This window comes from Arenibacter latericius DSM 15913 (assembly GCF_000424985.1).
GTDB lineage: Bacteria > Bacteroidota > Bacteroidia > Flavobacteriales > Flavobacteriaceae > Arenibacter > Arenibacter latericius.
In genome coordinates this window covers 1-57,671 of the sequence record NZ_AUKX01000023.1, presented here as the reverse complement: position 1 = coordinate 57,671, position 57,671 = coordinate 1, and the positions used below count along the sequence as shown (strand labels likewise).

The 57,671-nt window shown below is 36.9% G+C and carries 54 protein-coding genes (1 of these 54 running past the window's edge); 27 read left to right on the top strand and 27 right to left on the bottom strand.

The features are described 5' to 3' along the window. Both accC and H344_RS0109790 read right to left on the bottom strand, forming a co-directional pair. Positions 1-862 carry the 5' portion of an acetyl-CoA carboxylase biotin carboxylase subunit gene (gene accC / locus H344_RS20010; RefSeq protein WP_034256381.1) on the bottom strand. It extends 617 nt beyond the left edge of the window, so the window shows 862 of its 1,479 coding nt (coding positions 1-862); it begins with the start codon at positions 860-862; its stop codon lies off the left edge, out of view. Between the two features lie 17 nt (positions 863-879). Continuing rightward, a complete protein-coding gene (locus tag H344_RS0109790; RefSeq protein ID WP_026810159.1) occupies positions 880-1,359 on the bottom strand; it encodes an acetyl-CoA carboxylase biotin carboxyl carrier protein subunit in 480 nt (159 codons plus the stop codon). Between the two features lie 434 nt (positions 1,360-1,793). Between H344_RS0109790 and H344_RS0109780 the strand changes: the two genes are divergently transcribed. The 9 genes from H344_RS0109780 to H344_RS0109740 all read left to right on the top strand — a co-directional run bounded on the left by H344_RS0109780 (position 1,794) and on the right by H344_RS0109740 (position 10,239). Beyond that, positions 1,794-2,297: a c-type cytochrome gene (locus tag H344_RS0109780; protein ID WP_026810158.1), complete on the top strand. Its 504-nt coding sequence runs from the start codon at positions 1,794-1,796 to the stop codon at positions 2,295-2,297. A 13-nt stretch (positions 2,298-2,310) separates the two neighbouring features. After that, entirely contained in the window at positions 2,311-2,892 is a 582-nt protein-coding gene (locus H344_RS0109775) for a fasciclin domain-containing protein (protein WP_026810157.1), read from the top strand. Positions 2,893-2,925: 33 nt separating this feature from the next. Then, the gene (gene nosZ, locus H344_RS0109770; protein ID WP_026810156.1) at positions 2,926-4,887 is read left to right on the top strand and encodes a Sec-dependent nitrous-oxide reductase; all 1,962 of its coding nucleotides are present in this window, start codon (positions 2,926-2,928) and stop codon (positions 4,885-4,887) included. A 126-nt stretch (positions 4,888-5,013) separates the two neighbouring features. Next, the gene (locus H344_RS0109765; protein ID WP_026810155.1) at positions 5,014-5,643 is read left to right on the top strand and encodes a hypothetical protein; all 630 of its coding nucleotides are present in this window, start codon (positions 5,014-5,016) and stop codon (positions 5,641-5,643) included. A gap of 32 nt (positions 5,644-5,675) precedes the next feature. Beyond that, complete coding sequence (locus tag H344_RS0109760) at positions 5,676-6,107, top strand: nitrous oxide reductase accessory protein NosL (RefSeq protein ID WP_026810154.1); 432 nt, start codon at positions 5,676-5,678, stop codon at positions 6,105-6,107. Between the two features lie 105 nt (positions 6,108-6,212). Then, positions 6,213-7,451: a nitrous oxide reductase family maturation protein NosD gene (locus H344_RS0109755; RefSeq protein WP_026810153.1), complete on the top strand. Its 1,239-nt coding sequence runs from the start codon at positions 6,213-6,215 to the stop codon at positions 7,449-7,451. Continuing rightward, on the top strand, positions 7,448-8,146 hold the full coding sequence (locus tag H344_RS0109750) for an ABC transporter ATP-binding protein (RefSeq protein WP_026810152.1): 699 nt from the start codon (positions 7,448-7,450) through the stop codon (positions 8,144-8,146). Before H344_RS0109755 ends, H344_RS0109750 begins: the two co-directional genes overlap by 4 nt. A 5-nt stretch (positions 8,147-8,151) precedes the next feature. Further along, complete coding sequence (locus tag H344_RS0109745) at positions 8,152-8,934, top strand: ABC transporter permease (RefSeq protein WP_026810151.1); 783 nt, start codon at positions 8,152-8,154, stop codon at positions 8,932-8,934. A gap of 81 nt (positions 8,935-9,015) precedes the next feature. Beyond that, complete coding sequence (locus H344_RS0109740; RefSeq protein WP_026810150.1) at positions 9,016-10,239, top strand: hypothetical protein; 1,224 nt, start codon at positions 9,016-9,018, stop codon at positions 10,237-10,239. Between the two features lie 53 nt (positions 10,240-10,292). Here the strand turns inward: H344_RS0109740 and H344_RS0109735 are convergent, their stop codons facing one another. From H344_RS0109735 to H344_RS0109660, 16 genes are all read right to left on the bottom strand, one after another. Beyond that, positions 10,293-10,688: a group III truncated hemoglobin gene (locus H344_RS0109735; RefSeq protein WP_394330144.1), complete on the bottom strand. Its 396-nt coding sequence runs from the start codon at positions 10,686-10,688 to the stop codon at positions 10,293-10,295. A 195-nt stretch (positions 10,689-10,883) separates the two neighbouring features. Next, positions 10,884-11,207 (bottom strand): 2Fe-2S iron-sulfur cluster-binding protein, encoded by a 324-nt coding sequence (locus H344_RS21030; protein WP_051254245.1) that lies wholly within the window; start codon positions 11,205-11,207, stop codon positions 10,884-10,886. 51 nt (positions 11,208-11,258) lie between these two features. After that, a complete protein-coding gene (locus H344_RS0109725) occupies positions 11,259-11,543 on the bottom strand; it encodes a hypothetical protein (protein WP_026810148.1) in 285 nt (94 codons plus the stop codon). A gap of 21 nt (positions 11,544-11,564) precedes the next feature. Continuing rightward, entirely contained in the window at positions 11,565-12,029 is a 465-nt protein-coding gene (locus tag H344_RS0109720) for a hemerythrin domain-containing protein (RefSeq protein WP_026810147.1), read from the bottom strand. An 81-nt stretch (positions 12,030-12,110) separates the two neighbouring features. Further along, positions 12,111-12,458: a DUF488 domain-containing protein gene (locus tag H344_RS0109715; protein ID WP_026810146.1), complete on the bottom strand. Its 348-nt coding sequence runs from the start codon at positions 12,456-12,458 to the stop codon at positions 12,111-12,113. 117 nt (positions 12,459-12,575) lie between these two features. Next, on the bottom strand, positions 12,576-13,301 hold the full coding sequence (ric, locus tag H344_RS0109710; RefSeq protein ID WP_026810145.1) for an iron-sulfur cluster repair di-iron protein: 726 nt from the start codon (positions 13,299-13,301) through the stop codon (positions 12,576-12,578). Between the two features lie 145 nt (positions 13,302-13,446). Beyond that, positions 13,447-13,746: a cupin domain-containing protein gene (locus H344_RS0109705; protein ID WP_026810144.1), complete on the bottom strand. Its 300-nt coding sequence runs from the start codon at positions 13,744-13,746 to the stop codon at positions 13,447-13,449. Next, on the bottom strand, positions 13,730-14,662 hold the full coding sequence (locus tag H344_RS20000; protein WP_034256379.1) for a tryptophan 2,3-dioxygenase family protein: 933 nt from the start codon (positions 14,660-14,662) through the stop codon (positions 13,730-13,732). Before H344_RS20000 ends, H344_RS0109705 begins: the two co-directional genes overlap by 17 nt. Beyond that, a complete protein-coding gene (locus tag H344_RS0109695; protein ID WP_026810143.1) occupies positions 14,659-15,102 on the bottom strand; it encodes a hypothetical protein in 444 nt (147 codons plus the stop codon). Before H344_RS0109695 ends, H344_RS20000 begins: the two co-directional genes overlap by 4 nt. Continuing rightward, entirely contained in the window at positions 15,099-15,488 is a 390-nt protein-coding gene (locus H344_RS0109690) for a group III truncated hemoglobin (protein WP_026810142.1), read from the bottom strand. Before H344_RS0109690 ends, H344_RS0109695 begins: the two co-directional genes overlap by 4 nt. Beyond that, a complete protein-coding gene (locus H344_RS0109685; protein ID WP_026810141.1) occupies positions 15,488-15,910 on the bottom strand; it encodes a hypothetical protein in 423 nt (140 codons plus the stop codon). Before H344_RS0109685 ends, H344_RS0109690 begins: the two co-directional genes overlap by 1 nt. Further along, positions 15,897-16,181, bottom strand: coding sequence for a hypothetical protein (locus H344_RS0109680; protein WP_034256378.1), 285 nt, complete (start codon positions 16,179-16,181; stop codon positions 15,897-15,899). The genes H344_RS0109685 and H344_RS0109680 overlap by 14 nt, the downstream gene beginning before the upstream one ends. Next, positions 16,178-16,546 (bottom strand): hexameric tyrosine-coordinated heme protein, encoded by a 369-nt coding sequence (locus tag H344_RS22105; RefSeq protein WP_240484967.1) that lies wholly within the window; start codon positions 16,544-16,546, stop codon positions 16,178-16,180. Before H344_RS22105 ends, H344_RS0109680 begins: the two co-directional genes overlap by 4 nt. A gap of 256 nt (positions 16,547-16,802) precedes the next feature. Beyond that, positions 16,803-17,825 carry a cbb3-type cytochrome c oxidase subunit II gene (locus H344_RS0109670; protein WP_034256377.1) on the bottom strand — a complete coding sequence of 341 codons (1,023 nt, stop codon included), beginning with the start codon at positions 17,823-17,825 and terminating at the stop codon, positions 16,803-16,805. Positions 17,826-17,838: 13 nt separating this feature from the next. Further along, positions 17,839-19,644, bottom strand: a complete 1,806-nt coding sequence (locus H344_RS19995) for a cbb3-type cytochrome c oxidase subunit I (RefSeq protein WP_034256376.1) — start codon at positions 19,642-19,644, stop codon at positions 17,839-17,841. 72 nt (positions 19,645-19,716) lie between these two features. Further along, on the bottom strand, positions 19,717-20,151 hold the full coding sequence (locus H344_RS0109660; protein WP_026810137.1) for an RrF2 family transcriptional regulator: 435 nt from the start codon (positions 20,149-20,151) through the stop codon (positions 19,717-19,719). Positions 20,152-20,575: 424 nt separating this feature from the next. Between H344_RS0109660 and H344_RS21025 the strand changes: the two genes are divergently transcribed. From H344_RS21025 to H344_RS0109645, 3 genes are all read left to right on the top strand, one after another. Further along, positions 20,576-20,950 carry a hypothetical protein gene (locus H344_RS21025; RefSeq protein WP_157378221.1) on the top strand — a complete coding sequence of 125 codons (375 nt, stop codon included), beginning with the start codon at positions 20,576-20,578 and terminating at the stop codon, positions 20,948-20,950. An 86-nt stretch (positions 20,951-21,036) separates the two neighbouring features. Next, positions 21,037-23,100, top strand: a complete 2,064-nt coding sequence (locus tag H344_RS0109650) for a TonB-dependent receptor plug domain-containing protein (protein WP_240484966.1) — start codon at positions 21,037-21,039, stop codon at positions 23,098-23,100. Positions 23,101-23,130: 30 nt separating this feature from the next. Continuing rightward, positions 23,131-23,988 (top strand): hypothetical protein, encoded by an 858-nt coding sequence (locus H344_RS0109645; protein ID WP_026810135.1) that lies wholly within the window; start codon positions 23,131-23,133, stop codon positions 23,986-23,988. Between the two features lie 98 nt (positions 23,989-24,086). On the opposite strand, the gene nagB is transcribed toward H344_RS0109645, so the two are convergent. Next, the gene (gene nagB / locus H344_RS0109640; protein WP_026810134.1) at positions 24,087-26,015 is read right to left on the bottom strand and encodes a glucosamine-6-phosphate deaminase; all 1,929 of its coding nucleotides are present in this window, start codon (positions 26,013-26,015) and stop codon (positions 24,087-24,089) included. A gap of 309 nt (positions 26,016-26,324) precedes the next feature. Here nagB and uxuA point away from each other — a divergent pair, with 309 nt between their 5' ends. Continuing rightward, positions 26,325-27,518 (top strand): mannonate dehydratase, encoded by a 1,194-nt coding sequence (uxuA, locus tag H344_RS0109635; protein WP_205667144.1) that lies wholly within the window; start codon positions 26,325-26,327, stop codon positions 27,516-27,518. A 29-nt stretch (positions 27,519-27,547) separates the two neighbouring features. Here the strand turns inward: uxuA and H344_RS0109630 are convergent, their stop codons facing one another. Together H344_RS0109630 and H344_RS0109625 are read right to left on the bottom strand one after the other, a co-directional pair. Beyond that, entirely contained in the window at positions 27,548-28,219 is a 672-nt protein-coding gene (locus H344_RS0109630; protein ID WP_026810132.1) for a bifunctional 4-hydroxy-2-oxoglutarate aldolase/2-dehydro-3-deoxy-phosphogluconate aldolase, read from the bottom strand. 16 nt (positions 28,220-28,235) lie between these two features. Further along, positions 28,236-29,258 (bottom strand): sugar kinase, encoded by a 1,023-nt coding sequence (locus H344_RS0109625; protein WP_026810131.1) that lies wholly within the window; start codon positions 29,256-29,258, stop codon positions 28,236-28,238. Positions 29,259-29,715: 457 nt separating this feature from the next. Here H344_RS0109625 and H344_RS0109620 point away from each other — a divergent pair, with 457 nt between their 5' ends. From H344_RS0109620 to H344_RS0109575, 10 genes are all read left to right on the top strand, one after another. Next, positions 29,716-31,809 carry a thioredoxin domain-containing protein gene (locus tag H344_RS0109620; protein WP_034256390.1) on the top strand — a complete coding sequence of 698 codons (2,094 nt, stop codon included), beginning with the start codon at positions 29,716-29,718 and terminating at the stop codon, positions 31,807-31,809. A 58-nt stretch (positions 31,810-31,867) separates the two neighbouring features. Beyond that, a complete protein-coding gene (locus tag H344_RS0109615) occupies positions 31,868-32,416 on the top strand; it encodes an RNA polymerase sigma-70 factor (protein WP_026810129.1) in 549 nt (182 codons plus the stop codon). 96 nt (positions 32,417-32,512) lie between these two features. Then, positions 32,513-33,670 carry a FecR family protein gene (locus H344_RS21020; protein WP_051254241.1) on the top strand — a complete coding sequence of 386 codons (1,158 nt, stop codon included), beginning with the start codon at positions 32,513-32,515 and terminating at the stop codon, positions 33,668-33,670. A 130-nt stretch (positions 33,671-33,800) separates the two neighbouring features. Then, on the top strand, positions 33,801-37,169 hold the full coding sequence (locus tag H344_RS0109605; protein ID WP_026810128.1) for a TonB-dependent receptor: 3,369 nt from the start codon (positions 33,801-33,803) through the stop codon (positions 37,167-37,169). A gap of 24 nt (positions 37,170-37,193) precedes the next feature. Then, entirely contained in the window at positions 37,194-38,771 is a 1,578-nt protein-coding gene (locus H344_RS0109600) for a RagB/SusD family nutrient uptake outer membrane protein (protein WP_026810127.1), read from the top strand. A gap of 341 nt (positions 38,772-39,112) precedes the next feature. Further along, positions 39,113-40,834 (top strand): GMC family oxidoreductase, encoded by a 1,722-nt coding sequence (locus H344_RS0109595; protein WP_026810126.1) that lies wholly within the window; start codon positions 39,113-39,115, stop codon positions 40,832-40,834. A 6-nt stretch (positions 40,835-40,840) separates the two neighbouring features. Continuing rightward, positions 40,841-41,557 carry a gluconate 2-dehydrogenase subunit 3 family protein gene (locus tag H344_RS0109590; RefSeq protein ID WP_026810125.1) on the top strand — a complete coding sequence of 239 codons (717 nt, stop codon included), beginning with the start codon at positions 40,841-40,843 and terminating at the stop codon, positions 41,555-41,557. Between the two features lie 812 nt (positions 41,558-42,369). Beyond that, positions 42,370-42,681, top strand: a complete 312-nt coding sequence (locus H344_RS0109585; protein WP_026810124.1) for a hypothetical protein — start codon at positions 42,370-42,372, stop codon at positions 42,679-42,681. 13 nt (positions 42,682-42,694) lie between these two features. Next, positions 42,695-43,117: a hypothetical protein gene (locus H344_RS19980; protein WP_051254240.1), complete on the top strand. Its 423-nt coding sequence runs from the start codon at positions 42,695-42,697 to the stop codon at positions 43,115-43,117. Positions 43,118-43,237: 120 nt separating this feature from the next. Further along, on the top strand, positions 43,238-43,987 hold the full coding sequence (locus H344_RS0109575) for a M15 family metallopeptidase (RefSeq protein ID WP_051254239.1): 750 nt from the start codon (positions 43,238-43,240) through the stop codon (positions 43,985-43,987). 15 nt (positions 43,988-44,002) lie between these two features. Here H344_RS0109575 and H344_RS0109570 read toward each other — a convergent pair whose 3' ends face one another. From H344_RS0109570 to tsaD, 5 genes are all read right to left on the bottom strand, one after another. After that, positions 44,003-45,115, bottom strand: coding sequence for a class I SAM-dependent methyltransferase (locus H344_RS0109570; protein ID WP_316929561.1), 1,113 nt, complete (start codon positions 45,113-45,115; stop codon positions 44,003-44,005). Positions 45,116-45,188: 73 nt separating this feature from the next. After that, positions 45,189-46,289, bottom strand: a complete 1,101-nt coding sequence (locus tag H344_RS0109565; protein WP_026810121.1) for an AI-2E family transporter — start codon at positions 46,287-46,289, stop codon at positions 45,189-45,191. 3 nt (positions 46,290-46,292) lie between these two features. After that, positions 46,293-46,949, bottom strand: a complete 657-nt coding sequence (locus H344_RS0109560) for a DUF4159 domain-containing protein (RefSeq protein WP_026810120.1) — start codon at positions 46,947-46,949, stop codon at positions 46,293-46,295. Between the two features lie 149 nt (positions 46,950-47,098). Continuing rightward, on the bottom strand, positions 47,099-47,806 hold the full coding sequence (locus H344_RS0109555; protein ID WP_026810119.1) for a 16S rRNA (uracil(1498)-N(3))-methyltransferase: 708 nt from the start codon (positions 47,804-47,806) through the stop codon (positions 47,099-47,101). A gap of 52 nt (positions 47,807-47,858) precedes the next feature. Next, positions 47,859-48,881, bottom strand: coding sequence for a tRNA (adenosine(37)-N6)-threonylcarbamoyltransferase complex transferase subunit TsaD (gene tsaD, locus H344_RS0109550; protein WP_026810118.1), 1,023 nt, complete (start codon positions 48,879-48,881; stop codon positions 47,859-47,861). A gap of 28 nt (positions 48,882-48,909) precedes the next feature. Here tsaD and H344_RS19975 point away from each other — a divergent pair, with 28 nt between their 5' ends. From H344_RS19975 to H344_RS0109530, 4 genes are all read left to right on the top strand, one after another. After that, complete coding sequence (locus H344_RS19975) at positions 48,910-53,310, top strand: translocation/assembly module TamB domain-containing protein (RefSeq protein ID WP_051254238.1); 4,401 nt, start codon at positions 48,910-48,912, stop codon at positions 53,308-53,310. A gap of 193 nt (positions 53,311-53,503) precedes the next feature. After that, positions 53,504-54,490 (top strand): 6-phosphofructokinase, encoded by a 987-nt coding sequence (pfkA, locus tag H344_RS0109540; protein ID WP_026810117.1) that lies wholly within the window; start codon positions 53,504-53,506, stop codon positions 54,488-54,490. A gap of 23 nt (positions 54,491-54,513) precedes the next feature. Beyond that, positions 54,514-55,515 carry a type I glyceraldehyde-3-phosphate dehydrogenase gene (gap, locus tag H344_RS0109535; protein ID WP_026810116.1) on the top strand — a complete coding sequence of 334 codons (1,002 nt, stop codon included), beginning with the start codon at positions 54,514-54,516 and terminating at the stop codon, positions 55,513-55,515. An 83-nt stretch (positions 55,516-55,598) separates the two neighbouring features. Then, positions 55,599-56,450 carry an N-acetylglucosamine kinase gene (locus H344_RS0109530; RefSeq protein WP_026810115.1) on the top strand — a complete coding sequence of 284 codons (852 nt, stop codon included), beginning with the start codon at positions 55,599-55,601 and terminating at the stop codon, positions 56,448-56,450. On the opposite strand, the gene H344_RS0109525 is transcribed toward H344_RS0109530, so the two are convergent. Further along, positions 56,440-56,823, bottom strand: coding sequence for a RidA family protein (locus H344_RS0109525; RefSeq protein WP_026810114.1), 384 nt, complete (start codon positions 56,821-56,823; stop codon positions 56,440-56,442). The genes H344_RS0109530 and H344_RS0109525 overlap by 11 nt on opposite strands. Between the last annotated feature and the right edge of the window lie 848 nt (positions 56,824-57,671).

Below are 57,671 nucleotides of genomic sequence, written 5' to 3'. Positions count from 1 at the left end.
TCTCTAAGAAATAGAAGTTATGGTCTGCATCTAATAGAAATTCTACGGTTCCGGCACCAACGTAGTCGCAAGCTTGGGCTACCATCACAGCAGCTTTACCCATAGCAGTTCTTGTTTCGGGCGAAAGTACAGCAGAGGGAGCTTCTTCTATTACCTTTTGATGTCTTCTTTGTATACTACATTCTCTTTCAAAAAGGTGGACGGCATTTCCGTGATTATCGGCCAAAACTTGTATCTCTATATGTTTTGGAGAGTCAATATACTTTTCTAAAAAAACGGCTCCGTTGCCAAAAGCGGCTTTGGCCTCACTAATGGCACGTTGCATTTGTTCTTCTAAATCGGCGGCTTCTTGTACCACTCGCATTCCTTTCCCACCTCCGCCCGCAGCAGCCTTAATTAAAATAGGGTAACCAACTTCGTTGGCGATGGACTTTGCTAGAGCTAAATCCGTTATAGCTTTATCGATGCCCGGTACCATGGGGATATTATATGCTTTCACCGTTTCCTTTGCGGCTAATTTATCGCCCATAACCCGTATCGCATGGGGTTTTGGACCAATGAAGGTTATATTATTATCGCTCAGCAGTTGTGCAAAATCGGCATTCTCACTCAAAAATCCATACCCAGAATGTACGGCGTCGGAATTAGTGTCTTGGGCCGCCTTGAGCAACTTTTCCATATTTAGGTAGGATTCGGAAGAGGGGGCATTGCCAATAAATACGGCTTCATCTGCAAACTTCACATGGGGAGAATTCCTATCGACATCCGAATAGACTGCAACAGTTTTTATACCCATATTTTGAACAGTTCGCATAATTCGCAATGCAATTTCTCCTCTATTGGCTACCAGTATTTTTTTCATGTTCATATAGGTCTAGCTTATTCCAGTTCGATTAAAATCTGGCCCTTTACTACGGCATCGTTAACTTGCACCTCTAGTTGTTTAATAATTCCTTGCCCAGGGGAGGTTATAATATTTTCCATTTTCATTGCAGATAAAACTAATAAAGGGGTGCCTTTTGAAACCTCTTCACCAACAGAGGCCATAATGTCTATGATAAGTCCGGGCATAGGAGCTGTTACATGGTTTATTTGGTGTGATTTGGTGGCTAGCATTCCCATTTTGTTCACCATCTGATCTAATTGATCTTCTAGTTTTAAATGATAGGGATTACCATTTACCTCTAATGTAATCTCCTTGTTAGGGAAGTTGGATTGGATAACTTTTATATCATATGATTTTAAGTTAGATAAAGCATGATACTGTGAGTCACCAGTGGGGATAATATCCAAGGAGTCTAATTCTTCTTCAGTTAAGCTAAAGGTGTCTTCTTGAATCTTAATTAAATAGTTGGTCATATAATGCAGTTTATTCGTGGAGGAATTTTATTCTCTAGGGTGGAGGTTTTTTATTTCCCACAAGTTGTACTAAGATATGTAAAAGATTTAAAAGACCTATCCTAGTTTTCCTTATAGAACGGCAACTAGTAATGAATAATTAATGGGTTGGCACATTTAATTAAGTGGTTGTTTAATCGTACTCAATTGTAAATCAACTTGTTTGATTCCCAAAATAGATTTTAGATCAAAAAACACATCAGAAAATAATCAATTAGGACTTTTTTGTCCGATATATGATTATTATCATGTTTTATACGGTGGAGTCAACTTAATTTTGTCTTAACATAAAGTTAAACTCAACAGTAATAAATAAAAAACAATCAAGAATTATTGGACTAGCAAATCAAATTAAGTGAACAATTATCCATTAACCATTAAAAATAAAAAAACCAATGAAAATAATTTTTAAGAGTGCAGCGATCCTTTTTTCAGCTTTAATTATGAGCTGTGGAGGAAAGGAAGAAAAGAAAAAAGACGGATTTAGTGTAGATAGGGCTAAGACTAAAACAGAAAAGCCTGCGGCTCCTGCAGCTTCAGATGTAAAGGCTTCCGAAATGGTAGATCTAACTAATAAAGGGGTAGGACCAATTACCTCAGTTACCTTGGATGCAGAAGTAGACCAGGCTATGGCAGCGAAAGGAAAAGAAGTTTACGATCAAATGTGTTTGGCCTGCCATAGGGTAGGGAAAAAATTTATTGGCCCGGCACCAGATGGTGTTATGGAAAGACGTACCCCGGAATGGGTGATGAATATGATCTTAAATCCAGAAGGGATGGTAAAGGAAGATCCTTTAGCTAAAGCGCTTTTAATGGAGTTTAATGGATCACCAATGGCCAATCAAGGTCTTACTGAGGAACAGGCGAGGGCTATAGTAGAATATTTCAGAACCTTATAATAATCACTTTTATATGAAGCTAATCATCCACTTAAAATTATGGGCAGTATCATTTCTTATTCTGGGTCTTGTATCTAGTTGTAAAAATGAGGACAAGACCACTACGACGGATACCTCCAATACTACGGGGAAAGAAATAGAAGAAAAGCAAGGTCAAGCCTTTATAGAGGATGATGGCTCTACTCCCAATGTACTGAACATCGCTATAGGGTCAGCAGACCATACCACTTTAGTAGCGGCGGTCCAGGCGGCAGGTCTGGAGAACGTTTTGGTAAATGCCGGACCACTTATGGTATTTGCGCCAACTAATGAAGCTTTTAATGCGCTGCCAGAAGGAACAGTAGAAGATTTGCTAAAACCGGAAAACAAGGAAGCCTTGGCCAATATTTTAAAGTATCATGTAACCCCAGGAAATTACAGTGTAGATTTTTTAAAGAAGTTTAAAAAACTGGGACAGGCAAACAATCAGAATGTTGCCGTAGAGGTCAAAGGCGATGATGTTTATGTTGGTGGCGCAAAAATAATAGCTAGCATTCCTGCAGGCAACGGAATAGTACACGTGGTAGACAAGGTAATGTTGCCTCCTACAGAGTAGTAATAAATAAGAATAATTAATTAAATAATTAAGATGAAAAAATACATTAATTTATTTTTTGGATTGCTGGGTGTTTTTGCCCTAGTAACCAGTTGCGGAAACCAAGGAAAGTCGGCATCTAGCGGTGCCTTAAGTTCTGGTGCAGCAGATCGTGTATATGTGGCTCCTGGTGAGTATGACGAATTCTATGCCTTCTTCTCCGGAGGATATACCGGTAACCTAACCGTATACGGTTTGCCTTCTGGAAGGATGTTTAAAGAAATTCCAGTTTTCTCCCAGTTTCCTACAAATGGTTACGGTTATTCTGAGGAAACTAAGCCCATGCTAAACACTTCTTTCGGATTTGTTCCTTGGGATGATGCTCACCACCCCGATATTTCTCAGACAAATGGGGAGTTAGACGGAAGGTGGATTTTTATCAATGGGAATAATACCCCTAGAATAGCTAGGATTGACCTGACTACTTTTGAGACGGCAGAGATTATTGAGGTGCCTAATAGTGCTGGTAACCATAGTTCCTCTTTCATAATAGAAAATACAGAGTATGTAGTAGCAGGTACTAGATTTGCAGTTCCTGTTCCTCAGCGAGATATGCCTATTAAAGATTATAAAGGGAATTTTAAAGGTGCCTTGTCTTTTATTAGTGTAGCCCCTAAAACGGGTCGTATGGATATTAAATTCCAATTGATGATGCCTGGGTTTAATTATGACCTATCGCATCCAGGAAGAGGGAAATCTCATGGATGGTTTTTCTTTACCACCTATAATACTGAGGAGGCAAGTACTTTAATGGAGGTAAATTCCTCTCAAAATGATAAAGATTTTATCGCTGCGGTTAACTGGAAGAAAATAGAAGAGTATGTAAACAACGGAGGTGGTACAATAATGCCGGCCGAGTATGCGCATAACGTTTATGATGATCATACCCATACAGCTACTTCTACCATGAAGAAAGAGGTGCTTACCGTAGATCCAACAAAAGTACCTGGCGCTGTTTATTTCTTACCAACTCCTAAATCTCCACATGGTTGTGATGTAGATCCATCTGGGGAATATATAGTAGGGAACGGAAAGCTGTCCGCAGATTTAACAGTTCATTCCTTTACTAGAATGTTGGAAGCCATTGAGAATGAAAAATTTGATGGAGAGGCTTATGGAATTCCTATTTTAAAGTTCGAAGATGTTCTTGCGGGAGTAGTTTCCCAGCCTGGTCTTGGGCCGTTACATACCGAGTTTGATGGAAAAGGAAACGCCTATACTACTTTCTTTATCTCTTCTGAGGTGGTAAAATGGAAATTAGGTACCTGGGAAGTATTAGACAGACAACCTTCTTATTATTCTGTAGGACATGGAATGATTCCCGGAGGAAATTCCCAAAAACCATTTGGTAAATATTATATCTCCATGAATAAGATTACCAAGGATAGGTATCTTCCAGTAGGTCCAGAGATGGAACACTCTGCTCAGTTGTATGATATTTCTGGGGATAAAATGGAATTGCTATATGATTTCCCAACTCATGGGGAACCACATTATGCAGCAGGGATACCAGCAGAAAAATTGATAGCTAATTCTAAAAAGATATTTAAACTTTCTGAGAATAAACATCCCTATGCTGCTTTAACAGCAAACGATACCAAGATAGAAAGAGACGGAAAAGATGTACATATCTATATGTCTACTATCCGTAGTCACTTTACCCCAGATAATATAGAGGGTATAAAAGTGGGAGACAAGGTGTATTTCCATATAACTAATCAAGAGCAAGATTTTGATGTCCCTCACGGCTTTGCTATGATCGGTGCTACAAATGCGGAATTATTGATTGTGCCAGGGCAGACCAAAACACTATTATGGGAGCCTAAAAAAGTAGGTGTCTGGCCATTCTACTGTACGGATTTCTGTTCTGCACTTCACCAAGAAATGCAAGGTTATGTAAGGGTTTCACCAGCAGATTCCGACTTGGAATTGAGTTGGTCCCTAGGGGAAGATTAGAGTTACTTATTTTAGTTTAGAAGGAAAGCGGGCGATGTTTAAGGACTGCCCGCTTTTTTAACAAATTAGGATTAAGATTAGCCAACTAATACCATTTTCAATTTAGTATTGAAATCAAGAAAAGAGATGAAAAAAGCAAGTATATTAATGATTATTGGCTCACTGTTGTTATTGGGACTCTTTGTATTTCCGCTATGGAATATTATGCTAGGGGCACCTCAGTATCCGGAGCCTTTGGGAATGAATATCCATATTAACGGGATTAGGGGAGTACAGGAATTTGATATTCAGAACATAGATGGGTTAAATCACTATATTGGGATGAAGACCTTACCTAAACCAGATGAAATGTGGGAGTTTAGCACTTTCCCTTTGGTCGTGGGAGGAATGGTTTTTCTTGGCGTACTCATAGGACTTCTTGGATTGTTTGGCAAGGTTTCTTATAAATGGTTTGTTGGATGGTTTGTGCTGATGTCTGTTCTGGGGCTTTTAGGAATGTATGATTTTAATGCATGGATGACGGATTATGGAACTGATTTAGATCCGCGAGCCATTATGAAGCTGACCCATCCTGATGGTACTCCTATGACCTATAAACCGCCCTTATTAGGAAATGCTAAAATTTTGAATTTTAATGTTACCTCTTTACCAGGTGTTGGTGGCTATCTGTTGTTTGTTGGAATGCTACTTACTTTAGTTGCTTCCTATTTTGGTTGGAAAAGGAATAGCATAAAAGTGAATAGTGAAACCAATTAAAAGAACAGCCTATTAATTTTAAGATATAAAGAATGACAAAATATTTTCTTCCTGCTATTTTATTACTCGTATTTACTTCATGTAATATTAAACCACAACCCATAGATTACGGGTCGGATGCATGCCACTTTTGTAGTATGACTATTGTTGACAGGCAACATGCTGCTCAAATTGTAACGGACAAGGGCAAGGCGTTTAAATTTGATGCTACGGAATGTATGATGAATCATTTAAATGATATTGATCCTAGCGAAATAGCCCTATTCTTAACAAATGATTATTCTAACCCTGGAAAATTAATAGATGCCACCAAAGCATTTTATCTGATTAGTGAGGGGATACCTAGTCCCATGGGAGAGTACCTAACAGCTTTCGGAACAAAGGAAGGGATAGAGGAGGCTTTGCTGATTCACGATGGTGACCAATTAAATTGGGAACAGTTAAAACTGAGATTTGAGAACTGAATTAATGAGGTATATAATTAGCAATTACAACAACCAACAAGTGCATAAAGCGATACCATATGGGATTTCCCCAGTGGGAAATTATAAATTCTTTAATATTATACAATGAAGAGGAAGCATGTTTTAATATATGTGATTTTGCTCTTGCTTGGCACTAATATGTGGGCTTCTACAATTACGGTCTGCAGTACATGTTCAATAAAGACTATTAAAGAAGCAATAGCTCAGGCAGCGGATTTTGATACTATATTGATTAAAAAAGGAACCTATAATGAGTTCAATATTAGGATAGATAAGCCGTTGACCTTAATTGGGGAAGACCAACCCATAATTGATGGGGAAGAGCAAGGTGAGATTATTCAGATTGCAGCCAATAATGTTACCATAGATGGCTTACATATTAAAAATGTGGGCACTAGCTATACTTCGGACTATGCGGCTATACGTGTTATAAGAAGTGAGGATTTTGTAATACAGAATGTGAAGTTAGAAAGGTTATTCTTTGGTATCTACTTAGAAAGGTCTAAAAATGGGAAAGTCCTGAATAATACTATTATAGGAGATGCAAAAGATGAATACAACTCAGGAAATGGGATTCAATTATGGCATTCGCAACATATCATGGTCGCTAATAATTCTGTACAGCAGGTAAGGGATGGAATTTATCTAGAGTTTTCGGACTTTATCACCATTGAGAACAACTATAGCGCCAATAATCTGCGCTATGGGCTACATTTTATGTTTTCCAATGATGATATCTATGAGGGAAATACTTTTGAGAGTAATGGAGCAGGGGTAGCGGTAATGTTTTCTAAAAGGATAAACATGCACGGGAATACCTTTAAAAATAATTGGGGAACAGCTTCTTTTGGCCTCTTGTTAAAGGAGATTAATGACGCTGAGATTTCTGGGAATACCTTTGAAGAGAATACCGTAGGGATCAGTATTGAAGGCTCTAACCGAATAGTTTATAAAAACAATGATTTTATAAGAAATGGATGGGCTATAAAAGTAAGAGGGGCTTGTTATACCAATACAATCACCAGAAATAATTTTCTCTTTAATTCTTTTGACCTTGCCTATAACAGTAATCTAAACGACAATGTATTTGAGGAGAATTATTGGAGCGATTATACTGGTTATGATTTGGATAGAAACGGCATAGGTGATATACCCTATAGACCTGTTAAGCTATTTTCTTATATCGTAAACAGAACTCCAGAAACTATTATTCTTTTGCGAAGTCTGTTTATGGATATAATCGATTTTTCTGAAAAGGTCTCTCCGGTTTTTACTCCGGATAATTTAGTTGATGCAAAACCATTAATGAAAAGAATAAAATGATACAGGTAGAAAACCTATATAAAAAATTTGGAAAAAACCCGGTATTAACGGGATTAAACCTCAGTATTCACAGTGGTAATATATTTGCTGTCTTAGGACCTAATGGTTCTGGTAAAACAACCTTGATTAAAGCTGTCCTAGGAATGGTAATTCCGGATAAGGGTTCTATATCTGTAATGGACACCCGCATTAAAAATCAATGGAAATACCGCCAACAGATTAATTATTTACCACAAATAGCCAATTTTCCGGGTAACCTTAGGGTAAAGGAGTTGATAGAGATGATAAAGGACATACGGCAGATGCCCAGTGACGAAGAGCAACTTATAGCCCGATTTGGCCTGGAGCCTTTCTTAGATAAAAAATTGAGCAACCTATCTGGAGGAACCAAGCAGAAAGTGAATATTGTGTTGACCTTTATGTTCGATTGTCCACTTGTTATCCTGGATGAGCCTACCAATGGGTTAGATCCATTGGCGCTCATCAGATTAAAAGAACTCATCTTTGAGGAAAAGGGAAAAGGGAAGACTTTTTTAATAACCTCACATATAATGCAGTTTGTAGAAGAAGTTTCCGATGAGGTGGTCTATCTTCTGGAAGGAAAAATATATTTTAAAGGAAGTATAAGTGCCTTAAAGACTAAGACCAATCAAACTAATTTTGAACATGCCATTGCGGCCATATCTACCCCCTAATAATCATGATTAAAATATTAAAATATAGCTTTTACGATCTAATGCGCAGCCGATGGAGCTACGTGTATTTCCTTTTTTATTTGCTGTTAGGCTTTGTATTGTTGTTTTTAAACAATGAGTTGTCCAAAGCTGTCATTACGCTAATGAATGTCATAATTGTACTGGTACCGCTGATAGGGACCATTTTTGGTGTGATGTACTTCTATAATTCCAAAGAATTTACCGAACTGCTATTGGCTCAGCCCATTAAACGATCGTCCATATTTTTTGGACAATACCTTGGTGTTGCTGGTTCATTAACTATGAGTTTGGTATTGGGACTTGGTATTCCCTTTGCGCTATATGGACTTTTTGAAAGTAATGCCATTTGGGATTTTTCCCTATTGCTAATTACGGGAGCGTTTTTAACTATGATTTTTACGGCATTGGCCTTTAATATAGCCCTTTCTAATGAAAATAAAATTAAGGGATTTGGATACGCTGTATTGGTTTGGTTGTTTCTAGCAGTTATCTATGACGGGCTCTTTTTAATGTCCTTGATTGTTTTTGAAAAATACCCTTTGGATAATTTCTCTTTAATTGCCACCATGTTTAATCCTATAGATCTTTCTAGGACCCTTATCCTACTAAAATTGGATATTTCTGCCCTATTGGGGTATACAGGAGCAATCTTTAAACAATTTTTCGGGACTAATCTTGGCCTAATGATTTCTATAGTTATGCTAACTTTATGGACCGTAATCCCAGTTTGGAGATTGGGATATAAATCGAAAAGAAAGGATTTTTAATAACTTAACCCCGCAGCTCCTGCGGGGATTTTTTATTGTAGACCACTTTAATTAGTACATTAGCGCTTTACCACCTTATAATTGAATTCAGTTAAATCACATATTAATTCCTCCTTGGGCTATTTTCTGTTAGCTGCTTTGTTAGGTGTGCTTCTCAGGACCTTTGTGGTTGCTCCAATGCCAATTCCAATGGATTATAGGTATATAGTTCATACGCATTCTCATATTGCGCTGTTGGGATGGGTATATATTGCACTTACTTCACTTTTATACTACATGTTCCTACGGAAACAGGAACTGAAAAGGAAGTATAAAAGAATTTTCTGGTTTACCCAGTTGTGTCTTTTAGGAATGTTAGTAACCTTTCCTTTTCAAGGGTATGCCTTATTTTCTATTATCTTTTCAACTTTATTTTTAATAGCCTCCTATTGGTTTACTGGATTCTTTTTAAAGAACGTTTCCAAATCAGTAAAAGATACTAATGCCTATCGCTGTATTGCAGTGTCATTATGGTTTATGGTAGGTTCAAGTGTTGGACCATGGGCTTTGGGACCAATTATGACGCTATTGGGGCCTGAATCTATCTGGTACCGACTAGCTATTTATTTTTACTTGCATTTTCAATATAATGGATGGATGATTTTAGCCCTTATTGGGTTGTTTATTCATATTATGGAATTACATGGGGTTAAAATGTCTTCAAAAACTTTCAAAATATTTTTCTGGAACGCCGTTCTTGGAATTATATTGAGTGTGTTTCTATCAGCGCTTTGGACGGGGCCACACCTATTGCTCTATCTATTGGGAGGAATGGGAGCTATCTTACAGTTGATTGCTTTGGTAGTTCTTGTGTGGTTTTGCTATAAAAAGCGAAGTGGATTAAAGTCAGTTTTGACCAAAATGCAATATGGTATGCTAATATTGGTCGCCGTGCTTTTATGTGCTAAAATGATGTTACAGTTGCTAAGTACCTTTCCCTATTTTGCCAATTTAGCGGCTACTATACTGGACTTTACTGTTGGGTATTTGCATTGGACTTTTTTGGGCGTAATTAGCTTAGGCTTGTTCTTTGTGTTGGAATACTTTAGGATGATTAAGCTTACTAGGGTTTCCTATGCTATTTATTTGATGGGATTTGTCTTTACAGAAACACTTATATTTTATAAAGGGATGGCAGCATGGTTAAGATGGCCATTGGTAGATGGCTATTTAAAGTATTTGGCTATAGGAAGTGTATTGATTCCCATAGCCATTTTACTAATCTTGTGGCAGTCCAATACTAAGGTAAAGCGTACTGATAACTAGCGCTGATATTTTATTTGAGGTAAGGTATTTAATGATAATAGGGGACAGGGCCCTTATGCGCGACTCCTATGTTGAAAAATATGTAAGAATAGCATGGTAGACATTTTTCGTGCTCTATTCTTGGCTATCCATGCCACTTCTCCCTCAAAAAGTTCATCTATAGTGGCAAACCACTCATTTAACCATAGTCCAAAATGTTCCTGTGTAATGGTATGATCCATTTTTTTATCTACCTCCTGATGCGCTACAATGGGGTTGCCCATATATTTTCGTTTAAGGAGAAGGTGACTTTCCCAAAAATCGGTCAATAACTCCAGGTGGCTGTCCCAGTCTGTAATTATTCCATTAAAAATTGGGCCTAGTACCTCATGCTTTCTAATTTTAGCATAGAAGCTAGTCACAAGAAGATTAACGTCTTTTCGTTCTTTTATTTCTGTTTTTGTTATCATGTACTTAATTATTGCTTACTCAGTAGGTGGGTAGTAAAATCTTTAACGCTTAAGTTATAATCTTATCGGTGGTTTCCAACCTATGCTTCATAGTTTTGCCCTAAGGTAGTTAATTATGCGTGTAACAAAGATACTGGGTATACTCCCTCTTGTGAAATAAATAGGACCGTATAGTAGTATCTATAATATTAGCGTTTAGTCATACTGGTTTTCAGAAACGATTTTAAAAACGAGGTTGTTCAAGGCTGCATTTACGGGAATCTGGCATGCTAAACGACTCTCTTTAGTAGCTTCATCAATCTTGGAAAGTGTATGCTGTTCTTCTTCCTCCATTTCTTTATCAATAGCGCCTTCCAATATTTTGATGTGACAGGTTCCGCACCACGCCCTACCTTTACATTCGCCCCATTCCTCCATATATTTATCATAGAGGAGTTCCATTAGACTATGATATTCATTGGTGTGAAAATTAGCCGTGCATTGGTCCCCAAATTCATCAAAATAGGTTAAAGTGTACATCTAAACTCTCGGTTAATAGTTATGCCTACATTTATTGGGTGTAAAAATACCTTAAATGAGGTTTGCTGCAATAGTAATCACACTAAAGACTACACTTATTATTAATAGGTTAAATGTAATATTAGCCTTTAAATGTGCCAATACTGCAGCATTATAGGCCATACATAGAATAGTGACCATTAATACAAGAGAAAATCTTAAGGCGATTGGCATTTCGTTTTTTAGGGCTAGCATTACCGCAACAGAGCCAATACAACTTTGACCAATAATAGCAATGGTAGAATACCCGGTTTGGCCTTTTTTAAATTCCGCTAGTAATTCGTTATAAATTTTCATGAGATTCATATTTATTGTTTTCTATTCCCAGAATACATCATTGCTGTTCTCAGTAAATTTGGATTCCGGATGAAGTTTAGCTATTGTTTCTAATTGTTGTTCGTTTGCTTCAGTTTGAATTTTGTTGAAAAGAATCCTTTCCTCAAATCTTATATGGGCTTCTAGTTCTTCTTCTATCAGGCTAATGGTCCTATCTAAATCAGTAGAAGTATTAAAAAGTCGCTCCAATCTTCGATGTTGGGCAATGGCCTTTTTTACCAGCTCATGATCATTGCCTAAAATTGGAAAAATCAACTTTTCCTCTGCTTCAAAATGGGGAACCAAATGAGTGGTGTAAAACCAATTTAAATAGGTTTTTATTCGTTCCGCGGCAACTCCTTTAGAAATACCTGTTCTTATTTTCCAAGACAACAATAATCCTTGATGGTGCTCTCTGCTTAAAGGCTGCATGGCCTTATGTCTTTTAATTGGCTTTTTCTGTCCCATTTATTGTTGTTTAGATTTAGTGCTGCATCCTTTATTTTAAAGGCGCTTATAAATGCTTTGTCATTTAGGTATTCAATAGGTTTATTCTTCCAAAACCTTTTTTAGTATAATGGCCTGATTATGTTCTGTATCCTTTGCTCCATAAAGAAGGGTTAGGATATTTTCTTTAGATTTTTCCCTAAGCTCCTTCAGTTTATCTACTTTTTCTTGGAGTTCAATTCGATATCTTTTGTCAAATTCCTCAAACTTATCAGGGTCGTGATCAAACCATTTTCTAAGCTTATCCGATGGGGCAATTTCTTTTATCCAATCATCTAACTTGGCCGATTCCTTGCTAACTCCCCGTGGCCAGATTCGATCAACCAGAACTCGATATCCATCACTTTCTTTAGGAATATCATAAATTCGTTTTATCCTTATTTTTCCCATTTGTGTTGTAACGGTTGGATTCTTATGTAATATCATCTGCCATTAGGGCACGGTTTAAATACTTTGCTTTAAACCGTGCCTGAAAATAGCATTTCACCCTATAGATTTATATCAGAATTATTCATTGAGTTCCTTCTCCAAGATTTCTGCTTTTGGAAAAAGGATGTTGTTCTCTAAATGGATATGTCTGTGTAGGTCTTCTTCAAATTCTTGGAGCAGTGAAAAAGTGACTCTATAGGTGTTACAAGCATCTGCAGGAGGTGTATAGTTATTAGTTAATTCTTCTATCAGTCTAAATCGGTCTCCTTCATTCTCATGTTCTTGCATCATCACTTGAATAGGATTCTTGATGCTACCTAATTTAGAGGGTTCCAATTTAGTTCCAGTATGTTTGGCTTTTACCATTTTTCTAACAGCAGGGAAGACCATTAGCTCCTCTTTTTTCATGTGCATGGCCAATTCCCCGGCACATTTATTAAAATGCTGTGTAATCTCTAATAATTCTGGATGACGTTCCCCATGTACCCTACAAAGCTTAGCTAGATACTGATTTAGTACCGGTATTTGAGCTTCTACATACCTATGGTGCTTCTTTTCAATATAATCTGCTAGCAGATCTAAGGGCCAGGTCATAAAATCTATATGGTCGCCATTCGTTTGTTTTTGTACCGTTTCTATTTCTTTTAAAAGAGAATTCGCATCAAGCTTACTTTTCTCGGCAACTTCTATAATTGTTCTATTTCCTTTACAACAAAAATCTATTTTATGATTTTTAAAAATTTGTGCAGTTCTATAATTATCCGCTACAATTTCTCCGATGTTTTTTGTCATTAAATTTTTCATATGTAAATGTTTATTGTTGTTTAACGTTCATATCTGCCCAAATATGTTGTTCTGGCGGGTGGGACTCGCATAGATTCATTAGTGTTTGCCCGCCAAAATGAATCTTTCGGGCTGGCGACCGGGTTTCGGTCATGCTTATTTCATCTTATATGTAATTAAAGTTTATTTCAGTTTCTGTTTGCATTATGGCAACAGCATTAAAATCTTGTATTACCCTTAAGCTGTGATCTATGAATGCAGGCACCAATAGGGTTGCCCCTTTTTTTAAAACAAATTCTTTGTGTTGGGTCTTTAAAATTGCTTCTCCCTTATGTACTACTATTACCGTTTCTTTGGTATTGTGGTGAAGCGGCATATCCATTCCTGCCAAAGCAGTTATTTGTAGTATTTTTAAAGATTTACCTACCGTTTTATGGGTAAGCTCTGGTTTAGTCAATACTTCCATGGTGTTCGCTTTTAACGTTAGTTCCCCAATTTGCCAGTTCTTCCTTTGTCCACATAGAAGGGAAAAATTTACGTTGCTGATATTTTGGGTGTAGGTATTTTTTCCACTCAGATCCCCCAGTGGCTTTCTTATTCTCCCCTTTACCGTTCAAATAATGTTCAGCGGTGTTTAAATGGACTAGGGGCCATTCAATATTATAAAGTCGATCAAATTTGCGTAGCTTTTCCCGTAAGGCATCTGGGATGGTGGGAAGTTGCTTTAATTTATCTTCTAAAGTATTACCTGCTAATTCCTCAGCAGTATTCAAAAATTTCTTGTGGTATTTCTCTTCGAACAGTTGTAAGGTCAACGTCTTTTCTCCTGTTTTGTGGTTAATGCCTGCATCTTTCCAATAAATCTTATCGAAACATTCTTTAATTCCGGGGCCAGGGGAAAGTTGGTCTTTATAGACATTACTCACCAAATTCTTTAAGGAGGTACAATGCAGTTCTATCAACCTAAACTGGGCACATTGGAATCCGCTTGCTGGGGTAAGGGTAGATCGGAAGGTATTGTAGTCATCATAATCCATCCCTGTCCTCATTATATCAAAGGAGTTGATTAAAAGGGAAGTATATTTTATTAATCGATCTAGTTTTACAATTAAAAACTGACTGGTAATCTTCTTCTCGTTAACAATTTGCTCCAATTCATGCAGCATCATTTTTAGGAAGAGTTCCGTTACTTGGTGGTACATTATAAATATGGACTCATCCTTAAAATTAGTTCTGGGTTTTTGAAGAGAGAGTAGGGTGTCTACCTCAATATAATCCCAATACGTAATTGGCTTGGCATGTAATAGCCCCTTAAGGTAGGTCTCAGGATTTTCTCCTAATCCAATATATTTATCTTCTATTTTATTGAGAGTATTATTCATGAGTTGTTTTTATGATAATTAAAACCATATATAAAAAGAGTTACTACTTTTACTATTTCCATTGCTACATAATAAATATGAGCATGTGATTCTGGTAAATTTTGATTCTCAATTATGGCATTAGCTCTAATGTCTAAAATTGGTAATAACACTATGGTTTGTAATACCAAAATAAATATAGCTATGAGTAAGTATAGGTTACTCCATTTAATAATTTTTCCAGTTGTCCTAAACAAATAAATAAGTATGATTAATGCTAGTGTCCATTCCACCTTATTCAACGCATGAAAGACTAATTTTCCTACCTTAAGTCCCACTGGGAGGGAGAGTTCGGTAACTTGGAATTTAATCCAAGCCTCCATAAAGCTTATAGCACCTACAAATCCTATCCATATAAACACGGAAGAGGGAATAATGGTTGATTTTATTAATGCTTTCATATCAGAGGTCTATTATTTGTTGTTTGATATAAGCTTATTTTGTGGTGGAACATTTCAGCCATTTTTTGAGCTCTCCATTTTGCTTCCTCTGCTTTTGCCCCTTCAAAATTTTCATTAACGGTTTCATTGAAGAGTGATAACCATCTTTCAAAATGTATTTTTTCAACAGGGAGGTCGGCATGGGGCATAAACGGATTACCATAATAGGTGTGTTTATTTAAAAGTACCGTTTCCCAAAACGAGTACATTTTCTGTAAATGCATTTCCCAGTTTTCCTTGATTACCTCATTAAAAATAGGCGCTAACAGGGAGTCCATCCTTATTTTAGTATAAAAGGTGTCTACCAAATGATGAATGTCGGTTCTATGTTCTAGCGGTTGTTTCATTAGAAAAAAGACTTATAAAGATCAGGATTCCAGTACATAATTAGATAGAACAAGGCAAAGCCAACAAAAGCAATAATAAGCGCCCATACCCATGACGGAATCGCTTTTGGGGTTTCAGATCCTCTAATAACAAATGAATCTTTGGTCTCACTACCATAGGCGTTAATAGTAATAGGAATTTGAGTATCCACTACTTCATTTTCGCTTAGACCTACTACTGAGATTGCTGGCCCATTACGTACCTCAAATGGTATAACCCTAACTCCTTCAACATTGCTAGATGATCTTGCAATGATTTTTAAAGTATGCTTACCATCTGGAATCTTGGTGGTATCCAATACAAATTTTACAGGCGGTGAGAAAGCTGCAAAAGGCTGCTGTTCATCATCTAGATATACTTTTATAATCCTATTGTCCTCCATTTTCCTCAAAATTTTGATCCCAAACAATATTCTTTATATGGTCTGGATTGCTCTCTTTTGGCCGCAATAAAAATTTTAGGCTGTAAAAAAGAGTTATTACTACCAAAATAACTGCAGACCAAGTAATTATATAATCTACATTACCAGTAGGTCCTTGACCATGAGTTATGTTTTCCAAACCTTTGGGCTGTTTCTCTTTACATAGGTCACAGGCCATCAAGATGGGTTGATAGCCAATAAATAATATTGCTAGAACGATATATTTTTTCATTTTCTCCAATAATTATTTGCTGCGGCAATCGTCTGGAATTCAATTGCGATGATTTGTGCCGAAGCGATTAGTTGCTGTGTATCCGTCGCATAATCCGATCTCAATTTTTTCCGTGTTTCAGGATCGGTTTGTATCTCTGCAATTGATTTTCTAGCCAGAGTAATAGCCAATTGCCTACCCTCAAATGGGGTTGCAGTTATTAAACTTGGTAAATAGTTTTGCTGTGGTTCCATACTTTCTGAAGGTTTTTCATCATTTGTTATTTCCTCCACATTATTGGAGTGTAATTCTTTACAGTGGTCGCATGCCAACATCAGTGGTTGATAGGCAAAAAATAGAATAACGATGATTAAATATTTTTTCATTTTTCTCTAGTTTTATTTGCTACGGCCATTGTTTATAATATTATAGCGATAACTTAAGCCGAAGCGATTAGTTGATCAGAAATGGTTGCATAATCCAATCTCAATTGTTTTCCGTTTTTCTAGATTGGTCTAAATTTTAAACAATGGACTTTTTTACCAAGTTTATTTCTAACTGCTTGTTTTAAAAAAATGGTGTATTTAAACGGGGTAAATAGTTTTCCATCACTTTCGTTTATATCATTATTTTTTATCAATTTTAGTTGCTTGGTTGATTCTCCACAAATTCACGTAGTTTCCTTACATCTTCTTCCGTAATCTCTGGTGCATTATTTCCCCAACTTGTACGTTCATGATTTGCAATTGCTGCTATTTCAGCATCGGATAATTGATCTGCGAAGGGCTGCATAGCTGCATATTCACTACGCGCATCATAACCCTGTAAAATAATCCGGATCATTAACTCAGGGTCAACATCGTTTACAATTGGACTTCCTGCTAAGGGAGGAAAAGCCCCAGCAACTCCCTTTCCGTTATCTTGGTGACAAACAGCACAGGCTTGCTTATAAAGTTGTGCTCCATTAATACCAGAAGCACTGGCACTTCCTTGGTTCGCTTTATCTCCTTCTGTCTGTGTTTGTTTTAAGGCTGGGATAAATTCTTCAACTTGCCCGTCTGGTAACTTTACTTGCTTAAGGGATTGTAAGTAGGCTACCAGTTGTAAGGCTTCCTCTTTAGCAATTACCGTTCTCCCAGATGGTGTTGCATATGCTTCAGGCAGATTTACCACTATATCATCCTCTTTTACAGAACCACTTTCTACCTCTTTAAATAACCAGGGATAAGAAGGCATTACAGACTCTCTTACCACAGTCCTCGGATTATATAAATGGAGTAGGTGCCAAGCTTCACTAGGTTGCCTTCTGCCTATATCCGTAAGGTCTGGCCCAGTTCTTTCACTTCCTAAAAGGGAAGGTGACTGTCGCCATATATCCATTCGTTCTTTACTAAAAATATAGTCGGATGGGATAGAGGGACGATCTCCCCAAGTATTATCCATTTCTATATTCCGAACTTGTTGGGTATGGCAGGCCACACATCCTTCTTTAATATAAAGATTAAGCCCTTTTCTTTCATCATCCGTTAATTGAACCTGACCCGGCAGAGGTTCAACATCTTGCATCTGATAGGCAGGAAAGACTGCAACTATAAAGCTTAAGGTTACAAACCCTAAAAAAGCAGCAAGGACAAGTATTTTATGGTTTTTATGAAAATCAAACATTTCGTTCTTGTTTTTAGTTATTCACACGCTCTAATACTGGAGCATCTAAATTTTCAATAGGTTTCTTATTGTTTACCATGTAATAAAAGTTATAGGCAAAAACCAGGTGCGAGACAAACATTAGGGAACCACCAATAGCACGCCATACCCAGTATGGTTTCATTAAAATAACAGACTCTAAAAAAGCATTGCCATCAATCCAGCTTAACCCTTTTAAGGTGCCTCCTGCCATTAAAGACATCATATAGGCGAATAACCCTATAAATGCTAACCAGAAATGGGCACCAACAAAAACCTGAGGGGGTTCTTTTCCCGTTAATTTTGGTAAAATTGTGTAAAAACAGGCCCAGAGGATAAAGGTGATAATTCCATACATGGTCATATGGGAATGAGCCACGTTAAAATCTGTGAAATGCCATACGTAGTTGGTAAACCTGAAAGCCTGTAAACTTCCTTGGGTAGAACCTACAAAGTAAAAAATAACGCCTACTAAAAAGAATGGTAGTACGTAACTCTTGGATATATGATTCCAGCTTCCTTTCATCGTCATTAAAAAGTTGGTAGTACCCGCCACAACAGGAATAAACATCCCGGCACTAAATACTATGGCGGTAGTCTGTAACCACCAGGGAAGAGGGCTAAACACAAAATGGTGTGTCCCAATCATAGTATAGAACAACATTTGTGTCCAAAAAGCTAATACTCCCAAAGAGTAAGAATATATAGGCTTGTTAAGTGAAGAAGGAAGATAATAGTATATTAAACCAAGAGTAAAGGTCATAAACCACATACCTACTCCTTGGTGCATGTAGTAACCTTGAATCACGGTTTCTCCCAGCCCATCCTGAAAATTGGGTAAATACCCAATAATTGCCAAAACAGTAGTCCATATTAATGCAGCTAGAATATACCAATTGGATACGTATATATCTTTAATTTTTCTAGTTGCAACCGTTTTGTAAAAATTCCAAAATGTTACAATAATGGCAATCGCAAAAAGTAGCATTACTGGCCATATGTATTCTCTATATTCCCCACCTCCATTATTGACACCCGCCATTAATGAGAGGCTGCCTAAAAGTACTGCGAGGTTTATAAGGATTAATGAATACCACGCGCTTTTGTAATTGTAGATAACAGTATTTGAAGTACGGGCAATTACAAAATAACCCAGGCCAATCATCGCTAAAGAAGCCCACCCCCAAAAAACCGCGTTAGTATGTACTGGGCGGAGGCGACCAAAAGAAAGCCATGGCTGACTGTCCATTTCTGGCCATACGAATTTCATACCAACATATTGACCTATAAGGGTTCCAAATACTAACCAGAAAACTGCAGCTCCTAAATAATAAATTACAATTTTCTTTATTGGTTCTGGAGTTTCTAATGCAATGGGAGTGTTTTTTTTCTCATCAAACATGGGGTTTTCTGGCTCATGTGTTACCATGTTTATTAATCCTTTTTGGTCTTTAACCGCTCGCTGACTCCCTAATTCGTCTCCTGATAATTTGTAGTTAAGTGCCTTTTTTCGGCCTTCTAAAATACGATCTATTTCATCTTCCCGCATGCCGATTATCTCTTCAGAAAATTCTAAATCTTTCTTTTGTAGTTGCTTCCACTTATAGGTATCTACATAGGTGTTTAATTTTGCTAATAGTATAATAATAGCAACTAAGAATACGATAAGAATAAGCACAATTGTTCCAATAATTCCTGGACTCGTTATCCAATTATCAGTGTTGATATCGGCGTTTTGTGGAAATAGGAGAATTGGCAAAAGTAGCGTTAGTACTGTTATAAGTGAGCGTTTATTATTCATATTGCGATATTAATACCTTTTTATCCTTTATTATTTTAAAACGAACTTTTAGTTTGTTGAACTGTTTAAAATTTATCTTTTTAACTGTGTCAGTCCAATATCTAGCCCCGATGCCAATTCATACATGGTAGTGCTCTTTAGCATATGGGTAAGATTTTCTCTTATTCCTACAAATTTATCGTGAACGGGACAGGGTTTATTGGCGTCACAATGTTTTAAGCCTAATCCGCAACCAACAAAAATATTATCTCCGTCTATGGCATTTACGATATCATATAATTTTAAGGTATCCATCTTAGCCCTATCCATTTCAAAACCTCCAGTAGGACCTTTGTGCGACTCCACCAAGCCGTTTCTAGCAAGAGACTGTAAGATTTTGGCAGTAAAGGCTTCAGGAGAACCAATTTCAGCTGCAATTTCCTTAAGACTAACACGAGTCTTGTGTAAGGACTTTTGCGCAATAAATATTGTTGCTTTTATACCGTATTCACAAGCTTTAGAAAACATAGGTTACTTAAATTGATTAGGACAAATATAATTCATATTCTTATTTCGGACAAATTTATCCTAATTAAGTTGAGTGTTTAATTAATAATTGATATTGGTAAATAGTTGGGCCCTATGAAAAATCATAGGTGAAGCTGGCAAAAACAGGATAATCCTAGTTTTAGCATATTGGAACTAAGGAGTATACTATATCAATTTCGTTTAGTAAGAAAGCATTAAAATATAGAAGAGGCTTTTTGTAATATTTAGGAATTTAGAGCGTGTAGATAATCCTTAATTTAAGTGGTAGTGAATTTATTTTATGAATTAATAACCATAACCTGATACTTGTCAGCTTTTATAGTTGATGTTATGTTATATCTTTGAAATAACTTTGGGAGTTTGTATTATTGCTCAATCCCTTGTCGAACTATTATTGTCAGAAATGAAACAAGTCGTATTATTTGTTACTGTTCTTATGCTAATAAAGCCATTCTGGCCTTTAGCTGAGTACATTGTTAACTACGACTACATTGTTACTAATTTGTGTGAAAATAGAAATCGACCCGCTTTAAACTGTGATGGAAAATGTTACTTATCCAAACAATTAGCAAAAGAGAAGGAGAGTGAGGATAAAAACCCTTTCGATGGGAAGCGCTTACTTACTGATATCCAATTCTTTAATTCTGAAGATCTGGATGTAGAACAATGTGGGTTAGATTTTGGAGAACATTTTGTGGTCCATAATTTTAAAAAGGAGAATGTCTTAATCTCTAGATTGTTTACTTCAGATATTGCACAGCCTCCAGAGCTGGGATAATTCAATTTATCTCTTGGTTTTCAATAGGAGTTATACTCCTATAGTTAACTAGGGTCTAACAAATTGTTTTATCTAAATATTGTCACATGACTATTATAAAATGTGCTCATAAGGTATTTACTTTACCTATGGCATGGTGTCAACCTACAATAAAATGGTTAACGCAGTGGTTTGTCATCTTAGGCATGACAAATATTACTGCGCAAGAATTGATTTTGCCTCAAGATTCTATAATCACAGTAAATTTGGATGAGGTAATCCTTATATCTGCAAGGAAAACACTAGATTATCATCGTCAAGCAAAACCGCTTTCTACTCTAGAAGAGTATTTGGAGTCTTCCAAAAAGGTAACCATGGTTAAGCGTGGTGCTTATGCATGGGAACCTAGTTTAAACAATATGTTCTCTGAACGTCTATCCATAACGATTGATGGAATGAAGATATTTGGTGCCTGTACAGATAAAATGGATCCTATAACATCTTATGTGGAGGTTTCTAATTTAGCGAAAGCATACGTTGCCTCTGGTCAACAAGGTGCAAAACACGGGTCTACTATTGGAGGAGCTATTGATTTACAATTAGAAAAGAGTGATTTTAGGGATACCGGGCTTCAAGGGGGCGTGGAAACGGGATTTGAAAGTAATAATGAAATGAACGTTTGGGGTGTTAATCTAGATTATTCAAGGTCTAATTTTTATATAGATGCAGATCTAAGTTATCGGAAAGCAGAGAATTATAGTGCTGGTGGGGGAGAAGAGGTCGCTTTTTCGCAATTTGAAAAGTTTAATGTTGCGATTAACTCAGGCTATAAACTTAATGAACATCAATCCCTTGCGGCTAGTATTATCTTTGATGATGCTAGGGATGTAGGCTACCCTGCACTCCCGATGGACGTTTCTATGGCTCAAGGGGTTATTACTTCTATTGGGTTTGAGCAAGATTCTTTGTTTGGCAGCTTGTTCAACTGGAACTCCAAACTATATTTTAATACTATAACGCATATAATGGATGATACTAACCGTCCAGATGTGCCCATTCACATGGATATGCCTGGATGGAGCGATACCTATGGATTTTTCTCTGAAGTTCGTTCGCATATTAAAAAACATAGCTTTCTTTTTAAATTGGATGGCTACTATAATAAATCCCTGGCTGAGATGACCATGTACCCCAATGTTCCAGAGGAACTACCAATGTTTATGCTTACTTGGCCAGATGTGCGTACAGTTAATGTAGGATTTTATGTGGAGGATGAAATTGGGCTTAAAGGGAGTACCTTAAAAGTGGCTACTAGGCTCGCACTTCAGAATCAGGATGTGGCGGATGAATTTGGATTAAATAGTTTAAGGATATTTTATCCAGAAATGCAAAAATCCAAAACACGTTTCCTAAAAAGTATCTCTGGGCAATGGCATAAAATGTGGATGCCATGGCATTTAAATGTTGGACTTTCCTACGGAGACAGGGCACCATCAGTCTCAGAAGGATATGGATTTTACCTCTTTAACAGTTTTGATAACCATGACTATATTGGAGATCCCGAGCTAGCTAATGAGAAGTCTATGGAGGTTAATGCTAAGATTTCTTGGAAAAAAGAGAAGTTTAAGCTAAGTGCTGAAGCTAATTTTTTCCATATTCCAGATTATATCATAGGAGAGGTTGATCCCAACCTTAGCGTTATGACAATTGGTGCAGAGGGTGTAAAAGTCTATAAAAATTTAGAGTATGCCAATTTGTTTAATACTTCTTTGGAGATGGAATATATTCCTTTTTCCCAGTTTAAATGGACTAGTTTGTTGTCCTATCACCGTGCAGTAGATCAGCATAAGGAAAACCTACCTTTTATAAGTCCATTCTCCTATCGAAGTAGTTTAACCTATAATAAGGGGTCACTTTCTGGGACAATAGGAATGACAGGTGCAGGTAAACAAGTTCATTATAATTCTAAGTTTGGCGAAGATCAAACCAAGGCATTTACTGTTTTTTCCCTATCCCTAGGTAAGACCTTTAATTTTAATAACGATCTAATGTACACGAAAATTGGGATGGAAAATATTTTTGATAAGAAATACTCCACCTATTCCGATTGGAAAAATATTCCAAGAATGGGAAGAAACTTTTTTGTAACTGTCTCTTATGCAATAAACTAATAGCAAATAATTAATAATAAATAAAATACGATGAAAAATTTAAAATTTATACTGGTTTTAGTATTACTGACTCTAGGTTTTAGTTCTTGTTCTTCTGATAATGATGATAACATTTTGGTGATAAATCCCTTGGAAGAATATAATCTCATCAGTAAAATAGAGGACAATGGTCACCATATAGAGCTCTATGCAGAAAATCAAGATTTTATTATTGGGTATAATGAGATTATGATCCGCATTAAGGATGAGGTAACAGGAGAATATTTTTCCAACCCTACAATTTCTTGGATTCCCATGATGCATATGATGAATATGAAGCATTCTGCTCCAAAATCGAACCTTTCAATTATGAAGGAAAACAATACTATTTCTAAAGGTTTTCTAGTATTTCAAATGGCTAGTAATTCTGAAGAGTTTTGGGATATTACATTCAACTATAAAATTGATGGCAAGGAATATGTCACGACACAGGTTATTGATGTAAAAGCACCTAAAGATAAAAGACAGCAGGTTACTTCTTTCTTAGGTAATGATGAAACAAAATATGTTTTAGCTATGGTATCACCCAAAACTCCAGAAGTAACCATCAACGATTTTAAGGCCGTTTTGTTTAAAATGGAGGATATGATGACTTTCTCAGTAGTGAAAGATTTTAAGGTAGGGATAGATCCTCGTATGCCAGGAATGGGCAACCATAGTTCGCCAAATAATAAAGATCTGACCTATGATGAGACTACTAAATGCTATATTGGAAAATTATCCTTGACCATGACTGGATATTGGAAGATTAACATGACACTTTTTAATGAAGTTGGAGAGCTTATAAAAGGAGAAGCTTTAACAGAGGAGCAAGAATCAAGTAGTTTGTATTTTGAATTGGAGTTTTAAATTGAATTCTTCTGGCTTAGTTTTTATGCCTATTCATTAAAAACAAAAGTGGCTGTCTTTTGGGGACAGCCACTTTTAAAAATTTATATAAGGTTTATTTAAAACTTATAGCGTACAAATGCTTCCATTGCAGCATAATGTGCTAATCCTAACTCATCATACTTCATGGCAGTTTCTCTGTTTCTGTCTTCTGCTCGTTGCCAGAACTCTCTAGAATCCGAACCTTGGAAAACCACACCATCTTTTTGAGATTGATGTTTAAAGATTCCATATCGCTTAGCTAATACCTGACTAGGACTCATAGGAACAGCCATTTCTATATCCTCAATATCCCATTCTTGCCATGCTCCTCTGTATAACCACACCCAACAATCATCCATAAATGATTCTGGTTTTAGTCGTCTTAAAGCTTCAAAAATAATATCTAAACAAACTTTATGCGTTCCGTGTGGATCCGCTAAATCTCCAGCAGCATAGATTTGATGAGGCTTAACCTTCTTGATTAAGTCCATGGTGATTTTAATGTCCTCTTCTCCCCAAGGATTTTTTTCTATAGTTCCAGTTTCGTAGAAAGGAAGATTGTTGAAATGAATTTGATCATCGGTAAGGCCTACATAATAACTAGTAGCTTTAGCCTCACTTCTTCGGATCATTCCTTTAATTTCCCTTACTTCAGGAATGTCTATTTCACTAGTCTTTTTGTTCTGAATAAACTTATTCGCTTTTTTGTAGATTTCAAGAGACTTATCATTATCTAATCCGAAGGAGCGATTATAATCTACTACGAAATTAGAAAACCTTAATGCTTCGTCATCCGCTACGGCGATATTTCCAGACGTTTGATAGGCTACATGTACCTCATGACCTTGATCATGTAGTCGCATAAAAGTTCCTCCCATACTAATGATATCATCATCTGGATGCGGACTAAATATAAGTACACGTTTTTTAGCAGGCTCAGCACGTTCTGGTCTATTAGTGTCTTCTGCATTTGGTTTACCACCTGGCCAACCAGTAATAGTATGCTGTAATTTATTAAATATGCGAATATTGATATCGTATGCATCACCTACATCAGTTAATAGGTCGCTCATTCCATTTTCAATATAATCTGCTTCCGTTAACATAAGGACAGGTTTATTTAGTTTTGAAGCTAAACCAACAACGGCCTTTTTAATTAACTGAGCATCCCAATTTACTTTCTCTACAATCCAAGGAGAGTTTATTCTAGTAAGTTGTGATGAAGCACCTTTATCTATAACAAAAACGCAATTAGAATGATCTTGTAAGTAGGAGGCAGGAACCTGCTCTGTAATAGGTCCTTCTACAGATCTATTAATAATGTTAGATTTTCCTTCTCCCCAAGCAAATAGAACCACCTTTTTAGCTTGAATAATTTGCTTAATTCCAATAGTAATAGCTGTCTTTGGGGTATTGTTTAAACCTTGGAAATCCTTACTTGCTGCAACCCTAGTGATATGATCTAGTGTTACTAATCTAGTCTTGGAGTTAGGTAAAGATCCAGACTCGTTAAAACCAATATGTCCATTTCCACCAATTCCCAAAATTTGGTAATCAATTCCTCCTAAAGCATCGATTTTGGCTTCAAATTCCTTACAGTAATCTGCTATATCTTCTTTTGAAAGTGTTCCATCTGGGATATGACAATTCTTAGGATCTATATCTACTTGATCAAATAGAAGCTTCTTCATGAATCGCACATAACTATGTATGGCGTCTGGCTCCATAGGATAATATTCATCTAAGTTAAAAGTAATTACATTCTTAAAACTTAGATTCTCTTCCTTATGTAAGCGAACCAACTCCGCATATAATCTTTTTGGCGAAGAACCTGTAGCAAGTCCAAGCACACACATTTCATTAGCCTCCTGCTTCTTTCTGATTAGTGCAGCAATTTCTGCTGCTACCGCTTTAGAGGCGACTTCTGAATTTTCAAAAATTACTGTGTTTACTTTTTCAAACCGTTTTTCAAAACTGGTTGCCTTATCGATTTCACTCTTAATCATCTATAACTCGATTTTTTAGTTCATTATTGGTTTAATCCATAAAAGTACTGCAAACAATTGAAATGCTTAAATTTTATGAGCTGTTTTTGCTTGAAACACGTCATAAATAATGATTTCTCTCTTTGTGGTGATACTTCTAACTTATTTTGCAATTTTCATAACTTAAAAATAGTAAATGCTTCTTTAAAAACTCCCTTTGTGAAAGTCTACCAAATCTGTATCTTGTAGCCATTATTGACTTAATTTGGCACTAGGTATACAAAAATAAGAAATTGAGAGGTGTCTTGACTATTTTACCACAATTGAATTATGGAAATCTCATTAGAAAAAACATGGAGATGGTATGGGCCTAACGACCCCGTCTCCTTAGCGGATATAAAACAAGCAGGCGCTACCGGAATTGTAACTGCGCTACACCACATTCCTAATGGAGCTGTATGGCCAGTAGAAGAAATACAGGCTCGCAAAGAAATGATTGAGGCTGCTGGATTAAGTTGGTCCGTGGTAGAAAGTATTCCAGTGCATGAAGATATTAAGACCCAAAGGGGCGATTATATGAAGTATGTGGAAAATTACAAGACCACTATTCTTAATTTAGCGAGTTGTGGAATAGATACCATCTGCTATAATTTTATGCCCGTTTTAGATTGGACTAGAACTGACTTAGATTATGAGCTAGAGGACGGATCTACGGCCTTGCGATTTGAGAAAATTGCCTTTGCCGCTTTTGAACTTTTCTTACTAAAACGTCCAGGTGCAGAAAAAGAGTATTCCAAAACAGAGCAGGAGGATGCCAAAACTTATCTAGAGGGAATCTCCGATAAGAATAAAAATCAACTGATTAATAATATTATCGCCGGACTTCCAGGAGCAGAAGAAGGGTATACTTTAAAAGAATTTAATGAGATTCTAGCTACTTATTATCAAATAGGCCCAAAGGAATTAAAACAACATTTAATCGATTTCCTAAGGCATATTATTCCGGTTGCAGAGAAAAGCGGGGTGAGGATGTGTATCCACCCAGATGATCCACCATACCCTATTTTGGGATTGCCAAGGGTGGTGAGTACAGAACAGGATATCCTAGACCTCTTTAATGCGGTAGATAGTCCTAGTAATGGACTTACTTTTTGTACGGGGTCTTTTGGGGTAAGGGAAGATAATGACCTAGTAGGAATGGTAGAGAGGCTAGGGCATAGGATACACTTTATGCATTTAAGAAGTACGGAACGGGATAATGAAGGGAATTTTCATGAGGCCGACCATCTGGCGGGTGACGTGGATATGTATGGGGTGTTAAAAGCGCTCATTTTAGAACAAAAAAAACGCAAGGCAATGGGCAGAAAGGATTTAAGAATGCCCATGCGACCAGATCACGGACATAAGATGTTAGATGATCTTAGGAAAAAAACGAACCCAGGATATTCGGCTATCGGTAGATTAAGAGGGTTAGCAGAACTCCGTGGCCTAGAACTAGGGATAAGGAAATCGCTCCCCTCTTAAACTTTAAGAGTTGGTTTTTAAAAGCATAGCTAGGAACCTCGGACTTTTTTTATAAGCGCCAGAGTTTGCTTCACGGTATTTTCTAGCCCTTGATAATCCTTATTAACCAAGACGGATTTACTAATTAAATTAGATCCCATACCCACGCAGGTTGCTCCGGCATTAAACCAAGCCCGTAGATTAGATTCTTCCAAAGTAACGCCACCGGTAGGCATAATGCTAGTCCAAGGTTGGGGGCCTTTAATAGCCTTTATAAAATTAGGCCCAAAATTGGCGCCTGGGAATAGTTTAATTATTTCACATCCCATTTCTTCAGCTTTGTTAATTTCTGTAACAGAACCACAACCAGGGCTCCAAAGCACTTTTCTACGATTACAGACAATAGCGATATCTTCTCGTAGGGAAGGGGTTACCACAAAATTCGCTCCCATCTGCATATAGAGGGAAGCGGCAGCAGAATCGGTAATAGAACCTACTCCCATAGCCATTCCCGGAAGTTCTTGGATGATAAATTTATTGAGTTCAGCAAAAACTTCATGGGCAAAATCGCCACGAGCCGTAAATTCAATTAACCTTGCGCCCCCATCATAACAGGCTTTTAATATGTTTTTCCCTAAGTCAATATCAGGATGGTAAAATAGTGGAACAAGTCCCGTTTCTTTCATTAAGGATGCAACTTCTATTCTTGAAAATTGTGACATGCTGTTGTGTTTTATATTATCGACTTACTTTTCCCGAAGTATTCCCGGAAGCCAATTGTGTTATCTCTTTTATGGTAGCCAAATTAAAATCGCCTGAAATGGTATGCTTTAAGCAACATGCAGCGGTAGCAAAATCAATGGCTGCTTGCTTTTCTTGCGGATTAGTAATCAGGCTATAAATTAATCCGCCCATAAACGCATCGCCGCTTCCTACACGGTCTACTACAGGAGTAACTTCCCTTGTCTTAGCGTTAAAAATAGACGCTCCATCATATAAAATACCTCCAATATTTTGATGGGAAGCACTAATAGAATATCGTAGTGTAGTGGATGCAAATTTTAAATTGGGAAAACTTTTAAACAACTCGTCGTAAAGTTTAGGTAAAGAAGTTATATCCTGGTAATTAGGATCTTTCTTTTCTTTCCCGGTCATAAAAAAGGCAGTATCTAAATCTCCTAGGATTATATGGCTATACTGCAATAACTCTGGCATTATATCTTTAGGTTCCTTTCCATATTTCCAGAGTTTGGATCGGTAATTTAAATCCGAGGAGATGGTAAGTCCCATTTTATAAGCAGCTTTTACCGCTTCTAAACAGATTGCTGCGGCATTACTAGATATGGCGGGAGTAACCCCACTCCAATGAAACCACTGGGCATCGCCAAAAACAGTTTCCCAGTCTATAGTTTCTGGGGCTATAGTAGCAATTGCACTATTTGCTCTATCGTAAATCACCTTACTACCTCGGGTACCTGCCCCGGTTTCTAAAAAATAGATACCCAATCTATCACCTCCAAAAATGATGTGATCTGTTCCTACTTTATATTTCCGAATTTCCTGTAAGGCACAATCACCAATATCATTCTGAGGCAGTCTGGTAACGAATTCTGTTTCCATCCCAAAATTAGCAAGGGAAACGGCAACATTAAATTCGCCCCCGCCATAAGTAGCATTAAAATTGGTTGCTTGCGAAAACCGCAAATGTCTTTCTGTAGATAATCTGAGGAGAATTTCTCCAAAGGTGACTATTTTCTTCATTAAATATAAGGTGTGGCTATTTATTAAGGATAAAAATACTAATGTAAAACGTAAAACTAAAAGAACTGTGTCCTTTTATCTATTATAACGATGTAGGTAAATTTTGTTCAATATGTTTTAATATATGTTAAGTAGATGATAGCAAAGAAAACTCACTGCTTAAAATCTTTATTTACACATAGCTGTAAACTCCAATAGTAGGTGTTAATCTAAAGCCAACTAAAACAAAATCTTGGATTAGTTTCCATAGTATTTTAATTACTACATAACCCCAACGTCAATAAATTTTTGTGCTTTTTTAATGGTAAGGGTGTATTCTTTATATGAAAGGATAAGTCGAGTTACGTTAAAAGATGGTCGTTTGCTTATACATAATTTAAAATCTTGTATTTTGTTGCCCGATAAGATGATTTTAGCATCTTAACTTGCAATACATATGATTACAACCAACCATATTATGAGATTATCAATAAACTCAATACTATTAGCTATGGCCTTTATTTTCTTCTCCTGTTCCAACGGTAAAAGTCAGGCTGAAAACCATAAGTACACTAATGAACTTATTAATGAAACTAGCCCTTACCTTCTACAACACGCCCATAACCCGGTAAATTGGAAAGCTTGGAGTCCCGCAGCCTTAGAACAGGCTAAAAAAGAAAATAAATTGGTATTGGTGAGTGTTGGCTATTCTTCTTGCCATTGGTGCCATGTTATGGAAGAGGAGACCTTTGCAGATGAGGAGGTTGCTAAATTAATGAATGAGAATTTTATTAATATAAAAGTGGATAGGGAAGAGCGCCCAGATGTTGACCATATTTATATGACTGCCTTACAGTTGCTAAAAGGGAATGGGGGATGGCCGTTAAACGTAATAACCCTTCCCAATGGCAAACCAATTTATGGTGGTACCTATCACACTAAGGAACAGTGGAGCAAAGTGCTTGCAGATATAAGTGCATTATATAAGGAAAAACCTGAAAAAGCCAATGAATATGCTGATATGGTAGCTAAGGAGATTCAGAATATTAATCTAATCTCACCAAATTCAGATGTAGGGGTTTTAACTCAAGAGGTATTAAAAACAAGTGTGGAGAAATGGAAGTCGGAATGGGATTTAAAATGGGGCGGTAATAAGGGAGTACAGAAATTTATGATACCCGTAAATTTAGATTTTCTTCTAGACTATTCTCTTCTTGCTAAGGATACTGAAAGTAGAGATTATGTAGAGACTACTATGGATAAGATTGCTATGGGTGGGGTGTACGATCAATTGGCAGGAGGTTTTTATAGGTATAGTACCGATTCTAAATGGAAAGTGCCTCATTTTGAAAAAATGCTGTATGATAATGCGCAATTGCTGAGTCTCTATTCTAAAGGATATAAGGTGTTTAAAGCCCCATTGTTTAAAAATATTGTTAAGGAAACCATCACTTTTTTAGATCGGGAGATGAAAAGTCCTGAAGGCGGGTATTACGCCGCAATTGATGCTGATAGCGAAGGAGAGGAAGGGAAGTTCTATGTGTGGACAGAGCAGGAACTGAAATCTGCTTTGGGTGCAGAATTTCCGCTCTTTTCGGAATACTTTGGAATAAAACCTTCCAACATTTGGGAAAAGGACAACTATGTGCTTTCCCGCACCTTTCATGATGATGAGTTTTCTCAGAAAAATGGATTGTCGCAAAGCGAATTAGAACAACATAGAGAGGAGTGGAAAGAAAAATTACTAAAGGTTAGAAATAAGAGGGTACGGCCGCAGATAGACGATAAGATTATCATTTCTTGGAATGCTCTTTTAATAAATGGACTTGTAGATGCCTATAATGCCTTTGGAGAAGTTTCTTATTTGGAAAAAGCCGAAGAGGTGTTTCACTTTCTTAAAAAAAATGGGCTAAAAGGAGATCATTTGGTTCATTCTTATAAAAAAGGAAGTAAGATAGATCAGGGATTTTTGGAAGATTATGCATTTTTGGCCAATGCATCGCTAAAATTATATAGCAGCACCATGGCTGATGAGTATTTAGAATTTGCTCAGAAATTGATGGAGGTTGCACAAGATAAATTTAATGATGAACATTCGGGCATGTTTACCTATAACGCGGATGAAGAACTAATTTCAAAAATCGTCATGACTGATGATGGGGTGTTACCTTCTCCAAATTCTATAATGGCAGAAAATCTATTGCTATTAGGTCACATCGAATATAATAAAGAGGCAACCAATAAGGCTAAAGAAATGCTATCTGCAATGGTTCCCGTGATTGAGACAAATGCCTATAACTATGCTAAATGGAATTCGTTGTTATTAAAATCGGTTTATCCCTTTTTTGAGATAGCTGTGGTAGGGGATAATGCCAATAGCTTGCTAGGAGGACTGCATCGTGAATATTTACCTAATACCTTGATAGTAGGAAGTGCTAAAGATAGCGAGTTACCTCTTTTTAAAGAACGCTATGCAGATGATGGGACTTATATATATGTATGTCAAGATCATACCTGTAAACTTCCTGTAGCCACTGTAGAAGAGGCGATGGAACAAATGAAGAATTTTTAATAGGTTCCAATTCGACATTTTTAACACAAGTTCAAATTGATTTTTATTACCCTCAAATTTGTCTAAGGAAAATATTTCATTTACACCGAAGGAATACAAGCAATTATTTGAAGCGCTTTATACACCGCTCTGTTTGTTTGCACAAGGATATTTGAAAAACTCAGAGGATTCTAGAGATGTAGTTCAGGATGTGTTTGTGAATATATGGCAGAAAAAGATAATGATTAAAGATAAAGCGGCCGCAAAATCTTATTTATATACTGCGGTTAGAAATAAGTGTTTGGACTTTCTAAAAAGCAGCTATTCTAAAACGAAATCACAACGTCTAGGTATGGATATTATGCATTTGGAAGGTGAATCTTTTTTTACTAGAGAGGTGTTGTTGGTAGAAACTTCTGAAAAAGTTGATAAAGCTCTAAACTCAATTCCTAAAAAATATAAAAAGGTGATTAAATTAGGAATGCGAGGTTTAACCAATGATCAAATAGCTGAACGTCTTCAAGTCTCAGTGAATACTATTAAATCGCAGAAAAAGGTTGCGTATCGTAAATTAAAACTATTACTAAAAAATGATATATTTCATATTTTGCTATTGTTTAGCTTATGAAATAATAAATTTTATCATTTTTTTCACCCACACCAATTTTTTTGTCGTCTTAGAATATAAAGGAATTATAATTTTCATTTCTTATATCATTTATAGATGACTAGATTAAAGAGAATATTTTCATTGTCGAAAAGATTGGCATTGTCCATTTTAAGAGGGGATAGTGAAGATGTTATTGATTTAAAATCCCATTTTGATGAGGAGGATGAAGCCTATATTCTTAAAAACCTTAGGGATAAAAAAAATGTTCTCAGACGTAGAAAGTTGCGAAAGGAATTTGATAGGAGCAAGAAACAGGATTTAAGAAAAATTACGGGTGCTTATAATAGTAACTTTCAGTTTAGTTTTATACTTAGGATAGCTGCGGTTTTTATAGGGATTTTGGGTCTTACGTATTTTTTCTATCAGCAGCCTGCTCCAGGGTACACTTCTGAATATAAGTTGCCAATGGATGCAATTTCGCTACGTTTGGAAGATGGAAGTTTTATAGAGATAGATCCTGCGAATAGTACAGAAATTAAGAACTCTAAGGGGATGACTTTTGTGAATCAACATAAAGGAGTCTTAAAATATAAGGACAATGCGCGGGTAACTAGTCTTATATACAATGAACTCTATGTTCCCAACGGTAAAAAATATAGAGTCTATTTGGCAGATGGTACGCAGGTAAGTCTTAATTCGGGTAGCTCCTTGAGGTATCCTATTAGTTTTATTAAAGGTCATCCACGTGAGGTGTTTTTAAAAGGTGAAGCCTTTTTTAGTGTAGCTAAAGATTCTACACAAGTTTTTTCTGTTATTTCCAATGAAATGGGAGTTAAGGTATTAGGCACTAAGTTCAATATTTCATCTTATCCAGGAGACCCTGATATTTCTACTGTATTAACCGAAGGCTCGGTTCAGTTTTATAATACAAACGACCCTAATAATGGTTCTATATTAACACCTGGGTATATGGCATCATATAGCCGTGAAGAGGGAAGCTTCGATATTAAAGAAGTGGACGTTAATCTTTTTACTAGTTGGATGGATGGGGAATTGATATTTAAGAGTATGTCCTTTGAAAATATTATAAAAGGATTGGAGAGGAGTTACGGTGTGGAGATCATTAATAATGATAAATTTTTAGACAAAGAAATCTTTACAGCATCTTTTAATATAGAAATTGAAAGTATTACTAACGTGATGGATTATTTCAAATTGGAACGGCCATTTAGCTATTCCGTAAGTAATAAAAAAATAATTATAAACCCCTAAAATCGCTCAAATTATGTTGTGACAGTAATTAACTTATATCATTTAGTATAACAAAATGGGATATCCAATCTTTCTCATTTTTAAAAATAAAGTGACCGTTTATTAAAATTAACAATAACTAATTAAAATTATGGAAAAGAATAATCCTAATGGGATGTTATTAACCTGTCCTATTAAAATTAACCTAAGGGCAAAACTTACGGTGTTACTGCTCTTGTTTTCACTTTTTAAAATGCAGGCAAATAGTTATGCCGAAAACACCAAAATATCTTTAAAACTCGAAAATGTTAGTTTGGAAGAAGCTTTGAACAAAATAGAGTCAGATACTGAATTTAGATTCCTTTATCGTGATAAAAATATATCATTGGATGAAAAAGTATCGATCCAAGTAAAAAATAAAACTATAGATGTAGTACTTAATGAATTATTTAAAAATTCTCAAATTTCTTACAACATCTATAATAATAGACAAATTCGACTTACGTCTAAAAAGCACATAAGTGCGGAACCTATAGATTCTGTACCTGTTCAAAATGAAGTTTCTGGAACCGTTAAGGACACTGATGGAACTCCAATACCAGGAGTTAGTGTGGTTATAAAAGGGACTACAAAAGGTGTTGCGACCGATTTTGATGGGGTGTTTAACATTGTAGCAAATTCAGACGACATATTGGTTTTTTCATCCATAGGCTTTGCCAGTTATGAGGTTTTGGTGGGTAACCAAAGCAATATTGAAGTGGTCATGCAGGCTGAGGCAGCTAGCTTGGATGAGGTTGTTGTTGTTGGTTATGGAACGCAAAGAAAATCTGATCTAACAGGTGCTGTAGGGGTGTTGAGTAACGAGGATCTTTTAAAGGCTCCTGTAAACAACTCGCTTCAAGGTCTACAAGGTAAAGTAGCTGGAGTTAATGTGTTTCTCAATTCTGGATCTCCATCCGGAGAGCCTAAAATCGTCATTAGGGGAGTAGGTACTATTAATTCATCTTCAAATCCCTTATATGTAGTAGATGGTGTAGCTATGGAGGACATTAAATACCTAAATCCGAATGATATTGAGCGTATGGAGGTATTGAAAGATGCTTCCTCTGCTGCTATTTATGGAGCTCGTGGAGCTAACGGGGTGGTATTGATTACCACTAAAAGGGGTACCCAGAGTGGAAGAATGACAATTGGGTACGATGGCTTTATTAGTGTTGGACAGATGCAAAATAAAATGGATCTATTGAATGCTGAAGAGTGGTTGGACGTAGTTAGGATTGGTATGGAAAACACTCCGAAATATAGACCAGATGGTCCGGTGCCCGTGTTTACAACTAATGACCCAAGATTGTTTGATTCTAGTGGAAAGCCTTTATATGATACCGATTGGCAGGATGAAGCCACCAGGACTGCAATCTCTAATAACCATCAATTAAGTATTCAAAGTGGTGATGATAAATCATCAATAGGTGCCTTTTTAAATTATTCCCACATGGAAGGAATAATGTTGAATAATGATGTTGATAGAATAAGTGGAAAAATTGCTTATGATATTAGTCCAAAGGATTGGTTGTCTTTTGGTGTCAATCTTTTGGTAAATAATGTTAAGGAAAAGGAATTTGAAGAAGGAGGCGGAGGCCAGGTGCCAAGACGTACCATGATAGAAATGCCCCCGATATTTCCTGTAAAGTTTCCTGATGGTACCTATAGTAATAGTTTTGATATTGAGGATGCCTATAACCTAGAAGCTATGGCTAATCCGGTACACGTGTTAGAAACCCAGGAAAGACTATGGGAAAGGAACCAGATATTTGGGAATGCTTTCGCTAAATTTACGATTCTACCTGGATTAGAGTTTAGAACGCAATTTGGTTTCGATAAACGCATCAATAATAAACAGGAGTATTCTCCACGTGATTTGGTAAATATTTCGGCTCCAAATGGATTCGCAAGAGTCTATAATTCCAAGAGTACCTATTGGCAGCAAGAAAACTATTTAACCTATCAGAAAGAAATAGACGATCACAGATTTAATGGTATGCTAGGATTAAGCTGGCAGGAGCATATGTTTGAGTCTTCAGATATTCAAGCTCGTGGATTTAGTGATGATTTCTTTAAATATAATAATATCGGTGCGGCTAGTAACCCAAGCGCTCCGGTTTCTAATTATAGTAAATGGGCGTTAAATTCCTATTTCTTACGAGCGGGTTATACGCTTAAGGATAAATATATGGTTACCCTAACAGGTAGGGTGGATGGCTCTTCTAGATTTGGAACAAATAACAAGTACGGATTCTTCCCTTCTGCAGGATTAGGGTGGATGATGTCTGAAGAGGACTTTTTAAGTGATAGTGAAATTATTAACCGACTTAAGCTAAGAGCTAGCTATGGTATAACAGGTAATACTGAAATTCCCGCTTATAGTTCTTTGGCAACCGTTTCTACCGGAACCATTTTGCTCAACGGAACTAGAGTAGCAGCAAGTTCTGTAAACAGATTATCTAACCCAGATTTGGAATGGGAAAAAACAAGTCAATTGGATATTGGGATAGATTTCGGAGCCTTTAATAATAGGTTAAGATTTGAGTTTGATTATTATTATAAGGAAACCACAGATTTATTATTAGATAGGCCAGTGCCATATGCTACGGGGTTTGTTTCCGTAAGGGATAATATTGGTGCGGTTTCTAACGAAGGTATAGAAGCCATGTTAGTAACACAGAACATTTCTAATCCAGATTTTAATTGGCAAACTTCTTTTAATATAAATTACAACAAAAACACTATTAAAAACTTGGGGGAAAATGACGAAGATATTTTACCTGGTCCAAACTGGGTTTCGGGAAGTCAGACCATTTTAAGAGTTGGAGAATCTTTAAGTTCATTCTGGGGGTATGAGCGTCTAGGAACTTGGGGTACGGATGAGGCACAAGAGGCTGCATTAGTTGGTGCCTTACCAGGAGAAGCAAAACGTTCTGAAGAAAAGAAAATTTTAGGAAAGGGATTGCCAGATTTTACAGGTAGTTTCTCTAATACTTTTAACTATAAGAATTTTGACTTTACAGCGGATATACAATTTGTGGGTGGTGTAGATATCATGCAGCAGTTCTACCATTCTACAGAAGACAGGTCTGGAATTGCTAACGGCTTGGCCACTATTTTATATGATGGTTGGACGGAGCAAAATCAAAACACCATGGTTCAAGAGATAAGAAACCAGTCTTATGCTGGACAAAATAGCCAGGTAGATAGTCACTGGATTGCTAATGGATCCTATATAAGAGGTAATCTTTTTTCATTAGGTTATAGTTTTAATGAAGCTGCTTTGGAAAGTATGGGGTTGAACAACTTAAGAGTATATGCAAGTTTGGAAAATGCATTTGTAATCCATTCTAAAGATTTTCAAGGTTACGATCCAGAGGCAACTTCCTGGGGGGGTGACCAATGGGGGCAGAATATCTTTTTCTTCCAATACCCTAAACCAAGAACTTTTACTTTGGGTTGTAGTCTTAAGTTTTAATTCTAAATATAAAGAGTGTATATCATGAAAATAAAATATATTTTATTACTGCTAATAGTAGCAAGTTTAAGTGCTTGTTCCGATTTTTTAGATGAGGAGCCGTTAAGTGAATTAGCGTCCGATCAATTTTTTAGTGAACCAGACCAAGCGTATAGTGCGGTTAATTCACTTTATAGAACAGGTGCCCCAAATATGACTGATGGTGGTGTCTATAGTGGAATTCCAGTAATGTTAGGTGCCTACATGTCGGGTTTCTTTTCTAATGAATATGCCGGTCAGGAATTACATGTTAGCAATACTCAACAACTAACACTTAATGGAGATAATATTGGGGATTATTTACAGGGAAGATGGAGAGAGTTGTACCTAGGGATTTCTAGGGCCAATAATGCTATAAAACACATTCCTGAAACACCAGGTCTTTCAGATGAAGAACGTAGCCAATTAATTGGTGAGGCTAAGTTTTTTAGAGCTTATGCTTATTATTATCTAGTGAGATTTTTTGGTCCTATTCCTCTAACGACTGAACCTTATAATTCTTTAGATAACCTATATTTAGAAAGAAGTTCAGTCGCTGAAGTTTATGCTTTGATTGAGTCAGATCTAAAAGATGCTTTGGAAAACGGTGGGTTATCTACGGCTACGATGGTAAATAACGGAAAACGTATCACTGCAGGAGCAGTGGCAGCATTATTGTCCGAGGTATATCTCACTATGAGTGGTTCGCCACTTAATGCGAATCGTTATGGGGACGCCGCTGAATTGGCCCAAGATATAATCAATGGAGTTTATGGTACCTATAGTCTTGTTCAGCATGATGAATTGAATCCAGGTGAATTGGATTTTGGGAATTCAGCTTATAACAAAATAAGAAAGGCAGATGCATCTGCAGAAGAACATATTTATATTAAGGAGTTTGATGCTGCGATTTCACCTTCTACTTTTCCTAGGTATTCTTATCCAACAGGGTTTTCCCAAGACGTATTATACGATATCGCCAACGGTGCCTATCAGCCAGCTAGCAGTTTTTTAGATCTTTATGATCCTGTTAATGACTTAAGAGCACAGGAAAAGCAATATTTTCATACTACCTTGGAGGGAACTAATAAAACCTTTCCTCCTTCACCTTATATTTGGCATGATGACGAGGCAATGTTTGATACCGCCCTGTCTGGGAAAGATCAGGCTATGTTAAGTTATGCTGATGTATTATTAATTGCTGCAGAGGCTATTGCAAAGTCGTCAGGAGTAAACGCTGATGCAGTGAATTATCTCTCTCAAGTTCGTGGAAGAGCCTATTGGAATACGGATATCGCAACTATAAATCAGTCTTTGTCTGGACTAGGTGTCGATGAGTTTGTAGAGGAAGTATGGGTAGAACGACACAGAGAATTGGTGTTTGAATTTCAAAATTGGTTTGATATTGTTCGTACAAGAAAATTCCCTGTAGCCAGTAGCCCAGGGGTAGTTAGTTTTGTAAATGCAATAGGACATGTTACATCTCAAGGAAAGGTAATTGAAGAAAAACATATGCTATTACCGCTTCCTGAACAGGAAATTCAACGAAACCCAAGTTTAGGAACAGATAACAACGGGTATTAATCAATACTTTTTATTCTCCTAACAGCTAGGAGTTTATTGAAAAGTTGATAAGGGCGTGCTCCTTTTACCTGTAAAAAGTAGAAGGAGCTTTGTTCTTTATCAGCGTATATTTATAAAGAAATATTTTAATTGAAACAATACGATCAATGCTATGTAGCGTTATTTTAAATTGACTGTTAAAACAGAATGAAGCAATTGTCTAGGACGTTAGACTGTAATTAAAACTTATCATTTATTGGTGGTTTTTTGTCAATTAAGATGAGATCCGTGGTTGTTCGTATAAAAATATTTACTTTAGTATTATTTTAAACCTATATTGAACAGGAATATAAATTTCTATTATGCAAATCAAAGAATCCTCAGAAGTATATGACGTGATTATCGTCGGTTCAGGAGCTGGTGGCGGAATGGCTACCAAGCAATTGGCTGACGCTGGGCTAAATGTAGCCGTTGTGGAGGCCGGGCCATTTTTTGACCCTAAGAATCCGGAACAGATGACCCAATTAAAATGGCCTTATGAATCTCCTAGAAGGGGTGCTGGTACTACCCGTGCCTTTGGTGAATTTGATATGGCCTATGGCGGATGGGAAATAGAAGGAGAACCTTATACAAGAGAACCTGGAACAAAGTTCGATTGGTTTAGATCCCACATGTTAGGGGGGAGAACCAATCACTGGGGGCGTATTTCCCTTCGATTTGGACCAAAAGATTTTAAAGGGAAAACTAGGGATGGTCATGGAGAGGATTGGCCCATTGGTTATGATGATGTAAAACCTTATTACGATAAGGTAGATAAGCTTATTGGTGTTTTTGGAACTAATGAAGGACTGGAAGATGATCCGGACGGATTTTTCCTTCCTCCTCCAAAACCAAGATTGCATGAGCTTTTCTATATTGAAGGCGCTAAAAAGTCGGGCATCCCCGTTATTCCGGGTCGACTCTCCATGCTTACCAAAAAGCTAAATAACGATAGAGGCGTTTGTTTTTACTGCGGACAATGTGCTCGCTCTTGTTCGGTATATGCGGATTTCTCCTCTGGAAGTTGTTTAATTTTCCCAGCCCAAAAGAGTGGCGGGAAGATTAGAATATATGTAAACTCCGTTGTTCGTGAAGTTACCACAGACGAAGAAGGAAGAGCTACTGGAGTGTCTTATATTAGTAAGGACGACCGTAAAGAATATAAATTAAGGGGTAAAATAGTAGTTCTAGCGGCTTCGGCATGTAGCTCTGCAAGGATTCTTCTCAATTCTAAGAGTAAACAGCACCCTAATGGATTAGGGAATAGTAGTAATCTTATAGGAAGATACCTTCACGATTCTACAGGAGCTAGTAGAGCTGGATTCATTCCTGGCCTTATGAATAGGAAAACCTCATATAACGAAGACGGAGTGGGAGGTATGCACGTATACTCACCATGGTGGGGAGATAATTCTAAGTTAGACTTCCCTAGAGGATACCATATTGAAGTATGGGGAGGAATGGGAATGCCTAACTACGGATTTGCCTATAATCCTAATGATTTTAATAAGTTTTTCGATCTAAAAGTAGGAGGTTATGGAGATAGCCTGCGTGATGATGTTAAAAAATACTACGGATCTGTTATAGGTTTTGGTGGTAGAGGAGAAGGTATTGCTAGATATGATAACTACTGTGAAATTGACCCAACAACTGTAGATAAATACGGTATTCCAGTATTGAAGTTCAATTATAAGTGGTCAGATTTTGAGAGGAATCAGGCTAAACATATGCAAGATACCTTTGAAGAGTTAATTCACAACATGGGCGGAATACCATTGGGTGAAAAACCAGGAAAGGAAAGTGACTATGGACTAGAAGCTCCAGGGAGAATTATCCATGAGGTAGGAACCACTAGAATGGGGAACGACCCTAAGACTTCGGTGACTAATAAGTTTAATCAACTACACGATGTAGATAACGTGTTTATTGTGGATGCCGGACCTTTTGTTTCTCAAGCAGATAAAAACTGTACTTGGACTATTATGGCATTGTCCTGGAGGGCTTCAGATTACATTATTGAACAGTTGAAACAGCAAAATATCTAGAAGATGATGGATAGGAGAAAAAGTATACAGACAATGATTTTGGGGGTTGGTGCCGCTGGTTTGGCGATGCATGGATGTACTCCAGAAACAAAGGCACCTGCTGAAGAAGAAATTACTAAGGGCGCACAAGGTTTTTATGGTAGAACGCCAGAAGAAGCAGAGCGTGATGCCAAATTACATGAAGAGCAGCTATTTAATGAGCACGAAATGGAAACTATTGCTGTACTAAGTACGGTGATTCTTCCTCCAAAAGAACCGCATGGCGGACCTATAGAAGCAGAAGTACCTGAATTTATCGAGTTTATCGGGAAAGACCTTCCAACTATGCAAATGACTTTGTTAGGAGGTTTAATGTGGTTAGATCATAAGAGTAATACGGAATTTGGGGTCGATTTTAAATCGGCTACCTTAGAACAACAAAAGCAAATTTGTGATACTATTTGTTATCACGATCCAGAAATTCCATTGAATAAACAGCCTTTGGAAATTCAGTTTTTCCACATGTTCCGCGGACTTACCTTAACTGGTTATTATACGTCTAAAGTAGGAATTGCCGATTTAGGATATAAGGGGAACTCTCCTAATGTTTGGGATGGTGTTCCAGAAGATGTTCTAGAACAACATGGAATGGCCTATGATCCGGAATGGATTGCTAAATGTGTAGATCAGAGTAAGCGTAATGTTATCGCTGAATGGGATGAACATGGTAATTTGTTGACCTAAAATAAGCGTTAATCTTGAGAAACCCCGAAGCTTCTGCCTCGGGGTTTTTTTGTTATAGGACTCGGCTAAAGCCATTCTTCCTAAACTGTTTTTAACCTCGACCTAAAGACCTGTGGCAGTTTAAAGGAGTTAAAATTAAGAGAAGGGAGATTGAATAGCCCCGTGATTTATCACGGGGATTAAGAGAGATTTGTAAATAGGGTTTTAGGTGAAAAACATATCCATAATCACAATATAAAAGAATGATTTTTAATATTTTACGTGTTTTTAAATGAACATTTAGTTTAAGTACTATGTAAGTCGAGCTTAGTATATAATTGGAAATGTAGAACTTAAATTTTGACCTGCGCAATTAAATACTATTCCATCTTTTGCTACCGAAAACTGAGGTGCTTCCCTTTTATTGTTTAGGGAGGTGTTAGCATCCTAGCATCATAAAAGCAATCTCCTTAAAAAATATATTGTATTGCTGTGTTATTATTCATAGGTCTAGATGAAGAAGGTAAATCTGACTTTAGTCAAGTTCTCAGAGCTTAAATGTGATACTAAAGCTTTGCTCACAGATCAATTTTATTAGGGAGAATCTGTAAAAATCATAGGAATCTAATAAGTGAATTATTACAAACACATCAATTGAAAACCTTTTCGCACAGACAGTGTTAAGGTAGTGTGTCTCTAATGCGTACTCAAAAATTTTTTATGTACCTTTTTCTAACGACCTTTGTAAGTTGGGGCTTATTTTGTAGATGAGGAGGAATGAATCGACAGGTTTCCAAGAATTTATGAATAGAATCTTTTGAAAATTATTAGTAATGGGGAAGGTGGCTTACAGGAAATGTTCTAACTGCGGTACTGTTAACGTAAATAGCGATTACTGCGAGAATTGTGGTGAGTTAATTAATATAAAGCTAAAAAGGCAACTAGCGAGAGAAGCTAATGATATAAAAAAACAGGAGGATAAAGCAGCGGAAAAGCCAAATGCAGTTACTGTATTTTTTAAGAAAGCTTTAAAACACCCTAATCTATTAATAAAAATTCCGGCTGTTATTTTTTACTCTATCTGGGTAGTAGTTATGTCTATTGGTGCTTTTATTGCTTTCTTATTTAGCTATATAGTTGCTTAATTAACGGCTTGCTATGAGAACGTATAGTAGTAAAATATTGTCTTGGATAAAACGGATGTATTTCCCCTTTTTCGCTATTCTGGGAGGGGCTATTTATGTTGTGCAGAGGTTGGGTAAGGCTGAAATACTTCCTACTTGGGTGGCTTATTATATGAATGATTTGCTGTGTATGCCTATAGTTCTTTACATATGTAGGTATGCAGTCCGATGGCTTAAATCTGACAAGAATTTAAACTTAACAGTATTTTCAATCATCTCGTTGACAGTGTTTTACTCTACCTACTTTGAAGTATATCTTCCAAAGATTAATGTTCGTTATACTGCAGATATTTTTGATGTTGTTATGTACTTTTTGGGAGCTGCTTTCTTTTATTTAATAGAAAACGTGGTTGACGAGTTTAAGCCTACTCGCAATACTCGATTGAGGAGTAATTGAAATCCTGTTTTTCTATGCTAAAGGGTTTCAGAAAACTGTTAAACAAATAGCGCTTAAGACTTGTTCTCTTGGAGGAATCTTTTATTTTTAACAGTTGAATATAAAAAACAAACGTTTGGGATGAATAATGCTAGATTTTCATTTAAGTGCTTAGGGGTAATTATTGCATTGCTTCTAGCAAGCTGCGGTGAGCAAAAAAAGAGTGAAAAGGAGAAAACGGAATCTCCAGAGGTAATGGCTCCAATAGACACGCTAACGGCGAAAGATAGTGTGCAGCCTGCTAAAGTGGAGAAAGTAGCGTTAAAGTCATTAGAAGGGCTAGCAGATACCACTTTTGTGCGTTTGGCGGACTATAGTGACGATTTTGTGTACGATATGAGGTATGCTACCGAAAATAATTTCTTGAAGGAGCAGGTGTATGATTGTGCTGAATGCTATACTCGGGTAAAAACGGCAAAGGCCTTGTTGGAGGCTAATAAGGAGTTTATGAGTAAAGGGTATAAAATAAAATTCTTTGATTGCTACCGTCCTAATTCTGTACAGTATAAGATGTGGGCGATTGTTCCCAACCCTCAATATGTTGCTAATCCGGTTAAGGGTTCTATCCATAACAAAGGGGGAGCGGTAGATATTACCCTGGTGACTTTAGATGGTGAGGAATTAGATATGGGTACTGATTTTGATTTCTTTGGGAAAAAAGCTTATCATGATAATCTAGATTTGCCACAACACATTTTGGATAACCGACTCCTTCTAAAAGAAACCATGGAAAAATATGGTTTCTGGTCTATTAGAACAGAGTGGTGGCACTATAATCTGTCTGCCGGATCTAACGATAAGGTAGCTAATTTTAAATGGGACTGTCTGTAAGGGGTGTTTTTCCAACTACGCTTTAGTGCACTTAAGAACTATTTTGTTCTCTTCTAGGTCGGTAGTGAAGAACAGGTAGGTATCTCCTCCATCTTTAATTTTAAACTTCTTCCTAATATCGCTTACAGAAACAGGAAAGTTTCTCGTAGTAATATTGGCTTTGTTGATTTTAAGGCTGTTAATGGCTTTTTTATTATAGGGATAGGCTCCTTTAATAGTAAATCGTCTGCCAGGAAATTCCAGTAATTGATTGCTAGTATATAGATGCGAATGTTCATGCAGTTTATGCACCTCAAAGCTTTCGCTTACGGTTTTAAAGGCCCCAGCCTTTAGAATAGCGGAGTTTGGTTCGTACAGGTAGCGTTGAGGCTCTGAATAGCTAGGGGAGGCAGTAGTTTCCTTATTTAGTATAAAATTAAACGCTTCCCTATCGTTAGAAGTGAGGTTAACAGTTTTTATTCTTATCTCTCCTTGGTAGCTTCTTTCTAGAATCCAGAGTAATTCTTTTACTTCATTTTTTACGGCAATAACATGAATCTCCTTTACGAAATTTAATTCCCTAATACCTGCTGTTATATCTAATAGGGGAGCGGTTTTAATCATGATGTTTTTTGCGCTTGCAAAAAGTAGGGCTAAATTTTCAGGAACATTAGGCAGGCAATCTGCGAGCATAAATACTTTTCCTTTGGCGTCATTTCGCCTTGAGGGGTCCACATAAATCCAATTGAAATGCGTGTCCGAATTCTTTAAATATTCGATTCCATCACTAGCAAAAGTTTCGATATTATTTCTGTCTAAAATCTTGAAATTATAGGCAGCTATTTCGGCTAATTTTGGGTTGATTTCGCAGTGTAAAATTCGGTCAATTTTTTGACTAAAATAATAACTGTCTACCCCTAGTCCGCCAGTGAGGTCTAAGAGCGATTTTCCATTACATATTTCTGCTTTGTATTGGGCAGTAGTCTCGGAGGAAGTCTGCTCTAAATTTAGTTTTTCAGGGTAGTAAATAAGAGGGGTTCTAAACCATGTAGGTAGCTTTTCCTTACACTTATTCTTGGCTTCAATCTGTTGAACAATCTCTTTGGAGGTTACTCCTTTAAAACCGTGATCTTTTAACAAAACTGACATCGTGTCAGTCGTTAAATTCTTATTTATAAAAGATTGTATATCAGTATTTAGTATGTTTTTATTCAAAGTATAACTATAAGTCTTTTGTAATTTGTTTTACTATTTTATTATCGGCTAAAAATTCCTTTAAAATTACCTTTATAGCGGTGTATCCTGGTACTGCAATGATCATTCCTGTAATACCAAAAAGCAATCCTGCTATAATAATTATTAAGAAAATTTCTAGGGGGTGCGACTTCACGCTATTGGAAAAAATAATGGGTTGAGAAAAGAAATTATCTACTAATTGTCCTATGGTTAAACCTAATAAAACATAGCCTGTTTTTGGAAGGATTTCATTGATGAAATTGGCATCCATATTACTAGTTATTGTGAGTGCTATCATAAGGGTTCCTCCAATGATGGGACCTAGGTATGGAATGATGTTAAATATGGCGCAGAAAAAAGCTATTATAATGGCGTTTTCTAAACCAACTAGTAGAAGTGTTATACTGTAGATGGAGAAGAGAATAAAAATCTGAACGAGTAGTCCAACGAAGTAACGCGACAAAAGGTTTTTAATTTTCTCCATAGAATTTACAAGTTTCTCCTCTTTGCTTTTTGGTACTAATATTAGTAGACCGTTTTGCAAAAGATTGCTATCCTTTAGAAAAAAGAAGGAGATAAAGAGAACAGAAAATAGACCAATGCTAATATCACTAAATAGGGTCATAAAAGCATTCAGAAAATTGGGGATAAGTCCTGTTTGTAGTTCTGCCTTAATATTCTTCCCTATATCAGTTCTCTTAATCATTTCCTCATTACCGCCTCCGTTACCTCCAAAATAGTGTATTATCTCGCTGTAAACCGAGTTTAGGCTATTGAGCAATTGATCAAAATCTAATAACGCCAGATTTTTTCCTTGTTGGGTGATTACAGGTACAAAGAGTGCTACTATGGCTACAAATATTCCTATAATGAACAATAGGGTAGCAGTAACAGCTAAGATGTTTGGGAATTTTAATTTCCTTTTTAAGAAAAAAACAATTGGTCTCCCTATTAAGGCTACTACTGCAGCAATGAGAATGTATGCAATTACAGATTGTATGCGGTATAGAAAATAGGCTATAAGGACTATTGCTGTAATAACCCCAACTGCACGGAGGATGCCATTAGCGATTGTTTTGGACTTCATAGGTTAGTTTTTAAAAACATAAGAAATGATATTTGCACCCATTTCTAGCGCTTTGAGTCTTACTTCTTGTGGATCTTGGTGCACTTCTTGGTCTTCCCAACCATTTCCTAAATCACTTTCATATGTAAAAAGAAGTACTAGTCTATTCTCGTGAAAGATGCCAAAGGCCTGTGGTGGTTTCCCGTCGTGTTCGTGTATTTTAGGAAGGCCTCTGGGGAATTTATATTGTTGGTTAAAAATAGGGTGGTCTGTACCTATTTCTATCAATTCCTTATTGGGGAATACTTTTAAAAGCTCTTTTCTAAGATAGGGTTCCATTCCATAATTATCATCTATATGTAGAAATCCCCCTCCAAGGAGGTAATTGTTTAAGTTTTTCGCATCTTCATCCGAAAAGTAAACATTCCCATGTCCGGTCATGTGAATAAAGGGATATTGAAAAATGTTAGCGCTGCCTGTTTCTACCGTTGCTGGCTTAGGGTTTATTTTTGTGTTTATATACTGATTGCAAAAACGAATTAAGTTAGGCAGTGAAGTGGGGTTTGCATACCAATCTCCTCCACCTCCATATTTTAAAACAGCAATTTCTTGACTGTGAACAGAAGAGCCAGAAGCTAGAAAAAGGAAAAGTAGATAGACAAAAGCAATATGTTGTTTCATTTTGGCCCCAAAGTTTAATCTTCTCAAATTTAGCAATATTAATCTAGATTTTCCTTGCAGCTTCCTGTTCTCATAAAAACATAAGAAATGGTAACTCGTATAAGTTACAACGTTGTTAAATTTCTTTATTATAAATATCTTAATTAAAGCTATAGGTTTATCATAGCTACGGCAGTACAGGCAACAACTGCAGCAGTTTCTGTGCGTAATCTAGTCTCACCTAAGGCTATTGGGTGGTATCCAGAACTTAGGGCTAAAGTTATCTCAGCCGGGGAGAAATCGCCCTCAGGTCCTATTAAGACCGTAGTAGCTTGTTTTGGGGTTAGGGAATGGTATAGTTCCTTTTTTACGGCATCTGCCTCGCAATGCGCTATAAAGAGGTCGCCGCTTTGTGGGGTGTTTAGAAAATCTTTTAGGGGAATAGCATCATTTAATATGGGGAGGTAGGTTTGTAGTGACTGCTTCATGGCGGACTGCAGCACTTTTTCCATGCGTTCTTTTTTTATGACTTTGCGTTCAGAATGATCACATATCACTGGTGTAATCTCATGAACCCCTATTTCAGTGGCTTTTTCCAAAAACCATTCAAACCTATCGTTTAATTTTGTGGGGGCTACTACCATATGTAGCCTATAAGGTTTGTTGGGAGTGGTGGTCTTAGCGATAATTTTAGCTTCACACTTTTTATGATGTGCGTTGCTAATCTCCGCTTCAAACAAAATTCCTTTGCCATTGGTGATGTTTAGTTTATCGCCAGGTTTTTTTCGCAATACTTTGGAAATATGCCTGCTCTCATCGGCAGGGAAAGAGAAATCTATAGTGGTATCGTCTAAGTCTGGATGGTAAAATAACTGCATCTAGTAAGGTGTGATTTATATAATGTTTTTTGTGCTTTTTATCGCGAAGGATTTACAGAATATACCGTGCCTGGGCAGTAACATCTTGTTTTGTAAAGTCTTGTTCCTGGTGTTTTAAATAGCCTACTATTCCTATCATAGCGGCGTTATCGGTGCAATATTCAAATTTGGGAACATAGGTGGTCCATCCCCATTTGCTTTCTGCCTCCGCAAGCGCTTGTCTTATTCCGGAATTGGCCGACACTCCGCCGCCTATAGCAATCTGCTTTATACCGGTTTGCTTCACGGCTTTCTTTAATTTATCCATCAGGATATTTACTATGGTGTGTTGTATGGAGGCGCAAATATCATCCCTATTTTCGGCAATGAAATTAGGGTTGTTTTTGGTTTCTCGTTGAATAAAATAGAGGATGCTAGTCTTTAATCCGCTGAAGCTAAAATTAAGTCCTTCTACTTTTGGTTTAGGAAAAGGAAACGCTTTGGGGTTGCCTAATTGTGCATATTTATCCACTAATGGACCTCCAGGGTAAGGAAGGCCTAGTATTTTTGCGCTTTTGTCATAAGCTTCACCAACGGCATCATCTAGAGATTCGCCCAAAACCTCCATATCAAAATAATTTTTCACTAAAACAATTTGGGTATGTCCACCGCTAATAGTCATCGCTAAAAAAGGAAAGGAAGGAATTTTATAATTGTCCTCTACAATAAAGTGCGATAAAATATGGGCTTGCATGTGGTTTACCTCAATTAGAGGGATGTTTAAACCTAGGGATAGTGACTTTGCAAAAGAGGTGCCAACTAATAAAGATCCCATTAGTCCTGGTCCGCGTGTAAAAGCTATGGCGGATAACTGTTTTTTATCGATATTTGCCTTAGCTAAGGCTTGGTGTACCACGGGGACAATATTTTGTTGGTGTGCCCTAGAAGCGAGTTCCGGAACTACCCCTCCGTACTCCTCATGAATTTTTTGTGTGGCCACAACATTGCTTAGGGTTCTATTGTTACACATCACAGCTGCGGAGGTGTCATCACAAGAAGATTCTATGGCGAGAATATATATAGCTTTATTTTCCACTTAGTTTGGAATTTGGAATAAAAATTGAATGTACAAAGGTAAAACATTAAGCCCTATCAAAAAATTAAGAAAATTTCTAGTCAGAGTAATTTTGGTCTTCCTTCTTATGGGTGTCATGGGGAGTTTGGTGTTAACCCTGCCTATTGTGCAAACGGGCTTTGCTAGATATGCTGCAACAGCAATTAATAAACAATATGGGACCAATATTAATATTGATCGCATGCGATTGTCTCTTATTACCTGGAACACTTCTCTAAAAGGGGTTTATGTGGAGGATTATAAGCAAGACACACTTTTCTATATAAAAGATTTAAGTACTTCTATTCTGGACGTTGGGAATTTGGTGAAGGGAAAATTGGAATTCGGAGATATTGCAATAGAAGGGCTAAATTTTAAGCTTAAAACGTACAAAGACGAGAGTGGTACAAACCTAGAGGTTTTTATAGATAAGCTAGATGATAAAAAACCTAGGGATCCGGATTCGCCACCTTTCTTCCTTTCTTCCTCCAATGTAGATATATCTCAAAGTCTTTTTAAGCTAATTGATGAGAATAAGGAGTCGGAGGAAATGCTGAATTTTAAGCATCTGAATATAACTGCAGATAATTTTACTATTGTGGGGCCAGAGGTGGTTTCCAGTATTAAGGCGATGTCCTTTAAAAGTGGAAGGGGAGTGGTGGTAGATAAGATGAGCACGCAATTTAAATATACCAAGGAGCAAATGCGATTTGATTCCCTGGCGATTAAAACCCCCCAATCTAATTTAACAGGGAATGTGGTATTTAATTATAAGCGTGAAGATCTGGCCGATTTTATGAATAAGGTGAATGTAGATGCTGAATTTGTAGAATCTACCGTGGCTTTAAATGAAATAAACCTCTTATATGACCAGTTTGGCAGTGATAAGATTGTACTTTTTTCTTCAAAAGTAGATGGGTACTTAAACGACCTAGATATCACCCGGATGTTCTTAAACATGGACAATACCGGAATTAGGGGAGATTTTAACTTTAAGAACCTTTTTAATCCTGAGGCTAAGTTTTCTCTTAATGCAGATATGAGGAATGTAACCTCTAGTTATTATGAATTACGAGCATTGTTGCCCAATATCTTGGGAGATGTGCTCCCTTCATCAATAGAAAGGCTTGGGCAGTTCACTATTCGTGGAGATGCAGATATTACCGAATCTTCTATAAAAACGAGATCTAATATCAATACGTTAATTGGGAATAGCTATGTGGATTTAGAGCTAACGAATATTGACCATATTGACAATGCGTCCTATGAAGGTTTTGTTGCGTTGATGGATTTTGATCTTGGAGAATTGATAGAGACCGAAAAAGTAGGGGTTACTAATTTGGACTTTAATGTGGAAGGTAGGGGATTTGTAAAGGAAAACCTGAATACCGAAGTGATAGGGGAAGTGTATTCCTTAGAATTTAATGGGTATAACTATAAGAATCTAAAAGTATCGGGAATATTAAAAGAACAGCTTTTTGATGGTTCCCTTTTCAGTAATGATGAAAATATACAATTTTCGTTTAAAGGACTTGCGGATTTTAAGGAGAATAGAAACAATTTTAATTTTATAGCTTCTGTAGATCATGCCGACCTAAAGAAGTTGAATTTTATAAAGGATAGTGTCTCTATTTTTAAGGGGGATATTGTTATGGATATTACGGGGAACTCTCTTGATAATATTGCTGGGGATATTAATTTCAGTAAAACCGTCTTTCAGAATGTAAACGACACCTATTATTTTGATGACTTTAAGATATCTTCGACTTTTGAAAATGATACTACCAGGATAATCGATATTAATAGCCCAGATATTATTACTGGTTATCTAAAAGGGAATTTTAGGGTGAAAGAGATGGGGCGTCTGCTGCAAAACTCGCTGGGAAGTATTTATACCAATTATAGGCCCCATAAAATATCTAAAAACCAACGTCTCGCCTTTAATTTTAAGATATACAATAAAATTGTAGATGTATTTTTCCCTGAGGTGACTTTTGATCCCAATACCTTTATCAGAGGAAATATTATTGCGGATGAGGGCGACTTTAAACTGAACTTTAAGTCGCCTAGTATTATGGCTTATGGGAACGTAATGGATAGCATTGATGTTAAGATAGATAATAAAAACCCTTTGTTTAACACCTATGTTTCGGTAGGGGATATGTCTACTCCCTATTATGATGTAAAGGACTTTAATCTAATTAACACCACGCTTAAGGATACCTTGTTCTTTAGAACGGAATTTAAGGGAGGGAGCAATTTTAATGATAATTATAATCTCAACTTTTATCACACCTTTAATAAAGAGAAGAAATCGGTTATTGGTCTTAAAACCTCCGACATTAGTTTTAAGGGGAATAAGTGGATATTAAACAAAGAAGGTAATACTAAAAATAAGGTGATCATTAACAGTACCTTAGATAGTATTGTGATTCAAGAAATGGTGATGAATCACAATGATAAGGAGCAGATTAGACTTAGAGGACAGTTGGCAGATTCTACCTTTAAGGATGTAGAGCTGCAATTTAGTGCTGTATCCCTGGAGAAAATCACCCCAGAAATAGACAGTCTAAAATTAATGGGAGAGGTAAACGGAACACTCAACCTACTACAAAAAGACAATGTCTATTTGCCTTCCTCAAATTTAAGGATATCTACATTTGGGGTCAACGATTTTCCTTTGGGGGATCTTAGTGTTGGAATAGTAGGGAATAAAGACTTAACCAGTTTTGTGGTGAATTCCTCTTTAATTCAAGATGGGAAGGAGAAGCTAAGCGTAGTAGGGAACATTATAGATAAGGAAGATGAGGAGCCGCAGGCGAATCTAATAGTAGATTTTAACGACTTTAAGTTAGAACCATTTAGTCCATTAGGGGAGGGTGTCATTACTAATATTCGCGGTCTTTTAAGAGGGAGTGCTCAATTAAAAGGTCCCTTGAGGAATCCTGATATGACAGGGTTGTTAAGTTTGGATAAAGCGGGATTAGCCATCCCATATCTAAACGTAGATTATAGTTTTGCCCCTTTTTCAAAAGTCAGACTTAATAACCAAACCTTTAATTTTGAAAAGGTAAAGCTTACGGATATCGAAATGAAAACCAAAGCTACTTTAGATGGCACAATAACTCATAATTTATTTAGGGATTGGAGTTTGGATTTAAATGTGGATACGGAGAATAATCGTTTTTTAATATTAAATACTCCGTATGAAGAAGAGGTGCTTTATTATGGTACGGGTTATTTAAATGGTAAGGGAAGAATATATGGGCCTACTCAAGCTTTAACAATTAAGGTAGATGGAGAAACAGCAAGGGGTACGTCCCTTAAAATTCCTATTAGCGATGTAGCTAGTGTGGGGGATTTTTCTTTTATCAATTTTGTAGGGAAGAAAGAAAATGGGGAAGAAACCTCGCAGCGTGTACTTAAGGAGGTAGAAGGGTTAGAGTTGGCATTTAACTTAGATGTTACGCCAGAAGCAGAGGTAGAGATTGTGGTAGATACTAAAACAGGAAGCTCCTTAAAAGGTACTGGAGTCGGAATTTTATTTATAGAGATTAATACCAATGGGAAGTTTAATATGTACGGGGATTTTGTGGTGGTCACCGGTGAGTTTCACTATTTGTTTGGTGGTATTATAGATAAAACTTTTAAGGTAAAACCAGGAGGGAACATCACTTGGGAAAGGGAACCTTTAGCAGCTCAATTAAATATGGAGGCGATTTATTCGTTAAATGCTAATCCGGCGCCATTATTAGATAATCCAGGTTATACTAGGCGAATACCTACGGATGTAGTGGTGCGCTTAACTGGGGAATTAGAGAGTCCGGTTATAGATTGGCGAATAGACTTCCCAGGAACTAATTCCATTGTAAAGTCAGAATTAGAATATAGGTTGCAAGACCCTACTATTGCTGAGAGGAACGCCTTGTTTTTACTAGCGCAGGGATCTTTTGTAAATGAGCAAACGGGAATTAATCAGCAAGCGGTTACTGGTAACCTGCTGCAGTCAGCTTCAGGTTTGCTAAACTCTGTTTTGGCAGGAGATAATGATAAATTAAACCTTGGACTTTCTTATGAGCAGGGGATTTTAGACAAAAATGCCGATATACAGACCGAAAATAGAATAGGAGTAACCTTATCTACGCAGATAAGTGATAGGGTGTTATTGAACGGAAGGGTTGGGGTTCCGGTAGGAGGAGTGTCAGAAACCGTGGTTGCTGGAGATGTAGAAGTGCAGATCTTGTTAAATGAGGAAGGTACCCTAAGTGCCAAAATATTTAACAGGGAAAATGAGATTCAGCAATTTCTGGCAGATCGCCAGGGATATACCCAGGGGTTAGGGCTCTCTTATCAGGTAGATTTTGATAGTTTTAGGGCCTTGTTGCGGAAAATTCTAGGGAAAGATAACTAAGAGTATTCTGCTTAGAATATAAAGTTTGGATTGGGAGGATTTTGTTGCTTTTTCTGCAATTTTGTTTGTGAATTTAACAATCTGAAGAATATTTAGTAACGAAAACGTTTTAGTGCTAACTAATCGTCAAATTAAAGCTAAAGTCCTGTTTAAATTAAAATAAGTTTGCTAATTTTGCTTTTTTAAAAAATTAATGGCTTCAACAATAAAGAAAATCGGTGTTATGACATCGGGGGGCGATTCCCCTGGGATGAATGCTGCAATTAGGTCAGTAGTTCGTACTTGTGCGTATTTAAAAATTGAATGTTTCGGTATCTACAGAGGATTCGAAGGCATGATGGAGGGTGACTTTAAGGTCATGGATGCGCGTAGTGTAAATAATATTATAAATAAAGGAGGGACCATCCTTAAATCTGCCCGTTGTGTACCTTTTAGAAGTAAAGAAGGTAGGCAGCTAGCATATGATCAGCTTCAGGCAGCTGGGATAGATGCTCTTGTGGTAATTGGTGGTGATGGTAGTTTTACAGGTGCCCTAACTTTTAACCAGGAGTTTGGTGTTCCTATTATGGGAATTCCAGGAACCATAGATAACGATATTTTCGGTACCACTTATACGCTTGGTTTTGATACTGCTTTAAATACTGCAGTGGAGTGTATAGATAAAATTAGAGATACTGCTAGTTCTCATAACCGACTCTTCTTTGTGGAGGTTATGGGTAGAGATGTGGGACACATCGCGCTAAATGCGGGAGTAGGTGCTGGAGCAGAAGAGATTTTAATTCCTGAAGAAAATTTAGGATTAGATAGATTATTAGAATCGCTAAAGCGAAGTAAACAATCTGGTAAGTCCTCTAGTATTGTAGTGGTAGCAGAAGGAGATAAGACCGGGAACAATGTATTTGAGCTTAAAGAGTACGTAGAAAAGCACTTGCCTATCTATGATGTGCGTGTCTCTGTACTTGGCCATATGCAGCGTGGTGGCGCACCTTCTTGCTTTGATAGAGTACTAGCAAGTAGAATGGGAGTTAAGGCGGTAGAATCGCTATTAGAGGGGAAATCTAACCTAATGGTAGGTATTCAAGATAATACCATCACTCTTACTCCAATTAGTAAAGCGATAAAAGGACATACGAAGATTGATAAGGAGCTCTTAAGAGTTTCAGAAATCATGACAACATAATTAAAAATTAAAACACGAGAAAAATGTCAAATTTAAAAGTAGGAATTAACGGATTTGGAAGAATAGGTAGATTGGTTTTTAGAGCCATCGCCAAAAGAGATAATGTAGAGGTAGTTGCAATCAACGATTTGTTAGATGTTGAGCATTTAGCTTACTTGTTGGAGTACGATTCTGTACACGGGAAATTTGATGGTACCGTTGAAGTAAAAGATGGTCACTTGGTAGTAAACGGGAAAACTGTTAGAATTACTGCTGAGAGAGATCCAAAAAACTTGAAGTGGGATGAGGTAGGAGCAGAGATTGTTGCGGAATGTACTGGAATTTTCACTACCTTAGAAAAAGCGCAGTATCATATTGATGGAGGTGCTAAGAAAGTAGTTATTTCTGCACCATCTAGTGATGCTCCAATGTTCGTTATGGGAGTTAACCATAAAGATGTTAAAGCATCAGATAAGATTGTTTCTAATGCATCTTGTACTACAAACTGTCTTGCTCCAATGGCAAAAGTATTGAATGATAGTTTTGGAATTGAGGAGGCTTTAATGACTACTGTTCATGCTACTACAGCTACTCAGATGACTGTTGATGGTCCTTCTAAGAAAGACTGGAGAGGTGGAAGAAGTGCATTGTTAAATATTATTCCTGCGTCTACTGGTGCTGCTAAAGCGGTTACTAAAGTTATTCCAGCATTGGAAGGGAAACTTACAGGTATGGCGTTTAGAGTTCCTACAGCAGATGTATCTGTTGTGGATTTAACAGTAAGGTTAGAGAAGGAAACTTCTTATGAGGAGATTAAGAAAGCCTTTAAGAAAGCTTCTGAAGGTGAGATGAAAGGAATTTTAGGATATACAGAAGAAGCTGTTGTTTCTCAAGATTTCATCGGTGATGCTAGAACTAGTGTTTTTGATGCTGGAGCTGGAATTGAGTTGAATTCTAAATTCTTCAAAGTTGTTTCTTGGTATGATAACGAAGCTGGATACTCCAATAAGTTGGTAGATCTTGCTGAGTATGTTCATTCTCTATAATAGATAAGTTCAGTAATAAATTATGAAATCCTGAAAGTGAACATCTGTTTATTTTCAGGATTTTTGCTTAATACATTTGTTTTATGATATTGATAGTTGATAGTGGCGCTACAAAATCGGATTGGATCGCTTTAGACGAAAAGGGAGACCAGTTATTCATGACGCAAACCCTTGGACTTAGTCCGGAAGTATTGACCAGACCAGTGATAGAAGACCGTTTGGCCAATAACTTTGAGCTTTCTAAAAATAGAGAAAGGGTAACCCATTTGTTTTTCTATGGGGCAGGTTGTGGAACCGATAGGATGAAGAAATTTTTGGGAGATATCTTTAAAGATTTCTTTCCTAATGCAAAGGCCGAGGTTAAGGAAGATACCTATGCCGCTATTTTTGCCACTACAAGAGTAGGGCAGCAAGGTATAGTCTGTATTTTAGGTACGGGGTCTAACTGTAGCTATTACGATGGAGAGAAATTGCATCAAAAAGTAACTTCCCTAGGGTATATTCCAATGGATGATGGGAGTGGAAACTTTTTCGGTAGAAAATTAATTCGAGATTACTACTTTAATAAGATACCAAAAGACTTGGCTGCTAAGTTTGCAAGTGAGTACGATTTAGATGCGGATGTAATTAAAGAAAACTTATACAAACAGCCAAACCCTAATACTTATTTGGCAACTTTCGCTAGATTTATTGTGGAAAATAAGGACCACCCCTACAGTAGAGGGGTGATCGATAAAGGTTTCCAGCAGTTTGTAAATAATTACATTATGCAATTTGAGCTAGCTACCAAGGTTCCCGTTAGCTTTGTGGGCAGTATTGCACACTACTTGCGTGATGAGCTCACTGCGGTAATTGAAAGAAACGATTTGGTACTTGGTGTTATTAGACAAAGACCTATAGAAGGCCTAGTTGAATTTCATAGGGCTAACCTTTAATAGCAATCATAGAGATTTCAACGTTTACAAACTTAGGTAGGTTAGCTACCTCTATTGTTTCCCTTGCTGGAGCGGTAGCAGCGTTAAAATAGGTGCCATACACCTCGTTAATCGGTGCAAATTGATGCATGTCTTTTACAAAGATTGACGACTTAACCACATTTTCAAAAGTCATTCCTGCTTCGGTAAGAATGGCTTTTAAATTTTCCATAGATTGCTTTGTTTCTTTTTTTATGTCGCCCTCTACCAATTCCCCTGTCTTTGGATCTATAGGAATTTGCCCGGAAATGTATAGGGTGTTCCCTGTAAGTACTGCCTGATTGTAAGGCCCAATTGGTGCTGGGGCATTTTTGGTGTTGATAATTGTTTTCATCTTAAGTGTTATTTATTTACAGTTAAAATTAATCGATTTCTAATCAATCCCTTTTTATTCTTCGGATTAATCCTTCACTTTTTCAATAGGGACCAAGCTAACAAAATTATAATTCTGTTCTAAGTTTGACTTGGTAATTTTATGGTAAAAATGTAATTGAATACCCCCGTGATTTATCACTGGGGTAAAAGAGCAAGACAAATGAAACGGCTTTAGCCGAAGCTTTCGCTAGTACAAAGTATTAAGTATTAAGTATTGAGATTTGGGTCAGTAATCAGTAACCAGTCGTCGGTAAACAGTAATACTTAATAAACAGTAAGCATTTATCAATTAACAATGGCTTAGCTATACTAATGAGATTCTTTACTTTTTTCCAGTTTTAACACCGGTCAACTCTAATCAGGGAAGTACATGAACCATGTTTTATAAAGGAAATGAATAGCCCCGTGATTTATCACGGGGGTCTAAGAGGAAATCAAAATAACGGCTTTAGCCATAGCTTTCGCTGGTACAAAGTATTAAGTATTAAGTATTGAGTCCCTCCCTCGGGCAGGCCCGAGAACACGAACTTTAGCTAACTTAAGTTTAGTTATCTTTATGGAAATCAGGGAAGCAAGTATCCTAACCTTGTCGTTCATTGGTGCCGCAGAGCCCTTTATTGAGTTTAGGTATGCGTGTCTTTAAAACACGAATTGGTGGCAACGACCCCTTATGATAGACTATCTTTTATCAAAGCACGCTGGGTACCAACTTCCCATAATATCCATACATCATGACAAAGATAATAAATTATGACACGGCAGGGATCGATGTTTCTTCTAGAGACCATTATGTTGCCGTACCCGAGG

What these genes read in the sequence shown, in the direction of transcription:
- H344_RS0109725 (WP_026810148.1), bottom strand. Translation starts at nt 11,543, where the DNA reads ATGAAAATTTATAACGAATTACTAGCGGAATTTAAAAAAGGCCAAACC.
- H344_RS0109565 (WP_026810121.1), bottom strand. Translation starts at nt 46,289, where the DNA reads ATGAAGTCCAAAACAATCGCTAATGGCATCCTCCGTGCAGTTGGGGTT.
- H344_RS0109735 (WP_394330144.1), bottom strand. Translation starts at nt 10,688, where the DNA reads ATGATAACAAAAACAGAAATAAAAGAACGAAAAGACGTTAATCTTCTT.
- H344_RS0109595 (WP_026810126.1), top strand. Translation starts at nt 39,113, where the DNA reads ATGCAAATCAAAGAATCCTCAGAAGTATATGACGTGATTATCGTCGGT.
- H344_RS0109620 (WP_034256390.1), top strand. Translation starts at nt 29,716, where the DNA reads ATGAGATTATCAATAAACTCAATACTATTAGCTATGGCCTTTATTTTC.
- nosZ (WP_026810156.1), top strand. Translation starts at nt 2,926, where the DNA reads ATGAAAAAATACATTAATTTATTTTTTGGATTGCTGGGTGTTTTTGCC.
- H344_RS0109780 (WP_026810158.1), top strand. Translation starts at nt 1,794, where the DNA reads ATGAAAATAATTTTTAAGAGTGCAGCGATCCTTTTTTCAGCTTTAATT.
- H344_RS0109775 (WP_026810157.1), top strand. Translation starts at nt 2,311, where the DNA reads ATGAAGCTAATCATCCACTTAAAATTATGGGCAGTATCATTTCTTATT.
- H344_RS0109560 (WP_026810120.1), bottom strand. Translation starts at nt 46,949, where the DNA reads ATGAAACAACATATTGCTTTTGTCTATCTACTTTTCCTTTTTCTAGCT.
- H344_RS0109720 (WP_026810147.1), bottom strand. Translation starts at nt 12,029, where the DNA reads ATGGGACAGAAAAAGCCAATTAAAAGACATAAGGCCATGCAGCCTTTA.
- H344_RS0109625 (WP_026810131.1), bottom strand. Translation starts at nt 29,258, where the DNA reads ATGAAGAAAATAGTCACCTTTGGAGAAATTCTCCTCAGATTATCTACA.
- H344_RS0109790 (WP_026810159.1), bottom strand. Translation starts at nt 1,359, where the DNA reads ATGACCAACTATTTAATTAAGATTCAAGAAGACACCTTTAGCTTAACT.
- H344_RS0109605 (WP_026810128.1), top strand. Translation starts at nt 33,801, where the DNA reads ATGGAAAAGAATAATCCTAATGGGATGTTATTAACCTGTCCTATTAAA.
- H344_RS0109645 (WP_026810135.1), top strand. Translation starts at nt 23,131, where the DNA reads ATGAAAAATTTAAAATTTATACTGGTTTTAGTATTACTGACTCTAGGT.
- H344_RS0109570 (WP_316929561.1), bottom strand. Translation starts at nt 45,115, where the DNA reads ATGTCAGTTTTGTTAAAAGATCACGGTTTTAAAGGAGTAACCTCCAAA.
- H344_RS0109650 (WP_240484966.1), top strand. Translation starts at nt 21,037, where the DNA reads ATGACTATTATAAAATGTGCTCATAAGGTATTTACTTTACCTATGGCA.
- nagB (WP_026810134.1), bottom strand. Translation starts at nt 26,015, where the DNA reads ATGATTAAGAGTGAAATCGATAAGGCAACCAGTTTTGAAAAACGGTTT.
- H344_RS0109765 (WP_026810155.1), top strand. Translation starts at nt 5,014, where the DNA reads ATGAAAAAAGCAAGTATATTAATGATTATTGGCTCACTGTTGTTATTG.
- H344_RS0109715 (WP_026810146.1), bottom strand. Translation starts at nt 12,458, where the DNA reads ATGGGAAAAATAAGGATAAAACGAATTTATGATATTCCTAAAGAAAGT.
- gap (WP_026810116.1), top strand. Translation starts at nt 54,514, where the DNA reads ATGTCAAATTTAAAAGTAGGAATTAACGGATTTGGAAGAATAGGTAGA.
- H344_RS22105 (WP_240484967.1), bottom strand. Translation starts at nt 16,546, where the DNA reads ATGAAAAAATATTTAATCATCGTTATTCTATTTTTTGCCTATCAACCA.
- H344_RS19995 (WP_034256376.1), bottom strand. Translation starts at nt 19,644, where the DNA reads ATGAATAATAAACGCTCACTTATAACAGTACTAACGCTACTTTTGCCA.
- pfkA (WP_026810117.1), top strand. Translation starts at nt 53,504, where the DNA reads ATGGCTTCAACAATAAAGAAAATCGGTGTTATGACATCGGGGGGCGAT.
- H344_RS0109750 (WP_026810152.1), top strand. Translation starts at nt 7,448, where the DNA reads ATGATACAGGTAGAAAACCTATATAAAAAATTTGGAAAAAACCCGGTA.
- ric (WP_026810145.1), bottom strand. Translation starts at nt 13,301, where the DNA reads ATGAAAAATTTAATGACAAAAAACATCGGAGAAATTGTAGCGGATAAT.
- H344_RS0109660 (WP_026810137.1), bottom strand. Translation starts at nt 20,151, where the DNA reads ATGTTTTCTAAAGCTTGTGAATACGGTATAAAAGCAACAATATTTATT.
- uxuA (WP_205667144.1), top strand. Translation starts at nt 26,325, where the DNA reads ATGGAAATCTCATTAGAAAAAACATGGAGATGGTATGGGCCTAACGAC.
- H344_RS0109525 (WP_026810114.1), bottom strand. Translation starts at nt 56,823, where the DNA reads ATGAAAACAATTATCAACACCAAAAATGCCCCAGCACCAATTGGGCCT.
- H344_RS0109670 (WP_034256377.1), bottom strand. Translation starts at nt 17,825, where the DNA reads ATGTTTGATTTTCATAAAAACCATAAAATACTTGTCCTTGCTGCTTTT.
- H344_RS0109530 (WP_026810115.1), top strand. Translation starts at nt 55,599, where the DNA reads ATGATATTGATAGTTGATAGTGGCGCTACAAAATCGGATTGGATCGCT.
- H344_RS21030 (WP_051254245.1), bottom strand. Translation starts at nt 11,207, where the DNA reads ATGTACACTTTAACCTATTTTGATGAATTTGGGGACCAATGCACGGCT.
- H344_RS0109575 (WP_051254239.1), top strand. Translation starts at nt 43,238, where the DNA reads ATGAATAATGCTAGATTTTCATTTAAGTGCTTAGGGGTAATTATTGCA.
- H344_RS0109630 (WP_026810132.1), bottom strand. Translation starts at nt 28,219, where the DNA reads ATGTCACAATTTTCAAGAATAGAAGTTGCATCCTTAATGAAAGAAACG.
- H344_RS0109755 (WP_026810153.1), top strand. Translation starts at nt 6,213, where the DNA reads ATGAAGAGGAAGCATGTTTTAATATATGTGATTTTGCTCTTGCTTGGC.
- H344_RS0109685 (WP_026810141.1), bottom strand. Translation starts at nt 15,910, where the DNA reads ATGGAGGACAATAGGATTATAAAAGTATATCTAGATGATGAACAGCAG.
- H344_RS19980 (WP_051254240.1), top strand. Translation starts at nt 42,695, where the DNA reads ATGAGAACGTATAGTAGTAAAATATTGTCTTGGATAAAACGGATGTAT.
- H344_RS21020 (WP_051254241.1), top strand. Translation starts at nt 32,513, where the DNA reads ATGACTAGATTAAAGAGAATATTTTCATTGTCGAAAAGATTGGCATTG.
- H344_RS0109705 (WP_026810144.1), bottom strand. Translation starts at nt 13,746, where the DNA reads ATGGAAGTATTGACTAAACCAGAGCTTACCCATAAAACGGTAGGTAAA.
- H344_RS0109590 (WP_026810125.1), top strand. Translation starts at nt 40,841, where the DNA reads ATGGATAGGAGAAAAAGTATACAGACAATGATTTTGGGGGTTGGTGCC.
- H344_RS21025 (WP_157378221.1), top strand. Translation starts at nt 20,576, where the DNA reads ATGAAACAAGTCGTATTATTTGTTACTGTTCTTATGCTAATAAAGCCA.
- H344_RS0109585 (WP_026810124.1), top strand. Translation starts at nt 42,370, where the DNA reads ATGGGGAAGGTGGCTTACAGGAAATGTTCTAACTGCGGTACTGTTAAC.
- H344_RS0109760 (WP_026810154.1), top strand. Translation starts at nt 5,676, where the DNA reads ATGACAAAATATTTTCTTCCTGCTATTTTATTACTCGTATTTACTTCA.
- H344_RS0109680 (WP_034256378.1), bottom strand. Translation starts at nt 16,181, where the DNA reads ATGAAAAAATATATCGTTCTAGCAATATTATTTATTGGCTATCAACCC.
- H344_RS0109600 (WP_026810127.1), top strand. Translation starts at nt 37,194, where the DNA reads ATGAAAATAAAATATATTTTATTACTGCTAATAGTAGCAAGTTTAAGT.
- H344_RS0109695 (WP_026810143.1), bottom strand. Translation starts at nt 15,102, where the DNA reads ATGAAAGCATTAATAAAATCAACCATTATTCCCTCTTCCGTGTTTATA.
- H344_RS0109690 (WP_026810142.1), bottom strand. Translation starts at nt 15,488, where the DNA reads ATGAAACAACCGCTAGAACATAGAACCGACATTCATCATTTGGTAGAC.
- H344_RS0109745 (WP_026810151.1), top strand. Translation starts at nt 8,152, where the DNA reads ATGATTAAAATATTAAAATATAGCTTTTACGATCTAATGCGCAGCCGA.
- H344_RS20000 (WP_034256379.1), bottom strand. Translation starts at nt 14,662, where the DNA reads ATGAATAATACTCTCAATAAAATAGAAGATAAATATATTGGATTAGGA.
- H344_RS0109555 (WP_026810119.1), bottom strand. Translation starts at nt 47,806, where the DNA reads ATGCAGTTATTTTACCATCCAGACTTAGACGATACCACTATAGATTTC.
- H344_RS19975 (WP_051254238.1), top strand. Translation starts at nt 48,910, where the DNA reads ATGTACAAAGGTAAAACATTAAGCCCTATCAAAAAATTAAGAAAATTT.